Consider the following 54,905-nt stretch of genomic DNA (forward strand, 5'->3'; position numbering starts at 1 on the left):
GAGTGAGGGAGGCGGCGAACGGGGCGGCGAACGGGGCGGTGAAGGGGCCTGAAGGCTGCGCCCGACCCCTTAAAGGCCTGGGGCCCGTGCAGTGGGTGCCGGGCAGAGGCAGGTCAGGTCGCTTGCCGTCTGCGCAACGACGGCACGCTGTACGACCCCATGCAGCGCCGGGCGGCAGCCTGTGCGGCCTACCGCGCCGCACGCCTGAGAGACAAGCGGAAACGGCCGGAAGTTCCGGCCGTTGTCATTGGATTTTTACTGGATTCTTACGGGATCGTGGCAAAGTGCCCGAAGCGGCGTCAGCGTCCGCCGTCGCGCCCCCGCGCCTGCCAGCCGGGGCCGACATTGGTCGGGCGCATATCGGTGCCGCGCATCGATCCGTCGCCGGGGTTATTGCGGTCCGCGCCGCCAGGCTGGCGCGAGGTACGATCGTCGTCACGGCCACCGGGGCCCTGTGGGCGGCCGCTCAGGCGGTCGTCATTGCGTGCACGTTGCTCCATGCGGTCGATCTGGGCCTGCACATGGTCGCGATTCTCGGCACGTACGCTGGCAATATCCCAGCTGCCGCCAACGCGGCCCATGCGCACCGGATGGTCCGCGAAAGCGCGATGCCAGAAAGCGACTTGTGCGTGGCTGGTGGCGATTGAGCCAACCAGGCCGATGACGGCCACGGTACCAGCCACCAGATGGCGCAGGTGGGGGCGGGTAAGCATGCGAAATCCCAATGTCCTGTAGCAGGTGATGAGTCAGGCGTTGGAATCATGGTACGCAGCGGGCGTGTGATGGCCTATGCGAAACCCGTTACCGGTGTAACGGATTGTTTCGTCATTTTTGCCAACTTTGGCGCGTCTGCCGCTATCCCGCGTGGCGCATGCGCTGGCGGCGGTTGGAGCAACCCTTCGAACGCGCGTGGCACCGGCCTGGCTTTGGGTTTTTTGCCACAATGTCATGCCCTGCGTGTTGCGCCGGCGACGCTCGTGCATGGGAAGTACTGCTCGAAAGCCCTAAGTGTTTGTTTGGACTCGGAATGTGGGCTATACTCTTGCGTTTCGTGTTCGCACACCCCGTTTTTTCGAGGAATTAACAATGGTCGTAATCCGTCTGGCTCGCGGCGGCAGCAAGAAGCGCCCCTTCTTCAATATCGTTGCTACCGATTCGCGCAACCGTCGCGATGGCCGTTTCATCGAGCGCGTTGGCTTCTACAACCCGCTGGCTTCCGAAAAGGAAGAAGGCCTGCGTCTGGTGCAGGATCGCCTGGCCTACTGGCAAGGCGTTGGCGCCCAACTGTCGCCGACCGTTGCCCGCCTGGTCAAGCAAGCTGGCAAGGCTGCCGGCACTGCTGCTGCCTGATAGCTGTACAGGCGTACCTGTCTCAGGTGCGCACTGACGCGTAAAGACGCTCCGCCAACGTGACTGGCAACGCCACCGGCCGCAAGCCGCTGAACCTGTCGACTGCCGCCACGCAAGGTGGTGCCGCTGGCCGGCAGGCGCGGCTACCCGCTGCGCTGCATGTTACCGACAACCTGCCCGATGATCTCATCGAGGTGGGGTATGTCGGTGCGGCGTATGGCATCAGGGGCTGGATCAAGGTCCATCCGCATGCGGACGACGCCTCCGCACTGCTCCACGCCCGCCGCTGGTGGCTGCTTCGTGCGCCGCCGTCCGGCGTGGTGTCGGCACCGGCCGATGCGGCGGAGGCGGTCAGCGTCAGGATTGCCCAGTCGCGTGAACATAGCGGTACCGTGGTGGCGCAAGCCACCGGCGTTTCGGATCGCAATGTGGCCGAAATGCTCAAGGGCCGCCGCGTCTGGATCCGTCGCGAGGATTTTCCCGCGCCGGAAGAAGGTGAGTTTTACTGGGTCGACCTGATCGGTTGTGCCGTGGTCAACGAGCAGGGCGAAACGCTCGGCGAGGTGACTGGCCTGATCGATAACGGCGCCCATCAGATCCTTCAGGTGGCCTATGTGCTGCCGGACGGCACGGCCGCCGAGCGGCTGGTACCGTTTGTCGACGCGTTCCTGCGCACGGTGGATACATCGGCCAGGCGTATCGTGGTCGACTGGGGGCTCGATTACTGAAGTACCGACGTGACGTCCTGGGAGGCGCGATGCAGTTCGATGTGATCACGCTGTTTCCCGAGATGTTCCGCGCGCTGACCGACTGGGGCATTACCAGCCGGGCAGCCAAGCAGCAGCGTTATGCGTTGCGCACCTGGAATCCCCGCGACTTTACCGTCGACAATTACCGGACAATCGACGATCGCCCCTACGGTGGTGGCCCTGGCATGGTAATGCTGGCCAAGCCGCTGGAAGACGCGCTCGATGCCGCCGGTACGGCGCAGCAGGAAGCCGGTGTCGACAAGCCGCACGTAGTGCTGATGTCGCCGCAAGGCGCGACGTTGACCCATGAAAAGGTCATGTCGCTGTCCCGGCGGCCAGGTCTGGTGCTGCTGTGCGGACGCTACGAGGCGATCGACCAGCGTCTGATCGATCGGCGTGTGGACGAGGAAATCAGCCTCGGAGATTTTGTGCTGTCCGGGGGCGAACTGCCCGCGATGGCGCTGATCGACGCGGTGGTGCGGCATCTGCCCGGCGTGCTGGGCGATGCGCAATCGGCGGTGGAAGACAGTTTTGTCAACGGCCTGCTCGACTGCCCGCATTACACGCGGCCGGAAGAATATGAAGGCGTGAGGGTGCCCGACGTACTGCTCGGGGGTCATCATGCCGAGATCGAAAAATGGCGGCGCCAGCAGGCGTTGGCCAATACCGTTCGCAAGCGTCCCGATCTGATCGTGGCCGCGCGTGAACAAGGATTGTTGTCCAAGGCCGATGAGAAGTTTCTGTCGGCATTGGCGGCGAAAGCAGGGCAGGAGTTCGCTCCTGCCAAGTGAAACCCCATCCTCTGCCGGGGCCCAGCAAAGTCTGGGGCATCCAACGCTGGCACGATGGTTAAGGAGAAAACGATGAACATCATCGAGCAAATCGAGAAGGAAGAGATCGCGCGTCTGACCGCGAACAAGTCCATCCCCGCATTCGCACCTGGCGATACCGTTATCGTCAACGTGAACGTGGTGGAAGGTACCCGCAAGCGCGTGCAGGCTTACGAAGGCGTGGTAATCGCCAAGCGTAACCGTGGTCTGAACAGCTCCTTCATCGTGCGCAAGATCTCGTCGGGTGAAGGCGTGGAACGTACGTTCCAGCTGTACTCGCCGCTGATCGCTGGCATCGAAGTGAAGCGTCGCGGTGACGTCCGTCGCGCGAAGCTGTACTACCTGCGCGAGCGCTCGGGCAAGTCGGCACGTATCAAGGAAAAGCTGGTGACGAAGGCCGCCAAGGTCGCCGCCGCCCAGTAAGCTTTCCGAGCCACGCACCGGGCAACCGGTGCCACGCCGGCATTGCGAAGGACACCCTCGGGTGTCCTTTTTGCATTGCGGGCGGATTGCGGGCGTATTGTGCTGCAATGCAACAACAAACGGTTCTGTCATACTTGACACCGTTATGCGCCCTAAACTCGATCCCGAAGCGTTACCGGTCGTCGAGACCGATAGCCACCGCGCGCCGCTCTCCGCGCCGCGCATGAAACCCGACTTTATCCGGCACCGGCTGCTTGCGCCGCCCGCGTGGGAGCCCGAACTCACCGATGAGTCGCGCATCTACGACCAATCCAGGGGATTGCGGCAGGCCGCCGTGCTGGTGCCGCTGGTGGAGCATGGCGATGGACTGACAGTGCTGCTGACCCAGCGCAATGCCAACCTGAGTGCGCATGCCGGCCAGATCAGTTTTCCCGGCGGCAGCCAGGAAACCTACGATGCCGACCGCATTGCCACGGCGCTGCGCGAGACCGAAGAGGAAATCGGCCTGCGGCGCGACTTTATCGAAGTGCTGGGTTCGTTGCCCGACTACATCACGGGCACCGGGTTTCACGTCAGCCCGGTCGTAGGCCTGGTGCGCAGCGGCTTCACGCTGCAGCCCGACGCCTCCGAGGTGGCCGAAATCTTCGAGGTGCCGCTGGCTTTCCTGATGGATCCGGCGCGGCACGAGCGGCGGCTGCTGCGCTGGGAGGGCGGCGAGCGCCAGTTCTATGCGATGCCGTATCCGCGCGAGGGCGGTGGCCAGCGCTTTATCTGGGGCGCGACGGCAGGGATGCTACGCAATCTCTACCATCTGCTGGCGGCCTGAGGATCAGGCGGCGGCCGCGTCCCCGTCCGCGCAGTGTGGGCAGCTCTTGCCGACCACATACTTCGGCTGCTGCTGCTCCTCGGACGTCACGACCGCGCGACAGGCAAAGCACTGCACCGGGCCGGCCGGTTCGAGGTTGGGGTTCAGTGCGGTGCGGTAGTCGAATACGAAGCAGTCGCCGTGATAGTGGCTGCCGCCCACTTCCTCGAAGTACTTGAGAATGCCGCCTTCGAGCTGATACACGCGTTCGATGCCCGCTTCCTGCATGTGGATGGCAGCCTTCTCGCAGCGGATGCCGCCGGTGCAGAACGACACCACGGTCTTGCCTTCCAGCGCCGCTTTGTGCTCGGCCACGGCCGGCGGGAAGTCGCTGAACTTGGCGATGTTGTATTCGACCGCGTTGTCGAACGTGCCAACTGCCACCTCGAAGTCATTGCGCGTATCGAGCATCACAACCGGACGCCCCTCGTCATCATGACCCTGGTCAAGCCAGCGCTTGAGGTCCACCGGGCGCACCGCGGGCGCGCGGCCGCTCTCGGGGCGGATCAGCGGCATCTTCATGGTGATGATTTCCTTCTTGGCACGCACCAGCATGCGTTTGAAGGGCTGGTTTTCCGACACGCTTTCCTTCGGCGCGATATCCGCGAAGCGCGCATCGGCATGCAGCCAGGCCATGAACTCGTCGATCTGCGCGCGCGTGCCGGCCAGGAACATGTTGATGCCTTCCGGGGCCAGCAGGATCGTGCCTTTCAGGCCCGCAGCTTCGCAACGCTCGCGCATGGCGGGGCGCAGGGTCTCGATATCGTCGAGCGTGACGAATTTGTAAGCCGAAATGTTTACGATCTGCATGGTGCGACGCTGCTGGGCGGGCGCCGAGGGCGCTCGATAACTGCCTGATTGGAAAGGCGAAATTATAGCCGCTTGGCGGCATTGCCGATACCCGTCGCAGCGCGGCCACGCGCCAGGCGTCGCGCATGCCGCACCACATCACTTTACGAAAGTCTCGCGGTACCGGGCGAGGGGAGCCGGTACAATGGCGCCCTATGTCTGCACCCCGCTTCGTACACCTTCGCCTGCATTCCGAATACTCGGTCGTGGACGGTATCGTCCGCCTCGATGACGCCGTCAAGGCCGCCGCCAACGACGGCATGGGCGCGCTTGCGCTGACCGACCTCGCCAATGCATTTGGCCTGATCCGCTTCTACAAGGAAGCGCGTGGCGGCGGCGTCAAGCCCGTCGTTGGCGCCGACGTCTGGCTGACCAATGCCGACGACCGCGACAAGCCCGCGCGGATGCTGCTGCTCGTGCAGGATCGCATCGGCTACCTGAACCTGTGCGCGTTGCTGTCGCGCGCATGGCTGGGCAACCAGCATCGCGGCCGCGCCGAGTTCGAGCCAGGCTGGTTCGAGGAGCCCGGCGAGGAAGGCCTGCCGCTGGCTACCGGCCTGATCGCGCTGTCCGGCGCGATGGGTGGCGACGTTGGCCAGGCGCTGGCCAATGGCAACGCCGATGCCGCGCGCCGTGCCGCGCAGCATTGGGCCACGATTTTCCCGCAGCGGTTCTATATCGAGCTGCAGCGTGCCGGGCATCCCGGTACCGATGCCTATGTGCAGCAGGCCGTGCAACTGGCCGCGTCGCTGCAATTGCCCGTAGTGGCCACGCATCCGGTGCAGTTCATGACGCCGGACGAATTCACCGCCCACGAGGCGCGCGTCTGTATTGCCGAGGGCGAGCTGCTGGCCAATCCGCGCCGCGCGCGCAAGTTCACGACCGACCAGTATTTCAAGACGCAGGACGAGATGTGCGCGCTGTTCGCCGACATCCCGTCGGCGCTGCAGAACGCCGTGGAAATCGCCCGGCGCTGCAACCTGACGCTGGAACTTGGCAAGCCACGCCTGCCGCTGTTCCCGACGCCCGATGGCATGTCGCTGGACGACTACCTCGTGTTCATGGCCAAGGACGGCCTGGAGAAGCGCCTTGCCGTGCTGTTCCCGGACGAGGCCGAACGCGAGCGCAAACGCCCCGAATACTACGCGCGGCTGGAATTCGAGACCGGCACCATCATCAAGATGGGGTTTCCGGGCTACTTCCTGATCGTGGCGGACTTTATCAACTGGGCCAAGAACAATGGCGTGCCGGTGGGGCCGGGCCGTGGCTCGGGTGCCGGCTCGCTGGTGGCTTATGCGCTCGGCATTACCGATCTCGATCCGCTCAAGTACGCGCTGCTGTTCGAGCGTTTCCTGAATCCCGAGCGCGTCTCGATGCCCGACTTCGACATCGACTTTTGCCAGCACGGCCGCGATCGCGTGATCACGTACGTGAAGGAGAAGTACGGCAAGGACGCCGTGTCGCAGATCGCCACGTTCGGCACCATGGCCGCGAAGGCCGCAGTGCGCGATGTGGGCCGCGTGCTCGATCTTGGCTACGGGTTCGTCGACAGCGTCGCCAAGCTGATTCCGTTCAAGCCGGGCAAGCTCGTCACGCTCGAGGAAGCCAAGAAGGAAGAACCTGCTCTGGCCGAGCGCGAGCGCAACGAGGAGGAAGTGCGCCAGCTGCTGGAACTGGCGCAGCGCGTGGAAGGCATGACGCGTAACGTCGGCATGCACGCCGGCGGCGTGCTGATCGCGCCGGGCCGCCTGACCGATTTCTGCCCGCTTTATACGCAGGGCACCGACGGCATGAGCGGCGTGGTGAGCCAGTACGACAAGGACGACGTGGAAGCGGCCGGCCTGGTCAAGTTCGACTTTCTGGGCCTGACCACGCTGACCATCCTCGACTGGGCGGAACGCTATATCCGGCGCCTCGACCCGTCGAAGGCCGACTGGAACTGCAGCCAGATCCCGCTCGACGACGGCCCCGCGTTCGACATCCTCAAGACTGCCAACACGGTGGCGGTGTTCCAGCTGGAAAGCCGCGGCATGCAGGGCATGCTCAAGGACGCCAAGCCTGACCGCTTCGAGGACATCATCGCGCTCGTGGCGCTCTATCGTCCGGGCCCGATGGACCTGATCCCGAGCTTCTGTGCGCGCAAGCACGGCCGCGAGAAGGTCGAGTACCCCGACGCGCGTGTCGAGCCCGTGCTCAAGGAGACCTACGGCATCATGGTCTACCAGGAGCAGGTGATGCAGATGGCGCAGATCGTCGGCGGCTACTCGCTCGGTGGCGCCGACCTGCTGCGTCGCGCGATGGGCAAGAAGAAGGCCGAGGAAATGGCCAAGCATCGCGAGCTGTTCCGCGAGGGTGCCGACAAGAACGGGCTGTCGGCGCAGCAGGCCGACGATATCTTCGACCTGATGGAGAAGTTCGCGGGCTACGGCTTCAACAAGTCGCACGCGGCGGCCTATGCGCTGCTGGCCTACTACACGGCCTGGCTCAAGGCGCACCATCCGGCCGAATTCATGGCAGCCAACATGTCGCTGGCCATGGACGATACGGACAAGGTCAAGATCCTCTACGAGGACTGCCGCCTGAACAAGCTGGCGGTGCTGCCGCCTGACGTCAATGCCAGCGAATACCGCTTTGCGCCGACCGATGCGAAGACGATCCGCTATGGCCTCGGCGGCATCAAGGGCTCGGGCCAGGGTGCCATCGAGGACATCCTGCGCGCCCGCGAGGAAAGGCCGTTCGACGACCTGTTCGATTTCTGCGAGCGCGTGGACCGCCGCCAGGTCAACCGTCGCACCATCGAGGCGCTGATCCGCGCCGGTGCATTCGACAGCCTCAACGACAACCGCGCGCAGTTGCTGGCGTCGGTGTCGATCGCCATGGAAGCGGCCGAGCAGAAGGCCGAGTCGGCCAACCAGGTGTCGTTGTTCGACCTGATGGACGACGCGGGCGACGCGCACCGTCCCGAACTGGTCGACGAGCCGCGCTGGTCGGCCAAGCGCACGTTGCAGGAAGAGAAGCAGGCGCTCGGCTATTACTTCTCGGGCCACCTGTTCGACGCATCGCGCGACGAGGTGCGCAAGTTCGTCAAGGGCACCCTGGCCGCGCTGGAAAAGGAAGTGCAGGGCAACGGTGGCGGTTATGGCCGCGACGTGCGCGGCAAGGTGATTGCCGGTGTGATCATGGGCGTTCGCACGCAGATGACGCAGCGCGGCAAGCTGATCATCGTGATGGTCGACGATGGCACGGCACAGATCGAAATGACCGTGTTCAACGAACTGTACGATGCCAATCGCCATATGTTCCGCGAAGACGAACTGCTGATTGCCCAGGGCAATGCGCGGCATGACACATTCACCGGCGGCGTGCGTTTCACGGCCGAATCGGTGATGGACCTCGTGACGGCGCGCGCGCGCTATGCCGATGCGGTGAGCCTCGGTTTCAACGGCAATGCGTCGACGGAGCGCCTGCGCGAACTGCTGACGCCGTACCTGGCCAATGTGGCCCAGTCGCCCGGCGTACCGGTGCGCATCAGCTATATCAACAAGACTGCCCAGTGCGAAGCCATGCTCGGCACGCAGTGGCAGATCACGCCATCCGAGGAAGCGCTGGCAAGCTTGCGCAGTGCACTCGGCGATAGCGTGCGGATGATCTATGGCTGACCCGCGCGGCCAGGTGACGGAATCCGGCGCGCGCAAGCAGCGCATCCTGTTCCACGTCACGCATTTCCTGCATGGCGGTATCGAGACCTCGCTGGTCTCGCTGCTGGCGTCGGTGGATCGCGAACGTTTCGAGCTCGGCCTGACCGTGACCTATCCGTCGCCGGAACTGGAGTCGCATTTCCGTGCACGGTTGCCACAGGATGTGAAGCTGCACGTGCTGGCTCCGGAGCGCTGGCTGTCGCACTGCCGCCAGCTCAAGAAGCAGCGCAAGCTCGGGCCCCTTGGCAAGATCTATGAGGAAGCGCTGCTGCCGCCGGTACGCAAGCCGCTGATGAACCGGCGCTTTCGCCAGATCCTGCTGCAGGGCGGCTATGACGTCGTGGTGGACTACGACATGTCGCTGTCGCGCATCACGGGACCGCTGCCGGTGCCGATGATTGGCTACCAGCATTTCAGTGTGGCACATCTGGCCAGCGGCCACGGACGGAAGCTGCGCAAGTTGCGCCACCAGTGCAAGGTGGATTACGACGCCGTGGTCATGTTGACGGACAGCATGCTGGCCGATGCGCGCCAGTTGATGCCCGAGGCTGCCGACAAGCTGGTGCGGCTCTACAACGCGATCGATCTCGACAGCATTCGCACCAGGGCCGATCAATCGCTCGATCCGGCTGTGGCGCCGCGCGAGCCGTTTATCGTCTCGGTGGGACGGCAGGAAGAAAGCCAGAAGGACTTCACATCGCTGTTGCGCGCCTACGCCAGGCTGGTAGGGCAGGGCATCGAGGAGCGCCTGGTACTGGTTGGAGACGGCGCATCGCGGCCGCAACTGGAGGCGCTGACAAGGTCGCTGGGCCTGGCGGAGCGTGTCACCTTCGCCGGTTTTCAGTCGAACCCCTATGCGTGGATCCGGCATGCACGCCTGATGGCGTTCAGTTCGAAGATGGAAGGCTTGCCCAACGTCCTGCTGGAAGGGCTGGCGGTGGGGCAGGTGGTAGTCAGTACCGATTGTCCGACCGGGCCGCGCGAGATTCTCGACGATGGCCGTGCCGGCCTGCTGGTGCCGGTGGGCGATGTGGACGGGCTGGCCGAGGCGATGCGCCGTGGCCTGCAGGATGTGCCGCTAAGGCAGGCGCTGCTGGCGCACGCATCGCGCCACGTCGAACAGATGGGCTTTGGCCCGACCGGGCAGGCGTTCAGCGCGCTGGTCGATCGTCTGACGCGGCGGGCTGCCGGCCCTGCTCCTGCCGTTGCAGCAGCCAGAGCTTGATGTACTTGTAGTAGCTGGCCTGCCCGTTCATCAGGGCCACCGCCAGGCCTTGCGAGCCGTCGAGGAATCCGCGGCGGAACAGCCAGGTGCGCAGGAATGCCCAGCTGCCGTGGGTCCAGGCGCTGAATGCGGTGGCCCGCTTGCCGCGCTGGAAGGCTTGCCGGGCGCCCAGCGTCGAGTACTGGTCGATCTTGCGCAGCACCTGCGAGAAGTCGTCGTAGGTGTAGTGCAGCAACGGGGTTTGCAGATGGCCGACCGGGCCGTCGGTGACCACGTTTTCGTGAACGATATCGTCGGTGAAACGGGCGCGGCCGACGCGGAATACCCGCGTCAGGCGGTCTGGATACCAGCCGCTATGGCGCATGAAGCGGCCGCAGAAGCGTGACAGGCGTGGCATGTCGTAGGCATCGGCCTGCCCCGAGTCGATCGCGGCCAGGATTTCGTCGCGCAGTTCAGGCGTGACGCGTTCGTCGGCATCGATCGACAACACCCACTCGCTCCGGGCCTTCGACAGGGCGAGGTTTTTCTGGGGGCCGAAGCCGGGCCAGGTGGTGGTTTCATGGACCTCGGCGCCCATGGCGCGTGCAATGTCCAGCGTGCCGTCGGTGCTGCCGGAGTCCACTATAATCGCGCGGTCGCACCAGGAGACGCTCTCCAGGCACTCACGGATATTGTGTGCCTCGTTTTTGGTAATCAGTACGACAGAGATTTTCATAGAAATGCTTGCGATGGAATCCCGCAGACCGGATTTGCCCGCCATTCTAGCGGCAGTCGGCGTGGTGCCCGTTTGGCAAGTGGAGCCAACGTGAACGACAGCAAACAACAAAAGCCCCAGGAATCCGACACCCTCAAGCGCGTCTGGTCCTATCTGAAGCCCGAAATGCGCACGTTTGCGCTGGCCATCCTGGCCATGGGCCTGGTGGCCGCCAGCGAGGGGATTATCCCGAAGGTCGTCAACGACCTGCTCGACAAGGGCTTTGGCGGTGCCTATGCCGGCAAGCTCTGGCATGTGCCAGCGCTGCTGGTCGGCGTGGCGCTGGTGCGCGGCGTGGCGCAGTTCGCCTCGGGTTTCCTGTTGTCGAAGATTTCGAACGGCGTGCTGCTGAAGATGCGCATGCAGATGTTCGAGCGCATGCTGCATGCGCCGGCGCTGTTCTATCACCGCAATACCGCGGCATCGCTGATCAACGCCGTGATCTTCGAAGTGAACCAGGTGATGCAGATCCTGACCGGCGTGCTGATCACGCTGGTACGCGACTCGCTGACCGTGCTGGCGTTGCTGATCTACCTGTTCTACACGAACTGGCGTCTGACGCTGGTGGTGGCGGTGCTGCTGCCCGCGATCGGTTTCGTGATGTCGAAGGTCAACCGGCGCCTGCGTCGCCTGAACCGCGAACACCAGGCGCTGACCAATACCGCCGCGTACGTGGTGGAAGAGGCGGCCGGTGGCTACAAGGTGGTCAAGCTGCACGGCGGCGAAGCCTATGAGACCGCGCGCTTTGCCGCGATGGCCGAGCGGCTGCGCGGCTATTCGATGCGCATGGCCGTGGCGGGTGGACTGAACCAGCCGGTAACCGCGTTCCTGGCATCGCTGGCGCTGTCGGTGATCCTGACCATTGCCATGGTGCAGGCGCAGGGCAACCAGACCACGATCGGTGGCTTTACCGGCTTCGTGATGGCGATGCTGCTGCTGATCTCGCCGCTCAAGCACCTGACCGACCTGAACCAGCCCCTGCAACGCGGCCTGACCGCCGCTGAAATGATCTTCGGACTGATCGACGAGCCGATCGAACCGCAGGATGGCGGCGTGCCGCTGGAGCGCGCGCGTGGCGACCTCGTATTCGACAATGTGGGCTTCCGCTATGGCGAGGCCGGCCGTCCCGCGCTGAACCGCGTGAGCTTCCATGCCGCGCCGGGCGAGGTGGTGGCGCTGGTTGGCCCTTCGGGCAGCGGCAAGACCACGCTGGTCAACCTGGTGCCGCGCTTCTTTGATCCGACCGAAGGCCGGATCGTGCTCGATGGCAAGTCGATCGACCAGTTCGGCCTGAACGACCTGCGTCACCAGATCGCGTTCGTGAGCCAGGACGTGGTGCTGTTCAACGACACCGTGGCTGCCAACGTGGCCTATGGCGTGCACCCGCGCGAGAAGATCGACATGGCACGCGTGGAACGTGCCCTGGCCGCGGCTTACCTGACCGATGTGGTCAAGGGCTTGCCCGAGGGGCTGGAAACCAATATCGGCGACAACGGCATGAAGCTGTCGGGTGGCCAGCGCCAGCGCCTGGCGATCGCGCGTGCGATCTACAAGGACGCGCCGATCCTGATCCTTGACGAGGCCACCTCGGCGCTGGACTCCGAATCGGAACGCCAGGTACAGGCCGCGCTGGAATCGCTGATGCAAGGGCGCACCACGCTGGTGATCGCCCACCGCCTGTCGACGATCGAGAACGCCGACCGCATCGTGGTGCTCGAACAGGGCCGCGTGGCCGAGCAGGGCAGCCACACTGACCTGCTCGGGGCCAATGGACTCTACGCGGGTCTGCACCGCATCCAGTTCGCCACCGCCGCGCAGTAAGCTGTCAGGGATTCGACGGCCGTGACGTCCTGTCACGGCCGGGCATGTACCAGCAGGGAAGATACCCCGAGGAGACAGACATGACCGCCCATCCGCCAATCAGCCGCTATCCGGTTCCTGCCATCGCGGACCTGCCTGAAGACATTCGGCAGCGCGTACTGGAAGTCCAGGAGAAAGCCGGCTTCGTTCCCAATGTATTCCTGGCCCTGGCACACCGGCCCGACGAATGCCGCGCGTTCTTTGCCTATCATGACGCGCTGATGCTCAAGGAGACCGGCAACCTGACCAAGGGCGACCGCGAGATGATCGTGGTGGCCACCTCGGGCGTGAACCAGTGTCTCTACTGCGTGGTGGCGCATGGCGCCATCCTGCGCATCTACGAAAAGAAGCCGCTCGTGGCAGACCAGGTCGCGGTCAACTACCGCAAGGCCGACATTGCACCGCGTCAGCGCGCCATGCTCGATTTTGCGATGAAAGTCTGCGAGTCATCGCATACGGTAGGCGAGGCAGATTTCGAAGCCTTGCGCGCGCATGGTTTCGATGACGAGGATGCGTGGGATATCGCCGCCATCACGGCGTTCTTCGGCTTGTCGAACCGCATGGCGAATACCATCAGCATGCGGCCCAACGATGAGTTCTTCCTGATGGGGCGCGTGCCGAAGCAGAAGTAGCAAGTTTGCGGTGTTTTAAACGCCCGTTACCGGATCTGTGCGCAGCTGCCGCTCTTCGGATCAAACAGCACCGGCCATGCCTGTTCGTAGATGCCTGGCGTGCAGTGTTTCTCGCAACGCGCATGGGCCAGCGTGACGCGGCGAGGATCTTGCCAGACCATCAGCTTGCAACCACTACCGTCGATCGCATGCAACTCGATGTGTGGTGTCTGCTGTACCTGCTTGAATTCGGCCAGGTCAAACTGGCATGACCCTTTGCGCGATACCCAGAGTTTCCAGGAGAGCGTTTGCACGGCGTTGTGCGATACGCGAACCACGGCATCCTCGCGGAAGCCGTCTTCCTCGGTGCGCTTGCATGCGCCGTTGATGTCGATCTCGCGCGCCACGATCGGCGTGGCACGGGTTTCCGGCGCGGGCGGATACGATTTGGGCGGATTGGCGCTCGGGCCGGCCAGCGGCGGGGAACGGTCAGTCAGTTGCTGCAGTGGTGCGCATGCCGCGCACAAAAAAAATGCCAGCAGTGCTGGCATCGCGAATCTTGTTGACGTCATGTCGGCCCCCTCGTACTCCCGCCACATTCAATGTAGGGGATGGCGATGCAAAGGCCAGCCTTATGTGATGAGGACTAGCCCTAGCATGCTAAGTCAGTGGCACCGTCTATATTCAGAGAATGTGACTGCGCGTTTATGCCGCCTGTAGGCTGGTCTGGCGCGGTGCCGCATGTTGCACGGCGGAATAGCCGGTAGCGAACACCAGACGGCCCGCCGACCAGGTGTGCGTGACCAGCGGCTGGCCGGCCACGCTGGCCACGGCGATCACGTCGGCGCGCTTGCCCGGCGTCAGGCGGCCCCGATCGTCGAGCAGGCAGGCATCGGCCGGATTGGCACTGACCAGCGCCAACGCTTCATTGAGCGGCAGCTCCGCCAGCCGCGCGGCGGCGAATGCCGCGGCGATCAGCGTGGAAGGCTGGTAATCCGAGCAGAGGATATTGCCAACCCGCGCGTGGATTGCATCGATCGCGCGCATCGAACCGCTCTGGCTTTTGCCGCGCAGCACGTTGGGTGCGCCAAGGATCGTCGGCAGCGCATGGGCCGATGCCGCCTGGGCGGTTTCCACGTTGATCGGGAACTCGCTCATGCGTACCCCGAGCGCATGCATGGCGGCAATCCGCTGGGGCGAGTCGTCGTCGTGGCTGGCAGTGGGAATGCCCAGTTCATGTGCCTTCGACACCAGCCGGTTCACGCGCTCGGTCGCGCCGTCGAGTTCGGCACTCTTCTTCGCGGCGGCATCGGCCGCTTCCTCGCGGCTCATGCCATGGTTGCCCATCATGTACGACAGATAGGCATCCATCGTCTTGAACTGGCCCTGGCCTGGCGAGTGGTCCATGACCGACAGCAGGTCAACCACACCTTCGGCCATCAGCATTTCCAGCACCGGCACGGCGGCGGCGTCGGTCACCTCGTAGCGGCAGTGGATGCGGTTGTCGACGAGGCTGTGCTGGCGATACGCCGCCACCGTACGCACCAGCGTGGCCGCCGTGTCATTGTTGCGCACGCCAAACTGGTCGCTGGCAAAAGACAGCGCGTGATAAGGCGTGGTGATGCCGGCCGCGGCGTTGCGGCGGTCGACTTGCGCCACGGCGAAGTCCAGCGGGAACAGCACATTGGCGCGCGGCTCGGCTTCCTTCTCGATGGCGTCGCAATGCACATCGATCAGGCCCGGCATCACGGTATGGCCGCGCAAGTCGAGTATGTCGGCATCGGCCGGGATCGAGGCGGGTTCAATGGCGACGATCTGGCCATCGGCCATCAGCAGCGCGCTGTCATGCAGCACGCGGTCGGGCAATACCAGCGTCGCGTGGGTCAGGTAGGTGGTGGTCATGTCCGTTTCCGTTCCGTATTTGCAGGTTCAGGTTCAGGGCAGAATGGGCTCAGGCGTTTGCCGCGGCAACGGGCTGCAGCGGCAGCGCACGCGTGGCCACGGCATCGCGTACCGCTTCGTCGTGGAAGATGCCGATCAGCGCGCGGCCTTCGGCCAGTGCCTCGCGGATCAGTTCGATCACCACGGCGCGGTTGTCGGCATCGAGCGATGCGGTCGGTTCATCGAGCAACAGGATCGGGTGTCCGCCGATCAGGCCGCGGGCGATATTCACACGCTGCTGCTCGCCGCCCGAGAACGTGGCCGGCGGCAGATCCCACAAGCGGCGCGGCAGGTTCAGGCGTTCGAGCAGCGTGGCGGCCCTGGCGCGTGCTTCCTCATGGCTGGCGCCGCGATGCTGCAGCGGGTCGGCAACCACATCGAGCGCCGAGACACGCGGAATCGCACGCAGGAACTGCGATACATAGCCGATCACGTCACGGCGCAATTTCAGTACGCGTTGTTCGGGCGCGTTGGTCAGTTCTACCCAGGGTTCGCCGGCGGCGCTGGTATCGCGCAGCCGGATCGTGCCTTCGGTCGCCAGGTAGTTGCCATAGAGGCAGCGCAGCAGCGTGCTCTTGCCGGTGCCGGAACGGCCCGACAGCACCAGGCATTCACCGCGCGAGGCATCGAAGTCGATCGCCTGCAATACCGGCAGGCGGATACCGCCCTGGTTGTGCAATGTGAACATCTTGCCGAGGCCACGGACCTCGATCAGCTTCCGGTTGTCTGCTTGCATCATGGTCAGCCCTGCAGGATGGAGGAAACCAGCAGCTGCGTGTACGGGTGCTGCGGGTCGTCGAGGATCTGGTCGGTCAGGCCTTGCTCGACCACGCGGCCGCCCTGCATCACGAGCGTGCGATGTGCGAGTAGTCGGGCCACTGCCAGGTCGTGCGTGACGAGAATGGCGGCCAGGCCAAGGTCGGTGACCAGGCGGCGCATCAGGTCGAGCAGGCGCGCCTGCACCGAGACGTCGAGCGAGGCGGTGGGCTCGTCCATGAACACCAGGCGCGGATGCGTGACAAGATTGCGCGCGATCTGCAGGCGTTGCTGCATGCCGCCGGAGAACGTGCTCGGCACGTCGTCGAGGCGCGCGAGGTCGATCTCCATTTTCTCGAGCCAGGCCCCGGCGATTTCGCGCAGGTCGCCATAGTGGCGATTGCCCACGGCCATCAGGCGCTCGGCGATATTGGCGCCGGCGCTGACCTGCATGCGCAGGCCATCGCGCGCATGCTGGCGCACAAAGCCCCAGTCGGTACGAGCCAGCAGCCGCATGCGCGCGCTGGACAGCGATGCCAGGTCGGTCAGGCCTGCCTCGCGCATGTCGTAGCTGACGCTGCCGCGCTGGGCCCTGACCTGCATCGACAGCGCCTGCAGCAGCGTGCTCTTGCCCGAGCCCGATTCACCGACCACGCACAGCACTTCGCCGGGATAGAGGTCGAAGTCGACATCATGGCAACCGTGCACACCGTCCCAGGTGTGCGTGAGGTTGCGAACGGAAAGCAGTGGCGTGGCATTCATTGGGTAGCTCCGGCGGCGTGCTTCACGGCTTGCGCGGCCTGGCGATCGGCGCAGTACTCGGTGTCCGAGCACACGAACATGCGCGTGCCGGCATCGTCAGTGATGATTTCGTCGAGATAGCTGTCGGTGGCGCCGCATTGCGCGCAGCAGCTCGACCACTTCTCCACGGTGAACGGATGATCGACAAAATCGAGACTCTTGACCGAGGTGTACGGCGGCACCGCATAGACGCGCTTCTCGCGGCCCGCGCCGAACAGCATCAGTGCAGGGCTGCGGTCGAGCTTCGGGTTGTCGAACTTCGGAATCGGCGACGGACGCATCATGTAGCGCTGGTTGACGATCACCGGGTAGTCATAGGTCGTGGCGATATGGCCGTGATGCGCAATGTCTTCATAGAGCTTCACATGCATCGAGCCGTACTCGGCCAGTGCATGCATGGTGCGTGTTTCGGTCTCGCTGGGCTCCAGCCAGCGCAGCGGCTCTGGAATGGGCACCTGGTACACCATGGTCTGGCCCGCGCTCAGCTTCGTTTCCGGAATGCGGTGGCGCGTCTGGATGATGGTGGCTTCGGCGGTGCGTTCGGTGGTCTGCACGCCGGTCACGCGGCCGAAGAAGCGGCGGATGTTGATCGCGTTCGTGGTGTCGTCCGAGCCCTGGTCGATGACCTTGAGCACGTCCTGCTTGCCGATGATCGCGGCGGTCACCTGGATGCCGCCGGTGCCCCAGCCATAGGGCAGCGGCATCTCGCGGCTGCCGAACGGAACCTGGTAACCGGGAATGGCCACGGCCTTCAGCAGCGCGCGGCGCAGCATGCGCTTGGTCGATTCGTCGAGGTAGCCGAAGTTGTAGTGGTCGTCGCGGGCGACGGCAGTGGTTTGTGGAATGGCGGTGCTCATGCCAGCGACTCCTCTTGCGACTGGTGCGACGGATGCGAATCTTGCTGCGCCGGTTGCGGCGCGTTGGTGGGCGGCTGCTCCTGTTCCGCACGCAGGCGGCGCAGCAGTTCCAGATTGGCCTGGAAGTCCACGTAATGCGGCAGCTTCAGATGCTGCACGAAGCCCGATGCCTCGACGTTATCGCTGTGGTACAGCATGAACTCGATGTCGTTGGCCGGATTGTCGGCGGCCTCGCCCAGTTCTTCGGCGCGCATCGCGCGATCGGCCAGTGCCATCGACATGGCCTTGCGCTCGTTGTAGCCGAACACCAGTCCATAGCCACGCGTCAGGCGCGGCGCTTCGTCGGCATTGCCGGCGAACTGGCTCACCATTTGGCACTCGGTCAGCTCAACCGAGCCGATCGTGATGGCGAAGCCGAGTTCTTCAATGAACATCTCGACCTCGGTGCTGCCATAGCGGATCTCGGCGGCGAACGGGTGGGAATTGCCATAGCCACGCTGCGTCGAGTAACCCATTGCCAGCAGGAAACCTTCATCGGCGCGCGCCAGGTTCTGCAGGCGCGCGGGACGTTCGGCCGGAAAGCTCAGCGGCTCACGTGTGAGATCGGGCGGCGCAGGGTCGCCCACGGGGATCGTGTCGGCCTCGACCAGCGCTTCGGCTTCGAGCAGGCCGGTGACACGCGGCATGTCCGATGCCAGCGGTTGCGGCGACGGTGGCAGCGGCACGGGGTCGCGGCCGGCTTCCAGCGAGAAGTCGAGCAGGCGCTGCGTGTAGTCGTAGGTCGGTCCCAGTACCTGGCCACCGGGCACATCCTTGAACGTCGACGAGATGCGGCGCTGGAGGTTCATCTTGCCCGTGTCGAGCGCCTGGGTGTAGCCAAAACGCGCAAGCGTGGTGCGGTAGGCGCGCAGCAGGAAGATGGCTTCGATCTGGTCCCCGGCGGCCTGCTTGAGGGCCAGGGCGGCCAGGTGCGGATCGTAGAGCGAGCCTTCGGCCATCACGCGCGCTACGGCCAGTGGCATCTGCTCGCGAATCTGGTCCAGCGTGATTTCGGGCACCGATGCGTCGCCACGACGGTAGGTGTCCAGCATCTGGTAGGAATTGAGGATGGCGCGCTCGCCTCCCTTGACGGCAACGTACATGTCAGTTCTCCACTTGCGTGGTGCGCGTCAACGCGCAGAATTGGTCACCGCTGGCCAGCAACAGGTCCACGCCAAGCGGGAAGCGGGCGTTGTTGGCGCGCCAGCCTTCACGGAAGTCCGCCGGCAGGCCGCGCACGCGCAGCGCTTGGGTGGACTCGATGCCGGGGCCGCGCAGCGTCAGCGTGTCGCCATCTTGCAGTGATGCGACTTCCACGATCAGCGTGGCCGAGCGGTCGGGGTATTCGGGCAGGCCTTGCGCGCAATCTGCCAGCGCGGGCATTGCGTGGCCGGCGGGCACGCAGACAAAGGTGGCTTCGCCGACCGCCTCGACCAGCGGGCAGCTGCAATGGAAGCGCAGGAAAGCGCGTGCTGCGGCCGGAATATCTGCGGGCAGCCAGACCGGGGTGTCGGGGTCGGCCAAAGTCAGCAGCAGGGCGGTCAGCGTGGGCGACAGCCCGTCGGGCTGGCCACTGGTGGCGGGCAACGTTTCAAGCCGGCCCGGATGCGCGAACGCTTCGAGCGCGGCGCGGAACACGGCCTGCGCATCGTCGACGGGGTTGTCGAAGCCGGGCAGCAAGGACGTGGCGGAGTGCGTGGCGAGGGCTTGCATGGGTGTTTCGGTAGCGGGCATTTCAGTCTTCTCCGCGGGCCATGGTGAAGAACTCCACGCGGGTTTGCGCGGCAATGGCGGCCTGTCGCGCGGCCCGATCGGCCAGCGCCTGCGCCAGCGGTGCCAGTACGATGTCCTGCACGCGCTGGTGCCACGCCTGGCGCTGCAGCAGCGCATCGAGCACGGCCGCCTGCTCGGCATGGCGCGTGCCGCGACCCTGTACATAAGCCACGCCGGCCGTGGCAGCTTCGTCCGGCGATTCGTCAAGGACCACGGCGCAGCGCGTCACCGACATTTCGCCGAGATTGAATTGCGCACCGGTGCCCCCGGCGCGGGCGCGCACCATGGTCATGCCCGATTCCGGCTTGCGCAGCAGGCGGTAGGCGGGCAGGGCGGCCGATTCGGCCAGGCGGGTGTAGGCCGCATCGAGTGCGTCCGACTGGGCCAGCGCCAGGGTCCTGAGCCATGCGGCGCGCGGCGCATTCGCATTGGCCTGGACGGCGGTTTCATCTTGCATGATCACCCCTATACGTCTATACGTTTAGATGTAAACTAACACAACACGGCGATACTAGACCACAGCCAGATGAATGTTTCGTGACGGGAGCGAGGTTTGCTCGGACACGCGACGCGCGCGCCGGGTCTGAGGCACAATCGCACGACAACCATTAAGGCTTGATGACACAGGGCAGGGCAAAAGATGTCTGATCGGGAAGTTGAACGCGGCTCGGGCGTGGCGGTATGGCGTCAGATCGGCGAAGCATTGGCGGATGACATCCGCAACAAACTTTATGGCCCCGGCGAGCAGTTGCCACCGGAGCCGGAACTGGCGACGCGGTTTGCCGTGAATCGTCATACGATCCGGCGCGCGATGGGCGAGCTCGAGCTGAGCGGCCTTGTGCGTATCGAGCAAGGCCGTGGCACGTTTGTGCAGGAGCATGCGATCGACTATGCGATCGGGCGCCGCACGCGTTTCTCGCAGAACCTGGCCGCGCAAGGCATGCGCGGGCATCTCGAGATCGTCGACAGCCAGAAGATTCGTGCCCCCGAGATCGCCAGGCATCTTGGACTGCCGCGCACCGCCGATATCCTGCACATCCAGATGGTGGGCAAGACCGACGCGCGTACCATCGACGTGGCCGAGCATTATTTCGATCCGAAGCGTTTTCCGGACCTGGAGGAAAAGGTCCATGAGACCCGCTCCATTTCTCGCGCACTGGCGCAGTTCGGCATTGCCGACTACACGCGCAAGTGGTCGCGCATTACCGCCGCCATGCCGAGTGCGCCGGTGGCACGCCTGCTGAACCAGCCGAAGACGCGCCCGGTGCTGCAAGTGGAAGCACTGAACGTCGATATCGATGGCGCGCCAGTGCAATACAGCATGACCCGCTTTGCCGGCGACTGGGTGCAGCTTACGGTGTCCGACAACGACTGACAGACCTGCCTGCCCATGTGGCGGCACAGTCGTATTGGTCTAGACATCCGTCTGTCATCTGCCGGCGCTAACGTAATGCCCATGCAAACGAACAACCAACCCTATTCGCCCCCGCTCCGTGGGATCACTGGCCGCCGTGTGCTGTGCAACGGTGCCATCGCGCCAGCCACGCTGGCGTTCGAGCACGGCGCCATTGCGCAGCAGGCTGCCGGTAGCGGCGCATGCATCGATGCCGGCGACCTGCTGGTGCTGCCCGGCATTGTCGATATCCATGGCGACGCGTTCGAGCGCTCGGTCATGCCGCGCCCCGGCGTCAGCCTGCCGTATGGAACCGCGCTGCTCGACGTGGACCGTCAGTTGCTGGCGCATGGCATCACCACGGAATTCCATGGTGTCACGCTGTCGTGGGAAGGCGGCCTGCGCGGCGAGGCCTATGCGCTGCGCATGTTCGAAGCGCTGGCGCACTTGCAGCCGGTGCTGGGTGCCTCGCACAAGGTGCACCTGCGCTTCGAGGCTTATCATCTGGCCGGCGTGGAAACCGCGTTGCAATGGATCGCGGATGGCCGCGTGGGACTGCTGGCGATCAATGACCATCTGCCTACCATGGCACGTCGCATGAACGACGAACGCAAGCTCGTGCAGTATGCCGAGCGGGCCGAGTGCGATACCGAGACCTTCCGCACGCGATTGCGTACCGCCAGTCGTCATGCACAGGACGTACCCGCAGCGATGTCGCGTTTGATCGCGGCCGCGCGCGCCGCCAACCTGCCGGTGGCTTCGCATGACGATCCCGATGTGGCCACGCGCCAGCATTATCATCGGCAAGGTTGCGCGATTGCCGAGTTCCCGCTGACCATCGAAGCCGCAACCCTGGCGCGCCAGATCGGCGACGAAACGGTGTTCGGCGCTCCCAATGTGCTGCGCGGCAAAAGCCATACCGGCGCGCCAAATGCCACGGAGATGGTGGCCGCCGGGCTGTGCTCGGTGCTGGCATCGGACTATTACTACCCGGCGCCGTTGCAGGCCGCGTTCAAGCTCGCCCAACTGGGCGTGTGCGATCTGCCCAGCGCGTGGCATCTGGTGTCGCGCAATCCGGCACGTGCCGCGGGCCTGCGTGACCGTGGCGTACTGGCGCCCGGCATGCGTGCCGATGCGATCCTGGTCGACGACAGCCACGCGGGCCTGCCGCGTGTGTGCGGGGCCATCGTCAATGGTGAACTGCGCCATGCCACCACGGCCTTGTCGGTGATCGACCTGGCCGATGAAGGTAGCCTGGCCGCATGAGCAAGGCCGCCCATCGCTACGCGATCTACCTCGCACCGGCCGAGCCGTTCCGCAGCTTCGGCGCGCAATGGCTCGGGCGTGACGCCGACACCGGCGTGCCCCTGCCGCTGCCGCCCGGCATTGCGCATCGTCCCGCCGAATGGGTCAAGGCACCTGCGCACTACGCGCTGCATGCCACGCTGAAGCCGCCGTTCCGGCTGGCCGAAGGCATCGACGCCGCGATGCTGGACCATGCAGTACACGCGTTCGCCGCGGCACGCACGCCATTCGATGCACCGTTGGCGTTGCACGCATTGCGCGGCTTCCTGGCGTGGTGCCTGGCCGATGCCGACAGTCATGGCGGCCGCCAGATGCATGCGCTTGCCGATGCCTGTGTGCGGGAATTCGACCGTTTTCGCGCAGCGCCCACGGCCGCCGAGATCGCCAAGCGTCATCCCGCGAAACTGAGTGCGGCGCAACGCGAGAAGCTTGATGCGTGGGGCTACCCGTATGTGTTTGATACGTTCACGTTCCATATCACGCTGACTGGCATGCTGGCGGCCGCCGATGAAGCTGCGGCGCTCGCTATGCTGGCGTCTGCAGGCGGCAAGCTGCAAGAGCAACCGCTCCATGTCGATGGCATCAGTGTGTACGTGCAGGCAGAGCCCGGCGCCGATTTCGTGGCCGCCCGGCATTACGGCTTTGACGGTACCCGACGCGATGGTGCGGGCGCAAAGTGGCTCGCGGCATGAATATCACCGCACCCCCGGACGGCCACGGCCTGTTCTACGTGATGGGACCATCCGGCAGCGGCAAGGATTCGCTGTTACGTGCGCTGCGTGAACGGCTGAAGCCGGCCGACCCGGTAGTCATTGCGCATCGCTATATCACGCGTGCGGCCGATGCCAACGAGGCATCGGTGGCGCTGTCCTCCGAAGAGTTCCATCGCCGCATCGAGCTGGGTTGCCTGGCATTGCATTGGCATAGCCATGGCCTGCACTACGGTATCGGCGTGGAAATCGAGCAATGGCTGGCACGCGGCTTGAAGGTCATCGTCAATGGTTCGCGTGAGTATTTGCCGTTGGCGTTGGCGCGCTATCCGAAGCTATGCGCGGTGCATGTACGCGTAAAACCCGAGGTGCTGGCCGCGCGTCTGCGCCAGCGCGGCAGGGAATCGGAAGCGGAGATTGCAAAGCGGATGGCGCGCGCGGTGCAGCCGTTCGAGGTGCCCGCCAACTGCGCGTTGGTCGAGATCGATAACAGCGGCGTGCTCGAAGACTCCGCGATGAAGTTCGCGCAACTGGTTTCGAACGCTTGAAAGACTAGTGACTTGCTCCCCTCTCCCGCCATGCGGGAGAGGGGTTGGGGGTGAGGGCAAAGCAGCTCAAGTTGCCGATATCGCGTCTTGATGCGCCCGCCCTCTCCCCCGCCCCTCTCCCGCGTGCGGGAGAGGGGAGAACACCACCAGGCTTCACTCAGACTGCACGCGCACAGCGCGCCGCCATGTCGAGATAGTGGGTCAGCGGTGGCGTGGCCAGGTCGACCACTTTCGCCAGATCGTCATAGCGGCGCAAACGTACCGCTTCCAGCGCGTGAGGTTTTGCCGCATACGCGGCAGCCTGCTCGCCATCGTACACGCCGCCCTGCAACTGCAGGCTGTGCACCGAGACCGGTGAAAGCGTATCGAAATAAGCCGGGTCGATCGCGCACAGATAGCGCTTGGCCGCAACATGCAGCCGGACCGGTTCCGTGACATCGGCGCCGAACAGCGTACCCAGCGCATCGGCGCCAGCCTCCTGGTGGCGCATGTCCGTGGTGCTGCTTTCCGCGAGCATCAGGTGGCCCACATCGTGCAGCAACGCGGCAACGATCAGGGCCTCGCTTTCGCCGGCCTGTTCGGCCAGTTGCGCGCACTGCAGCGCATGCGCGGTCTGGCTGATGGCCTCGCCGCCGTAGTAGGCGGTACCGTGGTTCTCGAACAGCGAGGCGATGCGGTCCAGCGTCAGCGTCGTCATACCAGCACCTTGCGAATCTGGGCCGAGACCACGTCGATGGCGGTCACGAACAGGATGATGATGATCATCACGGCACAGGTCTGGGCGTACTGGAAGCTGCGGATGATTTCCCACAGCACGGTGCCGATGCCGCCGGCGCCGACGATGCCGACTACCGATGCCGAGCGCACGTTCGACTCGAAGCGATACAGCGCGAACGACAGCCACAGCGGCAGCACCTGCGGAATCACACCGTAGACGATCTCCTCGATCGGGCCGGCACCGGTGGCGCGCACACCTTCGACCGGACGCGGGTCGATGGCTTCCACGGCTTCGGCAAACAGCTTTGCCAGCACACCCATGGTGTGGATCCAGATGGCCAGCACGCCGGCGAACGGGCCCAGGCCCACGGCCACGATGAACAGCATCGCGAACACCATTTCATTGATGGCGCGGCAGGCATCCATGATGCGTCGCGCAGGCTGGTAGATCCATGCCGGCACGATATTGGCCGAACAGAGCAGTCCGAGCGGCACGGCCAGGACAACGGCCAGTGCGGTACCCCACAATGCGATCTGCACGGTCACCAGCATCTCGTCGAGATAGGTGTGCCAGTCGCGGAAGTTGGGCGGGAAAAAGTCGGCGGCAAACTTTGCCATATTGCCGGAATCGCGCAGCAGGTCCAGTGGACGCATGTCGGCGCCTTGCCACGACAGGGCGAGCATGGCCAGCACGACAGCCCACACCAGCATCACGGCGAGTGACGTGCGCGGTGGCCGTACGGAACTTTGAGGCGAGGGGGGCAGGCCAGGCTTGGCGGTGGCGGTCATGAAGTGATCCGGATAGATGAAAGCAGGACAAGCCGACGGCGCCGCATGGCAGCGTCATCGGCTTGAGGTGAGGCTTACTGGGTGCTGACGGCGCGGTCGAGATCAGCCAGGCGACGCGTCACGTCGGCCAGCTTCTTTTCCTTGTCGGCGGCGGCGAGCGTGCTGTCCGATTCGATCTTGGCCTTTTCCTTGGCCAGTTCGATCTGGCGAATCGGTACCAGCTGGGCATCGCTCGAAATGCGGAAGCCCTGGTACGTCAGCGCGGCCAACGTCTGCTTTTCACGCGCGGCATCGGTGCCCTTGCCGTAGTTGACGAAGAAGGTCTGGATCTTCTTCTTCATTTCGGGCGACAGGTCCTTGCGGTAGACCAGCGGGTCAGCCGGGATCAGCGGCGACTTCCACAGCACGCGCACTTCGTCATAGGCATTCTTGCCCGTGTTGATGCGATAGCGCTCGAAGTTCTCGGTGTTGTTCACTGCCACGTCCACCTGCTTGTTCAGTACCGACAGCAGGTTGGTTTCATGGTTGCTGATGCGCACGGCCTTGAACAGCGTCTTCGGCTCGACCTTGTTGGCGGCCCACAGGTAGTAGCCCGGCACTGCCGTGCCCGATGTGGAATTCGGATCGCCAGCGCCGTAGGACAGGTCCTTGCCGCGCTTGATCACGTCCTCGACCGACTTCAGGTCGCTATCCTTGCGCACGATCAGCATCGACCAGTAGCCGGGGTTGCCGTCCTTGTCGATCACCGATGCGAACACCTCGCCGTTGGCGCGGTCCACGGCTTCCATGGCCGACTTGTTGCCGAACCAGGCGATCTGCACCTTGTTGAAGCGCATGCCTTCGATGATGCCGGCATAGTCCGATGCGAAGAACGGCTTGACCTGCACGCCCAGCGCCTTGCTCAGGTCGTCGATCACCGGTTGCCAGGCATTCTTCAGGTTCGACGATGATTCCGTCGAGATAAAGCCGATGTTCAGGGTCTTGGCGTCCTGGGCAAAAGCGGGCAGCGCTACGGCACCCGAGGCTACCGAGACTGCCACTGCGAGGAAAGTTCTGCGAAGCATGGAAGACTCCGTTGGAAAACTGATGGGAAGCTGATGGGAAACGCGGTTGGGTAATTCGTCAGGCACAGAGAGGCGCCTGGACTCAGGCGGCCGCGAGGTCCATCCTGACCATCGCCGGTGCGGCAACACCTTCGATTGGCGCCGGTTCCTCGGGCACGCTGTCGTGCAACAGTTCGTCGGCCTCGGTGCCATACAGGTCGCGCAGCATGCTGGGCGTCAGCGCGGCCGAAGGGCCGTCGTAGACCACCTTGCCATGCCGCAGCGCCACCACGCGCGGGCAGTAGCGCATGGCCACGTCCACCTGGTGCAGCGATACCACCACGGCCACCTTGCGCGTACGGTTGATCTGCGTGAGCAGCGACATCACGCGGCGCGATGACTCGGGGTCGAGCGATGCGATCGGCTCGTCGGCCAGGATCACGCGTGCGTTCTGCACCAGCGTGCGTGCGATCGCGGCACGTTGCTGCTGTCCGCCCGACAGTGTCGAGGCGCGCTGAAACGCATAGTCGTCTATACCAACCTGGGCGAGAGCGTCGAGCCCGGCCTGTACTTCATCGGCCTTGAACAAACGGATCAGGCTGCGCCACTTCGGAATGCGCGTCAGCATGCCGACCAGTACATTGGTGATCACCGGCAGGCGACCGACGAGGTTGAACTGCTGGAATACGAAACCTACTTCGGCGCGTACCTTGCGGACGTCGCGTGCCAGACGCCCATTGCGCTGTACCGTGCGGCCGTTGACGAGGATCTCTCCCGCGCCGGCATCGCCCGTGACAAAGCCGGCCACGTGGCGCAGCAGCGTCGATTTTCCCGAGCCCGATGCGCCCAGCAGCGCAACCATTTCGCCCGGAGCGATGTGCAGCGTGACATCGTCAAGCGCCTTGCGGTCCGCGCGGAACGATTTGCTCAGTCCGCGGACTTCAATTGCATGCGTCATGTCGACTCCCTTGCTTGAATGACTTGCGCATTCTGGCGAGGGTCGATGACAGAACGATGACTTGGGAGAGAGGAATTCCGATAGTTGTATCGGATGTGAGGCATGGTGCGCGATGAGGGCGCACGGAAGCGGCGGCATGAAAACGATTTCATGCCGCCGGGCTGGCGAAGGCCGCGGCCTTCGCCAGTCGCATCAACTTACTACATCAGGATGATGTCGTACTGTTCCTGATGGAACGTCGATTCCACCTGCATCGAGATCGGCTTGCCGATGAAATCGCCGAGCATCGCCAGATGCTGGCTTTCTTCTTCGAGGAACAGGTCGATGACATCCTGCGAGGCCAGGATGCGGAATTCGCGCGGATTGAACTGGCGCGATTCGCGCATGATCTCGCGGAAGATGTCGTAGCAAACCGTGCGCGGCGTCTTGACCTGGCCCTTGCCGGTGCAGACCGGGCACTGTTCGCACAGCACATGTGCCAGCGATTCGCGCGTGCGCTTGCGCGTCATTTCCACCAGGCCCAGTTGCGAGAAGCCATTCACCGTGATGCGCGTGCGGTCGCGCGACAGCGCGCGCTTCAGTTCGGAGAGCACGGCATCGCGATGCTCGACATTCTCCATGTCGATGAAGTCGATGATGATGATGCCGCCCAGGTTGCGCAGGCGCAGTTGCCGGGCGATGGTGTGCGCGGCTTCGAGGTTGGTCTTGAAGATCGTGTCGTCGAAGTTGCGCGCGCCGACGTAGCCGCCGGTGTTGACGTCGATCGTCGTCATCGCCTCGGTCTGGTCGATCATCAGGTAGCCACCCGATTTCAGGTCTACGCGCCGCGACAGTGCCTTCTCGATTTCGGCATCGATATTGAACAGGTCGAAGATCGGGCGCTCGCCAGTGTAGTGCGACAGTCGCGACAACACGGCCGGTGTGTATTCCTGCGCGAATTCCACCAGCTTCTGGTAGTTCTCGCGCGAGTCCACCTGGATCACGCCGGTTGCATCGTTGATGAAATCGCGCAGTACGCGCTGCGCGAGATTCAGGTCCTGGTAGAGCAGGCTCGGGGCCGGTTGCGTGGTGGCGTTCTGGCGAATCGACGCCCAGATCTTGCGCAGGTAGGAGATATCGTTGCCGAGTTCCTCGTCGCTGGCTTCCTCGGCGATCGTGCGCACGATAAAGCCACCACGTTCGTCGGTAGGCACCAGGCCCTGCACGCGGGCGCGCAGCGCTTCGCGGTCCACTTCGCCTTCGATGCGTTGCGAGATGCCGATATGCGGATCCTGGGGCAGGTAGACCAGCGTGCGGCCGGCAATGCTGACCTGCGTGGAAAGCCGTGCGCCCTTGGTGCCGATCGGGTCCTTGATGACCTGGACCATCAGCGCCTGGCCTTCGAACAGCGTTTTCTCGATGGCCAGGTGGCCGTTCTTGTCGCCGTCGCGCGGATGCCAGATATCGGCCACGTGCAGGAACGCGGCGCGTTCCAGGCCCACGTCGATAAAGGCCGATTGCATGCCCGGCAGTACGCGTACGACCTTGCCCAGATAGATGTTGCCGACCAGCCCGCGTGTCAGCGTGCGTTCGACATGCAGTTCCTGCACGGCCGCCTGCTGCACGATGGCCACGCGGGTTTCCTGCGGCGTGATATTGACGAGGATGTCTTCGGTCATGGCGATTGCATTCGCGTATTGGCGCGTCACCGGTTGGCCGGCGCTTGTTGTTGTCGCCCGGAAGCTGACCGGGCATCTGACCCCTGTATCCCTTGCCGGGCGCGGCAATCGGGGGCAGGTCAGAAGCGTAGTCCCGCCTCGCGCAGCAATGCCGCCGTCTCGTACAAGGGCAGGCCCATGATACCCGAATAGCTTCCGTCGATCCGTTCGACGAATTCGGCGGCGCGGCCCTGGATGCCATAGGCACCGGCCTTGCCGAGTGGCTCGCCGCTGCCAACATAGGCATCGATCTCGGCCGCGGACATTGCGCGGAAAGTGACGTGCGAGATCGACAGCGCATGGCGCATGCCCAGCGTCGATGCCACGGTCACGGCGGTCAGCACGCGGTGCGTGATGCCCGACAGCGCTGACAGCATGGCCACGGCATCGGCGGCGTCGGCGGGCTTGCCAAGGATGTCCCCGCCACGGCAGACCGTGGTATCGGAGGTCAGGACCGGGGCCTCGGACAAACCGCGCCGGATGCGGCGCTGCAGCGCGGCATCGGCCTTGAGCGCACAGACGCGCTGCACATAGGCATCAGGGGATTCTCCCGGCAGCACCGCTTCAAGCGCCTCGGCATCTTCACTGGCATCGGCCAGCAGCAGTTCGTAGGTGACGCCAAGCTGCGTCAGCAACTCGCGGCGACGCGGGCTCTGGGAGGCGAGATAGAGGAGGGAGGCAGTCACGGCAGTCAATTGCGCAAGGTAGGTGGCGCCGATTGTATCTCGACCACCGCAACCAGCTCCCCTCGCCCGCAGCGCGGGAGAGGGGAGCCAACACAGGGTATTTCTCAGGCGCGGTGGTACGGGTGGTTCTGCGTGACCGACCACGCGCGGTAGAGCTGTTCCGCCAGCAGCACGCGGACCATGCCGTGCGGCAGGGTCAGGCTGGAAAGGCGCACCAGCGTTTGTGCGCGCGCCTTGAGTGCCGGGTCCAGGCCGTCGGCGCCGCCGATCAGGAAGGCGACGTCGCCGCCTTCGCGTTGCCAGCCGGTCAGTTGCTCGGCCAGTTGCACCGTGGTCCAGTCCTTGCCGCGCTCATCGAGCGCAACGATGCGACATTGCTTCGAGAGCGAGCCCAGCACCGTCTCGATGCGTGCGGCTTCGCGCTGCATGACGGTGGCGGCGTTGTTGCTGGAAGAACGGGTTTCGGGCTTGACTTCGCGCAGTTCGATGCGCAACTCGGGTGGCATCCGCTTGGTGTATTCCACAAAGCCGGATTCGATCCACGCGGGCATCTTGTGGCCGACGGCCACGATCACGAGTTGCATGTGCGATGCCCGGTGGTCAGTGCTTCAACGTCCTCGGCCAGGATCAGGCCGAGCGGGTGGCACGCTTGCGCGGTGCGGCGGTCTTGGCAGCGGTGGTTTTCGTGGCTGCGGTCTTGCGAGCCGGTGCCTTGGTGGCGGTGCCGGTGGCAGTCTTGCGTGCCGGTGCCTTGGCCGCTGTGGTTCCGGTGGCCGACTTGCGAGCTGGTGCCTTGGCCACGGTGCCTGCTGCCGTCTTGCGCGCGGTGGTGGTCTTGCGTGCAGGGGCCTTTACGGGCGTGCCGGTGCTGGTCTTGCGAGCCGGCGTGGTCTTGCGAGCGCGAGCGCCCATGGTGGCCAGTGCGTCGGCGTCGGTATCCTCGTGGCCCATCGGCGGCGACGGCTCCTTCATGCCTTCGGGTAGACGGGCCAGGGCCGGGCGCAGGTTCGACGCGCGGCGTACGCGCGGTGCCGGTTCGGCGTCCTCGTCGTCGTCCATCGGTTCGCTGGCCTTGGCGAGCCCGCGAGCACCGGCCAGCTTCACGCGCACCGGCTTGTCACCCCAGATTTCCTCGAGGTTGTAGTACTGGCGCAGCTGCGGTTGCAGGATGTGCACCACGGCGTCGCCGCAGTCCACCAGCACCCATTCGCCGGTTTCCAGGCCCTCGACGGCCACGATATGGCCGCCGATATCCTTGACCGTGTCGCGTACCGACGCCGCCAGTGCCTTGGTCTGGCGGTTCGAATTGCCGCTGGCGATCACCACCCGGTCGAACAGTTCGGTCAGGTGAGTGGTGTCGAACACCTTGATGTCCTGCGCCTTCACATCCTCGAGCCCGTCGACGATCGCGCGCTGCAGTTTACGAATATCCATGGTGTCTTTCTTGTTCAGCTTCATTCGGGGTGGTGCGCGTCGGGCGACGGGTGTTGGTATAACCCGTGACGCGCGATGTAGTGTGCCACGCCGGCCGGCAGTTGGTCATCAGCGTGGTCAGACAACTGGCCGTCGGCCAGGCGCTCGCGCAGGCCGGTGGACGACAGGTCGACGGCGAGCGTCTGGTCGATCCACATATGTCCGGAGGGCGAGCATTGTATCAGGTGCGTGCTCGCCTGGCGTTGGTGCATGGCGTCAAGAACCGGGCCATCCAGCGCATCGAGGTCAAAACCCGGACGGGTGGCGATGCACAGGTGTACCTGTTCGAACAGCGCTTCCCAGCCATGCCACGTGTGCAGGCGCAGCAACTGGTCGGCGCCCATCAACCAGGCCATCGACGCTTGCGGACCATATTCGTCACGCAATTGGCGCACCGTGTCGATGGTGTAGCTGGGCCCTTCGCGGTCCACTTCCATGCGGCTCACACGCACCTTGGCACGGCCCGGCACCAGCGTCGCCGCGGCCAGTTCGGTCATCGCCAGGCGGTCGGAAGCCCGGGTCACCTGGTCGCCTTTCTGCCACGAATGGCCGGTCGGTATCCAGACCAGTTCGTCCAGGTCGAGGTGGTCGATGCACAGTTGGGCCAATGCAACATGGCCGCGGTGGGGCGGATCGAACGTGCCGCCGAGGATACCCAGGCGGTAAGGGCGCGGTTGGCTGTCGGGTTGGGCGAAAGGGTTTGTCACTTCGGTCATCAGTGTCAGGCCCACGCGCGCGCCGGCAGGAAATCTGTATAGAGGGCGGCTTCCGGCGTGCCCGGTTCGGGTTGCCAGTCATAGCGCCAGGTTACCTGCGGCGGCATCGACATCAGGATCGACTCGGCACGGCCGCCCGATTGCAGGCCGAACAGCGTGCCGCGATCGAACACCAGGTTGAATTCAACATAGCGCCCGCGGCGATAGGCCTGGAAGTCGCGCTCGCGTTCACCATAGGGCGTGTCCTTGCGCGCGTTCAGGATCGGCAGATAGGCGTCCAGGAACGCATCGCCGACCGATTGCAGCATTGCAAAGCTCTGGTCGAAGCCCGGCGCGGAAAAGTCATCAAAGAAAATGCCGCCGATACCGCGTGCTTCGCCGCGATGCTTGAGGAAGAAATACTCGTCGCACCATTGCTTGAAGCGCGGATAAAGGTCGTCGCCGAACGGCGCCAGCGATGCCTTGCAGGTGCGATGGAAGTGCGCACAGTCCTCTGTATTGCCGTAGTACGGCGTCAGGTCCATACCGCCGCCAAACCACCAGACCGGCTCCGCGTCCGGCTTTACCGCAATGAAGCAGCGCACGTTCATATGGACCGTGGGTGCATGCGGGTTGCGCGGATGGAACACCAGCGACACGCCCATGGCCTCGAAGCTGCGTCCGGCCAGTTCGGGCCGGTTGGCACTGGCCGATGGCGGCAGGGTCTCGCCGCGCACGTGCGAGAAGCCCACACCGGCCCGTTCCATGACCGCGCCGCCCTCCAGGATGCGCGTGCGGCCGCTGCCGCGCAGGCGCTCGGTGGGGGGCTTCTCCCAGCTGTCGGTCAGGAACGCCTTGCCGTCGACGGCGGCAATGGCGTCGGTGATGCGGTCTTGCAGGCCGAGCAGATAGTCACGGACTGCCTGGGAATCGATCATGATGGGCGGGTCGGGATGGGCCGGTGGCAAGACGGCCGGGCTGTAGCGCCGGCCGTCATCGCGGTGTCACGATTGTACCGGCTTGATTCGCCCCACGGGACGTGGGGCGAATGTCAGGCGACAATCGGCGACGGGCCGGATCAGCGCTTGATGGCGCGGTAGCCAATGTCGGTACGGAACTGCATGCCGTCGAAGCGGATCTGTTCGACGGCGGCGTAGGCGTTCTTCTGCGCCGCCTTGACCGTGTCTGCCAGCCCCACCACGCACAATACGCGGCCGCCCGAGGTCAGCAGCGTGCCGTCCTTGAGCGTGGTACCCGCATGGAACGTCACGGCATCGTCGGTCTCGGCCGGGATGCCGGTGATGGCGTCACCCTTGCGCGGGTTTTCCGGGTAGTCGTAAGCGGCCATGACCACGCCCAGCGCGGTGCGGCGGTCCCAGTCGAGTTCGACCTGGTCCAGCTTGCCATCCACGGCGGCTTCCATCACGTCGACCAGGTCGGTCTTCAGGCGGGCCATGATCGGCTGCGTTTCCGGGTCGCCCATGCGGCAGTTGAATTCCAGCGTCTTCGGATTGCCGTCGCGGTCGATCATCAGGCCTGCGTAGAGGAAGCCCGTGAACGGAATGCCGTCCTTTTCCATGCCGCGCACGGTCGGCATGATGATCTCGCGCAGGGCGCGGGCATGCAGTGCCGGGGTGACCACCGGAGCCGGCGAGTAGGCGCCCATGCCGCCCGTATTCGGGCCGGCGTCGGCATCCAGCAGGCGCTTGTGGTCCTGGCTCGTGGCCAGGGCCAGCACGTTCTTGCCGTCCACCATGACGATAAAGCTGGCTTCCTCGCCTTCCAGGAATTCCTCGATCACCACGCGTGCGCCGGCATCGCCAAGCTTGTTGTCGGCCAGCATCATGTCGACGGCCGCATGCGCCTCTTCCAGCGTCATGGCCACCACCACGCCCTTGCCCGCGGCCAGGCCATCGGCCTTGATCACGATCGGCGCGCCCTTCGCATCGATATAGGCATGGGCACCGGCGGCGTCGGAGAAGGTCTGGTACCAGGCGGTAGGGATGCCGTGGCGGTGCATGAACGCCTTGGCGAAGTCCTTCGACGATTCCAGCTGTGCGGCAGCCTTGGTGGGGCCGAAGATGCGCAGCCCGCGCGCGCGGAACACGTCGACGATGCCGCCGGCCAGCGGGGCTTCGGGACCGACCACGGTGAAGGCCACGCCTTCACGCTCCACAAACGCGGCCAGCACTTCCGGATCGGTCAGCGGCACGTTTTGCAGGCGCTTGTCGAGGGCCGTGCCCCCGTTGCCCGGTGCCACGTAGACGACCTGCACCTTGGGCGACTGGGCCATTTTCCAGGCCAGTGCGTGCTCACGCCCACCCGAACCGACAACCAAAACTTTCATGATCCACTGCCAGAAAAGAAACGCATGCGAAAAGCGGCAGCTGGACCAGGCCGGGCTGCCGCCGTTGGGGCGCGGCGCGAGGGCTTATTCCTCGACCACCGCGTTGGTGAAGACTTCCTGTACGTCGTCCAGGTTTTCCAGCGCGTCCAGCAGCTTCTGCATCTTGACGGCGTCGTCGCCGGTAAAGCTCACTTCGTTCTGCGGCTTCATCACCACGTCCGCCACTTCAGCCTTGAAGCCGGCCGCTTCCAGTGCCGACTTGACGGCCCCGAAATCGTTGGGCGGACAGGTCACCTCGATCGACTCGTCCTCGTTGGTCACCACGTCGTCGGCGCCGGCTTCCAGCGCGGCATCCATCAGCTTGTCCTCGGGCGTGCCCGGAGCAAACAGGAACTGGCCGCAGTGCGTGAACATGAATGCCACCGAACCTTCGGTGCCCATGTTGCCGCCGTGCTTCGAGAACGCGTGGCGCACTTCGGCCACGGTCCGGGTACGGTTGTCGGTCAGGCAGTCGACGATGATCGCCGCGCCGGCCAGGCCGTAGCCCTCGTAACGGATTTCTTCATAGTTGGCGCCTTCCAGGCCACCCACGCCACGCTGGATCGCGCGCTGGATGTTGTCCTTGGGCATGTTGGCGTCCATGGCCTTTTCCATGGCCAGGCGCAGGCGCGGATTCGAATCGACGTCACCGCCGCCCAGCTTGGCAGCCACGGTGATTTCCTTGATCAGGCGCGTCCAGACCTTGCCGCGCTTGGCGTCGGCGGCAGCTTTCTTGTGTTTGATGTTGGCCCATTTGGAATGACCGGCCATGTTTCTCTCCGAAGCGGAATATGTGTCGTGTGGTGTGGACGCCCGCGGCATTGCGCTGGCGGGGAAGCCGGTCCGGGTCGGGTCTTGCCCGGTTTCGGTGACAAATCCTGACAATCCGGCGGCCACGCCATGTGATTGATGTGCCGATCTGCTGGCTATAATCAGCGCAGGATTTTATCACGCGCCCCCGCTGCCACGTAGCGCCATGTATGGTGTTGTTACCTGTGCCTGCGCCATTTCCTGCCATCCGATACCCGACCGCCGAGACCCTCCATGGCCGATCCCATCCTCATTGCCAAGAACGCCGACCACGAACTGGTGCTGCTGCCCGAGATGGGCAACCGGCACGGCCTGATCACCGGCGCCACCGGTACCGGCAAGACCGTGACGCTGCAAACGCTGGCGCAGGGCTTCTCGCGGCTGGGCGTGCCGGTGTTCATGGCTGACGTCAAAGGTGACTTGACCGGCATTTCCCAGGTCGGCCAGGCCTCGGACAAGCTCAAGGCGCGCCTGGCGGAACACGGCTTGTCCGAGCCGGTCTGGGGTGCGTGTCCGACCACGCTCTGGGATGTCTTTGGCGAAAAGGGCCATCCGGTGCGCGCGACCGTGTCGCACATGGGTCCGCTGCTGCTGTCGCGCATGCTCGAGCTCAACGACACGCAGCAGGGCGTGCTGAACCTGGTGTTCCGCATTGCCGACGCGGGTGGCCTGCTGCTGCTCGACGCCAAGGACCTGCGCGCGATGCTGCAGTATGTGGGTGACAACGCAAGCCAGTTCACCACCGAGTACGGCAATATCTCGTCGGCATCGATTGGCGCAATCCAGCGTGGCCTGATCGGGCTCGAGTCGCAGGGCGCCGACAAGTTCTTTGGTGAGCCGATGCTGAACCTCGAGGACTTCATCCAGACCGAGAAGGGGCAGGGCGTCATCAACATCCTGGCCGCCGACAAGCTGATGAACGCGCCGCGCCTGTATGCCACGTTCCTGCTGTGGATGCTCTCCGAACTGTTCGAGAAGCTGCCGGAGGCAGGCGATCTCGACAAGCCCAAGCTCGTGTTCTTCTTCGACGAAGCACACCTGCTGTTCAACGACGCGCCGAAGGCCTTGCTCGACAAGATCGAACAGGTGGTGCGACTGGTACGTTCGAAGGGCGTGGGCGTGTACTTTGTCACGCAGAACCCGGTCGATATTCCCGATACGGTGCTGGGGCAGCTTGGCAATCGCGTGCAGCACGCGTTGCGGGCCTTTACCCCGCGCGACCAGAAGGCCGTGAAGGTGGCGGCCACGACCATGCGCGCGAATCCGAAACTCAACCTCGAACAGGTGATCGGCGAACTCGGGGTGGGCGAGGCACTGGTGTCCTGCCTCGATGCCAAGGGCACGCCCGGGGTGACCGAACGCGCCTGGGTGCTGGCGCCGGGCAGCCGCATTGGTCCGGTCACCGACGACGAACGCAAGGCGCTGATCGCCGGTTCGCTGGTGGCTGGCACCTATGAAAAGACGATCGACCGCGAGTCGGCCTATGAAAAGCTGCGCGGTGGCGTGGCGGCGGCCACCAATGGCGCGCCGGCCGATGCCAAGACCGGTGGCAAGCCCGCCGAGGCGGAGCAGCAAGGCGGGGGCTGGGCTGGCGAAATCTTTGGCACGCTGACGCGCGGTACCGGCAAGAGCGGCCGAGGCGATTCGATCCTTGAATCGGTGGCCAAGTCCGCCGCGCGCACCGTGGGTTCACAGGTCGGGCGCGAGTTGATCCGTGGCGTGCTGGGGAGCCTGCTCGGCGGAGGGAAACGCAAGTAAGCCCGCTGCCCATCGGCCATCAAGCATCGCCCGCTGAGCGCGGGCGATTTTCTTGATCAGCGGGACAAGAGGTGAGGGAAGAAAACGATGGTGGCAGTCGAGGCCAGCGACAACGCGGCAATCGTGACGCAAGTCATGCCGATCCGTGTCAGCAACCGGTCCGGATCCTCGAACTGTTTCTCTATCCATGAACGCATGTATCTTCTCCTCGGTATCGGTGGGCCCTAGCAGCCCGTAGTGAACAATTGCGTAAGTGGCGCTGGCGAGCACGACCATGACCATCGAGAACGCCAGCAACTTATAGTGGCGATACCAACGCAGCCCCGAAGGGCATCCGATGTCGGTGGGGAAAACCGGTCCCGACGCGGCCAGCACTCCAGAGACGACCATGGTCGCGATCAGGTTGAAAGACAGGAAGCCCACCCACGTCCGGTCGTAGTCGACGCCGTCGAAGATCTGCTCCATCAGTTCGTACATGCCTGAAGCGCAGAAGGCGATTGCTGCCCAGCACAACTGCCCATCCTTGACCAGCGTGATGGGATTCATGCGCTCGGGCGGTACGGGAATCGGCGTTGCCTTCATGCACAGCAGCAACGCCACCGGCACCACCAGCGGCAGCGCGATTGTGATCAGGAACCAGCCCATGCGGCATCTCTGGCGGCACGGCGGAATTACTTCCCGCTACGCTTCGCGGCCGACGCGTCTTCTCGAGCCTTGCGCGAGAACATGCAGGCATAGAACGCGCCCATGCCGATGATGAACGCGATGACGGCCAGGCTGGCAAGGCCAGTGGCCGTGGATGTCAGTACCTTGAGGGCTTCCATGTCGGGACTCTTCCTGTGAACGCGCCAGGTGGCGGCGTCCCAGTGTAGGAAGAGATTTCCCGCAGGACCATTGAGGCGCATCAAGCGCCTCTCATTCTGTTCAGTTCTTGGTGCCGAACAGGCGGTCGCCGGCGTCGCCGAGGCCGGGGATGATGTAGGCGTGATCGTCCAGGTGGCTGTCCAGCGAGGCCACGAACAGCTTTACGCCCGGATGCGCCTTCTGGAAAACTTCAACACCTTCCGGTGCGGCCACCAGCGCCACGAACGTGATCGCTTCGTCGGGTACGCCACGGCGCTTGAGCACGTCAACGGCATGCGCGGCCGAATAGCCGGTGGCCACCATCGGATCGCACAGGATGAATGAGCGGTCCTCCAGGTCTGGCAGGCGCACCAGATACTCCACAGGGCGGTGCTGCTCGTCGCGGTACACGCCGATATGGCCGATCCGGGCCGACGGGATCAGCTCGACCAGGCCGTCGCTCATGCCCACGCCGGCACGCAGCACGGGCACGATCGTCAGCTTCTTGCCGGCGATCACCGGGGCATCGATTGCCACCAGCGGGGTATCAATGCGGCGCGTGGTCAGCGGCAGGTTGCGCGTAATTTCGTAACCCATCAGCAGCGTGATTTCGCGCAGCAGTTCGCGGAATGTGCGCGTCGACGTTTCCTTGTCGCGCATATGCGAAAGCTTGTGCTGGATCAGCGGGTGATCGAGGATGAAGAGGTTGGGGAAGCGGGGATCCTGTTTCATGGCGGGCTCGGGGAATACGGGGAGGCCCTCCCTGGGACGAGAGGGCCGATGCAGCGCGATTGTAATGGATGCGCGGACCCGGCCGCGAGGCCGGATCGCCCTTCAGTCGGCCGCCCAGTCCAACATTAGTCCACGGTGATGGCGGCCGACTTTGCGACTTTCCCGAAGCGCTCGTACTCGCCCAGGGTCAGTGTCTGCAACTCGGCGGCGCTCGATCCTTTCGGATTGAAGCCGGCCTGGGCCAGCTTGTCACGCACATCGGGTCGGGCCAGCGCTTCCACGAATGCCGCATTGAGCGCCTGCACCACGGGTGCCGGCAAATTGGCCGGTCCGTAGACACCGAACCACGGTTCCACCGCGTAGCCGGGCAGGCCGGCTTCCGCCAGCGTGGGCACATTGGGCAGCGATGGCGCGCGGCTCTTGCCCGCCACGGCCAGCGCGCGCAGCTTGCCGGCCTGGATATGCGGCAGCGACGCAGGCAGGTTGTCGAACATCACCTGGATATGGCCGCCCAGCATGTCGTTGATGGCGGGGCTGCTGCCCTTGTATGGCACATGGGTCAGGCCGGTCTGCGTCATCTGCGAGAACATCGCGCCCGCCAGGTGCATCGACGTGCCCGTACCGGCCGTGGCATAGGTCAGGCCCGGGTGGGCCTTGGCATAGGCGATCAGCTCCGGCACGGTTTTTACGGGCAGGCTCTCGCTGACCTCCAGCACGATCGTCGACGTGCCCAGCAGGCTGATGGCCGTGAAATCGCGGCGCGGGTCGAACGGCACGTGCTTGTAGATGTGCGGGTTGAGCGCGTTGGTCGAAATGGCGCCGAAGCCAATCGTATAGCCGTCGGCGGGGGCCTTTGCCACGGCTTCCATGCCGATATTGCCGCCCGCGCCAGGGCGGTTCTCGACCACTACGGGCTGGCCCAGTTTCTCGGCCACGCGCTGGCCGACGGTGCGTGCCACGAGGTCGGTCGTGCCACCGGCTGCGTACGGCACGATAAAGCGGATCGGTTTGGCCGGAAACGGCTCGGCGGCGAATGCCGCGGAGGCGCCGCCAGCCAGCAGCAGGGCGGCAAGCGACAGGAACGCGCGCCGTGGCACGGCAAGTGAATGTGACGACATGAAGCGGGTATCTCCGGAATATTGTTATCGCGGCCCGTACACGATGAATGTGCTGGAACCGGCGCGAGTCATTGTATGGGAAAGCAGGCAAGTACGTGACCGGCAGGGCTGGCGCCTTTTGACATACAATCGGCGGGTTCCGTCGTGCTGGCAATGCCGGCTGGCGAGTCCCGTATCCGTGCCCCACCTGCCGCGCCCGACCTGCGTCCCCGTGCCTGCTTCCCAGAAGTCTTTGTCTCCGTCCCCGTCCGTCGACGTGCCTGCCGCGCAGCGCTTCGGACTCGCTACCGCGGCCATCGGCGCCGTGCTGTTTTCCGCCAAGGCCATCGTGGCCAAGTTGATGTACCGCTACAACGTGGATGCCGTGATGGTCATCACGTTGCGCATGCTGTTTGCGGTGCCGCTGTTCATGGCGATTGGCTGGTGGCAGGCGCGCAAGCTGCCGCCCCTGTCATGGGCCGACCGCGGCCACGTGGTGTTCCTTGGCTTCATCGGCTATTACCTGTCGAGCTTTCTCGATTTCCTCGGCCTGCAATACATCACCGCGGGGCTCGAGCGACTGATCCTGTTCCTGACGCCGTCCTTCGTGCTGCTGACCACCGCGCTGGTGTTCCGCCGGCCGGTCCATGCGCGGCAGTGGATCTCGCTGCTGCTGGCCTATGCCGGCATCGTGCTGGTGTTCGCGCACGATCTCGATGTCAGTGGTTCGCAGGTCTGGCTCGGCGGTGCACTGGTGCTGGCCAGTGCGATGTCGTATGGTGTGTACCTGATCCTGAGCGGCGAGCTGGTCAAGCGCGTGGGTTCGCTGCGGCTGGTGGCCTACGCGATGTGCGTGTCGACGCTGTGCTGCGTGATCCAGTACCTTGTGCTGGGGCGCCCGGTGGCCGAACTGGCTCAGCCAGCGCCGGTGCTGTGGCTGTCCGTGGTCAACGCGGTACTTTGCACGGTGTTGCCGGTGTCGCTCACAATGATCGCCGTGGCACGCATTGGCGCACCCATGGCGTCGCAGGCAGGCATGATCGGTCCGGTGTCCACATTGGCACTGGCGTTCTGGCTGCTGGGCGAGCCCATTTCCGGCGTGCAGCTCATCGGTAGCGCGCTGGTCCTGAGCGGGATGTACCTGCTGTCGGCCAGGAAAACCTGAATGCCGACAGGATTCAGAACGTAGTCAAACAACGTCAACCAAGCCAAGCAAGGAGAGAGAAGCCATGGATCTGGGACTGCGCGGTAAGCATGCGCTGGTGTGTGGCGCCAGCAAGGGGCTGGGATTTGCGTGTGCCGATGCGCTCGCGGCGGAAGGTGTCGACGTGGTGATCGTGGCCCGTGGCGCCGAAGCGCTGGAGAAAGCCGCGGCCGGCCTGCGCGCCCGTCACGGCCGCCGTGTGGTCGCCGTGGCCACCGACATCACCACGCCGGAAGGCCGCAAGCTGGCGCTGGACGCCGTGGCCAAGCTCGGCGACCTGGACATCCTGGTCAACAACGCCGGCGGTCCGCCGCCGGGCAATTTCCGCGACTGGGGCCGCGACGATTGGATCTCGGCGCTGGACGCCAACATGCTGACGCCGATCGAGCTGATCAAGGCTACCGTCGACGGCATGATCGCGCGCCGCTGGGGCCGCATCGTCAATATCACCAGCGGAGCGGTCAAGGCGCCGATCGATGTGCTGGGCCTGTCCAACGGCGCCCGCTCGGGCCTGACCGGTTTCGTGGCCGGGCTGGCGCGCGAAGTGGCGCAACATGGCGTGACCGTGAACAACCTGCTGCCCGGACCGTTCGACACCGACCGTCTCAAGAAGACCATGGAAGGCGGTGCCAAGCAGGCCGGCATCAGCATCGAGGAAATGGCCGCGCGCCGCGCCAAGGCCAACCCGTCACGCCGTTTTGGTGATCCGGCCGAGTTCGGTGCGACCTGCGCGTTCCTGTGCAGCCGCCAGGCAGCCTTCATGACTGGCCAGAATGTGCTGCTGGACGGCGGTTCGTATCCGGGGACGTTCTGATGACGCAGGTTCAAGACCAGGCCGTGGGCAAGCCATGCGAAGACAAGCCGCGTATTGCCCTGATCGCCCACGATCACAAGAAGGATGACATCGTGGCTTTCGCGGGTCGGCATCGTGACTTTCTTGCGCGATGCGACTTGTTGGCCACGGGCACCACGGGTGGCCGCATCTCGGCGGAAACGGGGCTTGCAGTCACTCGCATGCTATCCGGCCCGTGGGGCGGCGATCTGCAGATTGGCGCGCAACTGGCCGAAGGCAAGGTCACCGCGGTGATCTTCCTGCGCGATCCGATGACGCCGCAGCCGCATGAACCCGATATCAACGCGCTGGTCCGCGCGTGCGACGTCCATAACGTGCCGTGTGCGACGAATCTGGCAACCGCCGAGTTGCTGGTCGTCGAGCTTGCGCGGCACTGTTTCGACGCGAAGGCATGAAAAAAACCGCTGCTTCGGCAGCGGTTTTTTGTTTGTAGTTCACACTAGCGCGGTCTGACCGTGGTGGCCGCCGCCCGCATCTGCGCCTGGCGCAGGATATGAGGCGGCAATCGCTTCAGTATCAGGTGGATGGCCAGCGGAATGATCACTACGTCGTCCACGATACCGAGTCCGGCTACCACGTCGGGTATCAGGTCGATCGGTGAGATGGCATAGAACAGCAGCCCGAACGCGGCAGGCCTGAGCCATGGCGGCGCATCGGGGTGGCGCAGCGCAAACCAGAACAGCCGGCCGTCACGCCGCACCAACGTCCACAGCGCCGAGAGTCGCTTCCACATGATGGGCCTCCTTGGTCACACGTGCAGCAGGGTATGAACAAGTAGCTTGGGCCAGTGGAGCGGTATTCAAGTTCCCGAAGGTTTGCGCGCCATTTGCGCCGCTTCCCCGTGCACGGGAAAGCGGCGCTTTCACGACGCTCAGCCCGGTACGTTGCCTTCCACGCCTTCGACGTAGAACTTCACGTTGTGCAGGAAGCCGTCGTCAGCCACCTGGTCCTTCGCCAGCTGTTCCTTGCCGGCGTTGTCCTTCAGCGGTCCCTTCCAGATCGGCGCGGTGCCGTCGACGATGCCCTTCTTGCGCTCTTCCACCAGTGCCTTGACGTCATCCGGCACCACGGCGTTGAAGCCCTTCAGGTCGATCATGCCTTCCTTGAGACCCCACCAGATGGTGCTGTTCTTCCACTGGTTGTTGAGTACGTCTTCCACCACCTTGTTGTAGTAGACGCCCCACGAGATCACCGATGCGGCCAGGTGGGCCTTCTCGCCGAACTTGCTCATGTCGCTGTCCCAGCCGAATGCGTACACACCCTTTTCCTGCGCGGTCTGCACCACGGCGGCGGAGTCGGTGTTCTGCATCAGCATGTCCACGCCCTGGCCAATCAGCGTCGTGGCCGCTTCGCGTTCCTTGCCCGGATCGAACCACTTGTTGACCCACACCACCTTGACCGTGGCCTTCGGGTTCACCGAACGGGCGCCCAGCGTGAACGAGTCGATATTGCGGATCACTTCGGGAATCGGCACCGAGGCCACCACACCCATCTTGCCGGTCTTGCTCATCTTGCCGGCCACCACGCCAGCCAGGTATGCGCCCTCATAGGTGCGCACGTCGTACTGGGCCAGGTTGTCGGCGGTCTTGAAGCCGGTAGCGTGCTCGAACTTGACGTCCGGGAAGTCCTTGGCCACCTTCAGCATCGACTCCATATAGCCGAACGTCGTGCCGAAGATCAGCTTGTTGCCCTGACTGGCCAGGTCGCGGAACACGCGCTCGGCGTCGGCGGCGGACTCCGGTACGTTCTCGACATAGGTGGTCTTCACCTTGTCGCCGAACTTGGCTTCCACGGCCTTGCGGCCCGTGTCATGTGCGAACGTCCAGCCGGCATCGCCCACCGGTCCGATGTAGACGAATGCCACCTTCAGCGGTTCGGCGGCAGCGGCAGCCGGGGCGGATGCCGGCGCGGCCGTTTCGGCCGGCTTCTCGGCTTCCTTCTTGCCGCAGCCGGCCAGGGCCAGCACAGCGGTGGCGGCCAGGGCAGCCAGCGTGGTCCTGCGTGTCACGATCATCGATCTCTCCTAGTAAGACGTCTTTGTGATGTGATTAGACTTCGGATACTGCTTTTTTTAAGTACTTCGGTGATTCGGCAATGCGGGCGCCCGGGATGCGGTCAGGCGCTGCCCGGCCGGAATGGCTTGCCCAGCGACGCCGGCATGTTCAGGCGAATCCACGCCGGATTCCGCGAGATCAAGGCCAGCACGACGATGGTGGCCGCGTACGGCAGCATCGACAGGAATTGCGACGGCACGGATACGCCAATGCCCTGCAGGTAGAACTGCAGGATCGTCACGCCGCCGAACAGCCATGCACCGACCAGCACGCGGCCCGGACGCCAGGTGGCGAACGTGGTCAGCGCTAGCGCGATCCAGCCGCGCCCGGCCACGAGGTTCTCGACCCACATCGGCGTATAGACCAGCGACAGGTAGGCCCCCGCAAGTCCGCAGCAGGCGCCGCCGAACAGCAGCGCGCCAAACCGGATCCAGCGCACCGGATAGCCCAGCGCATGCGCCGATTCGGGCGACTCGCCGATGGCGCGCAGCGTCAGGCCGGCACGGGTGCGGAACAGGAACCACATGATGGCGAAGCACAGCAGCAGGCTGAAGTAGACCATCCAGTGATGCTGGAAGAACGCCGGTCCGATGAAGGGAAGGTCGGCCAGGTACGGGACCGACTTGGCCTGTGCCGGCATGGCATAGCCCACGAAGCGTTGCGCCATGAAGGCCGACATGCCGGTGCCGAAGATCGACAGCGCCAGGCCGGTGGCGACCTGGTTGGTGGCCAGCACCAGCGCGAGCCACGAGAACAGCGTCGCCATCAGCATGCCGGCGCCGGCGCCGGCGATAAAGCCCAGCAGCGGCGACTGCGTCTGGTAGCCGACCATGAAGCCCAGTGCGGCGGCCACCAGCATCATGCCTTCGGCGCCGAGATTCAGGACGCCCGAACGCTCGTTGACGAGCAGGCCCAGCGCGGCCAGCAGCAGCGGGGTGCCGGCGTTGATCGCGGTGGCGATCAGGGGAGCAAGTTGTTCCATATTGTTTGTCCGCTCCGGGTCAGGCAGCACGTGCGCGCCAGCGCAGTCGGTTGTCGATCAGCGTGTCGCACGCCAGCAGGAAGAACAGCAGCATGCCCTGGAACACCCAGCCGATCGCTGACGGCAGGCCCAGGCGCGATTGCGCCATTTCGCCGCCGATATAGAACAGCGACATCACGATGCCGCCGAATACGGCACCCACCGGATTCAGGCGGCCGACGAAGGCGACGATGATCGCGGTGAAGCCGTAGCCGGGCGAGATCGATGGCAACAGTTGTCCGATCGGGCCGGTCACCTCGAACGCGCCGGCCAGGCCCGCGGTGGCGCCCGAGATCATCAGCGCGCTCCACAGTGCACTACGCGACGAGAAGCCCGCATAGCGTGCTGCCAGCGGCGCGGTGCCACCGACCTGCAGCCGGTATCCCGCGAAGCTGCGGAATACGAAGACGGTCATGATGGCCACCAGCACCAGCATCACCGCGAAACCCACATGCAGGCGCGAGCCGGGCAGCAGGTTTGGCAGCAGGAACATCGAGGCGAACACCTTCGATTGCGGGAAGTTCATGCCATTGGGGTCTTTCAGCGGTCCGTTGACCACCCATAGCAGCAGCTGCTGCGCGATATAGGTCAGCATCAGCGACACCAGGATCTCGTTGGCATTGAAGCGGTCCTTGAGCAGCGCGGTGACCGAGGCCCATACCATGCCGCCGATGCAGCCGGCCAGCGATGCCAGTACCAGTACCGCAGGGCCACTGGCGGTGTTGCCGGGCGTGTCGAACCACAGCACGGTAGCGCCAGCAAAAATGCCGCCCAGGATCAGTTGGCCGTCGGCGCCGATATTCCACACATTGGCGCGATAGCAGACCGACAGGCCCAGTGCGCACAGCACCAGCGGCACGGTCTTGAGCAGTACCTCGCCAATCGCGCGCTTGTCCTTGAGCGGATCGACCAGGAACACCTTGAGCGCGGCCACGGGGTCCTTGCCGAGGATCAGGAACAGCAGTGCGCCGAACAGCAGCGTCAGCACGATGGCAAACACCGGCGAGGCATAGGCCATGCCGCGTGACGGCGCGCCGCGTGGCGCAAGCGTAATGGGGGAGAGCAGCTTAGCCATGGCGAGCTACCTCCGCGGTGGAATCGGCCTGCTGGCTCGCTGGCCCGCCTTCCCAGAGTCCGCTCATCCACAGTCCCACCTGCTCGCGCGTGGCGGTTTCGACCGGGATCGACGGCGAGAGATGGCCCTTGGCGATCACGTGCAGGCGATCGCAGATCGCGAACAGTTCGTCGAGTTCTTCGGATACCACGAGGATCGCGCAGCCGGTGGCCTTGAGCGCGAGGATCTCGTTGTGAATCTGTGCGGCGGCACCCACGTCGACGCCCCAGGTTGGTTGCGCCACGATCAGCACCTTCGGGCCAGCCTCGATTTCGCGGCCCACGATGAATTTCTGGAGATTGCCGCCGGACAGGCTGCGCGCCAGCGCACCCGGCCCGCTGGCCTTGACACGGAAGCGGTTGATGATGCTGGCCGCCAGCCCCTCCGCCGCAGCCGACGAGACCATGCCGCCGCGCACATACGGCGGGGTCTGGTGCGACAGCAGTACGTTCGACGTCAGGCTCATGCCCGGTACGGCACCGCGTCCCAGTCGCTCCTCCGGCACGAAGGCCAGCCCTGCGCGGCGGCGGCCGCGCGCGTCCAGTTTGCCCACCGGCTTGCCGTCGAGATGGACCGCCGCGCCGTTGGTACGGGCATCCTCGCCGGACAACGCCGCCAGCAGTTCCTGCTGGCCATTGCCCGAGACCCCGGCAATGCCGACGATCTCGCCAGCGTGCACATCGAGCGCAATGCGCTGCAGCGCGGTCGCGAACTGGTGTGCGGGAGGCATCGACAGATCGCGCACGGCCAGCTTCACGGCACCGCGTTCGGCCGTCACGCGCGCCTCGCGCGGCGGTTCGCCGCCGATCATCATGCGCGACAGTGACGCCGCGCTTTGTTCGCGCGGATCGCAGATGCCCGTGACGCGGCCCATGCGCATGACCGTGGCGTGATGGCACAGCGCCCGGATTTCGTCGAGCTTGTGGCTGATATAGAGGATGCTGGTGCCTTCGGCCGCCAGTTGGCGCAGCGTGACGAACAGCGTTTCAACCGCCTGCGGCGTCAGCACCGAGGTGGGTTCGTCAAGTATCAGCAACTGCGGGTTGGCCAGCAGCGCGCGCACGATTTCCACGCGCTGGCGCTCGCCCACGGACAGCGTGTGGACATGGCGATGCGGTTCCAGCGGCAGGCCGTAGCGCTCGGCCGTGGCGCGGATCCGTTCGGCCAGTTGCTTCATGTTGCCGGCATCTTTCGGGGGCAGGCCCAGCGCGATGTTCTCGGCCACGGTCAGCGTGTCGAACAGCGAGAAATGCTGGAAGACCATCGCAATGCCCAGATTGCGGGCATCGTGCGGACTGGCAATGGACACCGGCGCGCCATTGAAGTGCATCTCGCCGGCGTCGGGACGAACCGCGCCGAAGATGATCTTCATGAGGGTGGACTTGCCGGCGCCGTTCTCGCCGAGGACGGCATGGATCTCGCCCGGTGCGACGGCAAGGCTGACGTCGTCGTTGGCGGTCACGCCGGGATAGCGCTTGGTGATATGCGCAAGCGCCAGCCTGGGGGGTGTTTGTGATGTCACTGAAGCGGCTCGAATTGTTATGGCGGCAACGTCTTGTTCAGGCACGTGACAGCGGCTGTGCGTGGCGCAGCATCGCCGCGCGGCAGGTCGTCATCATCATGCTTGCGTGATGTCCGGAATTTGCGATGAATTATATAAGTGCGTGGGGGTCGGGCGGACCACTTTGACCCTCTAGCCGTGCCCCACAACGGATACAGGGAGGTTGCAAGTCGCGTGCCGACCACACTGGCAAAGAAAAACCGCCGCGCTGCCGGTCAGGGCAGGGCGGCGGTCAGGGTTGACCCGGATCGGGTCGCGTGTCAGGCAGCGCTGGCGGGGATCGTCGCAAAACGGCCTTCGCGGAAGTCGGCCAGCGTCTGGTAGATCTGCTCCTGCGTGTTCATCACGAACGGACCGTACTGCGCGATCGGTTCGTTCAGCGGCTGACCTGCGATCACCAGGAAGCGCGCGTCTTCGTCCGCCGCGATCACCACGCCGTCGGCCTGGCCGGCATTGTCGAGCACGCCCATGCGCTGCGATTCCACCACCGCGGCGTCGCCATCGCCAATCTTCACCGCGCCGCGATAGACGTACACGAATGCGTTATGGCCGGCCGGCAGGGCCTGCGCAAAGCGTTGGCCCGCCGGCAGATGCACGTCCAGGTACAGCGGCTCGGTGACCGGGCGTGTGACCGCGCCCGCCACGCCATGCGAGGCGCCAGCCAGCACGCGCACCGTACCGCCGCCTGGCAGTGCCACGGTGGGGATCGCCGCCGCGGGCATGTCGCGGTACCAGGGCGTGGCCATCTTGTCGGCCGCCGGCAGGTTGAGCCAGAGCTGGAAGCCTTCCATGCGACCGTCCTCCTGCTCAGGCAATTCCGAGTGCACCACGCCGGAGCCCGCCACCATCCACTGCGCGCCGCCGTTCTCCAGCAGCCCTTCGTGGCCGGCGCTGTCGCGATGGCGCATGCGGCCGGCCAGCATGTACGTGATGGTCTCGAAGCCGCGGTGCGGGTGGTCGGGGAAGCCGCCGATGTAGTCGTCCTTGTTGTCGGTGCCAAATGCATCGAGCATCAGGAACGGGTCCAGCCGGCGTTGCAGGTTCTGCGTCAGCACACGCGTCAGCTTGACGCCGGCACCATCGGACGTGGCAATGCCGCGCACCACACGGTCCACGCTGCGCGAGCGCTGCACGGTTTCCGTGGCGGTGGCCGGAACGGTGGAAATCTGGGTGTGGGTGGTCATGTCGGTTTCTCCTGTGGGATGGCGCCGCGCTATTCGGAGGGCCATCGGATCTACCTCTGCAATGTAAGGGTTTGGTGCGAAAGCGGTAGACCGCAACCAGGCAACACATTGTTCTATTTTCAGGACGCGTGACCCGCGAATGGTGCTATCCCTGCAACGCGGGGCGGCGGGCGCCGGTGTGGATGTTTCATGGGCAGTATCCGAAAAACAGAACAATGGCGGCCAGGAAAAAGTTGACCGCGGTTGGGCGAAAATCCGGCGTGGAAAACGTAAAGATGACGGAATCGATGAAGATGTGTAGAATAGCGGTCTCTTTGTCATCCGTTGCTGTGAATTGCATTGGGTCGGCCTGCACCCCGAATCCGCGCAATCCGTTGTCCAGCAACGGCCGATTGACCGGCGGCGCATACCGAAAGCGCGTTTTCATACGACTTGATCCGACATCAGTCGCCGCCACTGGCCAACCCGAACGGGTTGCGCCGCACCTGCGGGTTTGGGCCTTGCGCCTGGACCCCATCAATCGGGTGATTCGCTGACCTCCAGGTCGGTGACGCACCCAAAAGTCCGTCCGCCGGCAATCGTCCCGGTCATGGCGGCAAGGCAATCTGAACCAGGGCCCCGGCGGGCACCCCCATCGACAGAACTCCGCCGGCCCATTTGTTTCCGCATCCCGGGATGTGGCGGCTCATGCATTTCGTTTTTTGCATGTGGTCGTTTGCGCCGGAGTTGGAGAGGGGAATATGTCAAAGCAAACCATCCGGGCCATGGCCTGGGGTGGCGTCGTTGCCATTGCGCTGGCCGGACTGGTCGCGTGGATTGGCGTCGATGTCATCCATCAATACCAGGACCGCCTGTTCTACGACGTGGCCGACCATCTGCGCCTCGTGGCGATCTCGATGACGCTAGCGCTGCTGACGGGCGTGCCGGCCGGCATCGCGCTGAGCCGCCCGTGCATGCGCCGCTGGGCCGACAAGCTCATGCAGGTCTTCAATATCGGCAATACGGTGCCCTCGCTGGCCGTGCTGGCGCTGGCACTGGCCGTGCTCGGCATTGGCGAGCGGCCGGCCATCCTGGCGCTGTGGCTCGCATCGCTGCTGCCGATCGTACGCAATACCTACGAAGGGTTGCGCACGGTGTCGCCGGCGCTCAAGGAAGCGGCACGCGGCATCGGCATGACACCGTGCCAGCGCCTGCTGCGCGTGGAGTTGCCCAATGCACTGCCGGTGATCCTGGCCGGCGTACGGATCAGCCTGGTGATCAATGTCGGCACAGTGCCGCTGTCGTTCCTGATCGGCGCAAACAGCCTGGGCGAACTGATCTTCCCGGGCATCTACCTGAACAACCAGCCGCTGCTGTTGCTGGGCGCCGCCGCTACCGCGCTGCTGGCCCTGGCACTTGACGCGCTGTTCGCTACCGCTGGCCACGTGTATCTGCGCCGCCGCGGCCTGGCTCGCTAAGGAGGCCGCATGGCATCGAAAACTCGTAACCGCCTTGCCGAAGGGCGGACATTCTGGCTCTTTGCCGCGGCCGGTATTGCGCTGGCCGCGCTGCTGCTGAGCACCGCTCCGGCCCGCGCGCAGGAAGGCGCCGCACCGGTCAAGGTAGGCGGCAAGAATTTCACCGAACAACTGATCCTGTCGTCGATGACGACGCAGTACCTGAAGGCCAAGGGCATCGACGCGACCTTGACGTCGGGCCTTGGCAGCACGCTGATGCGCCAGGCCATGGAATCGGGGCAGCTCGATGTGGTGTGGGACTACACGGGCACCGCGCTGATCGTGTTCAACAAGGTCGCGGAAAAGCTCGACGGTCCCGAGAGCTACAAGCGCGTGAAGCAGCTCGACGCGGCCAAGGGGCTGGTCTGGCTCGATCCTTCCCAAGTCAACAACACCTATGCGTTCGCGATGCCGAAGGAGCGCGCCGGTAGCATCACCACGCTGTCGGCCTATGCCGAGAAGATGCGTGCCGAAGGCGAGAGCAAGCCGCATCCGCTGGCGGTCGACATGGAATTCGCCGCGCGTCCCGATGGACTGGAACCGCTGAAGGCCGCCTACAAGCTGCCGTTCACGCGCAAGGACGTGATCCAGCTCGACCCGGGCCTGGTCTACACGGCGCTCAAGAACAACCAGGTCGACCTGGGTCTGGTCTATACGACCGATGGACGCGTGAAGGGCTTCGACCTCGTGCTGCTGGCAGACGACCTGCATTACTTCCCGCCGTACAACGCCGTGCCCGTGGTGCGCAAGGCCGTGCTCGATGCGCGCCCCGAACTGGCAGGCCTGCTCAATGCGCTGGCTGCCAAGCTCGACAATGCGGCAATGACCGACATGAACTACAAGGTCGATATCGACCAGCAACCCGTGGACAAGGTGGCCGGCGATTTCCTGCGTAGCCACGGACTGATCTGAGGAGCCGCGCATGGATCTGCTGACTTATCTTCACCATAGCTGGCCCACGCTGTTGCGGCTGACGGGCGAGCATCTTGCGCTGGTCGGTTCCGCAGTGGGCATGGCCATCCTCATCGGCGTGCCGCTGGGCATCCTGATCACCCGCCATCGCTTCCTGGCCACGCCGCTGCTGGCGCTGGCCACGGTGGTGCTGACGCTGCCATCGATCGCACTGTTCGGCCTGATGATTCCGATCTTCGCGCGTTTCGGCCACGCACTGGGCTACGTGCCGGCCGTGACGGCCGTGTTCCTGTACTCGCTGCTGCCGATCATGCGCAACACGTACACGGCGCTGGCCAACGTGGATGCGGGCATCCAGGAGGCGGGGCGCGGCATCGGCATGACCACCTGGCAGCGCATGCGGCTGGTGGACCTGCCGATGGCAGTGCCGGTGATTCTCGGCGGTGTTCGCACGGCCGTGGTGATGAACATCGGGGTAGCCACCATTGCCGCCATCATTGGCGCGGGTGGCCTGGGGGTGCTGATCCTGCAAGCGATCAGCCAGAGCAACATGAGCAAGCTGGCCGTGGGCGCGGTCCTGGTCAGCCTGCTCGCCATCGTGGCCGACGCCTGCCTGCAAGCCCTGCAGCGCGCGCTGACGCCGAAAGGAATCCGTCAATGATCGAACTCGACAAACTCACAAAGTCCTTCCCGCAAAAGGACGGTACCGAAGTGCGCGCGGTGAATTCCGTCAGCCTGACGGTGCCACGCGGTGAGATCTGTGTGTTCCTCGGCCCGTCGGGCTGCGGCAAGACCACCACGCTGAAGATGATCAACCGGCTGATCGAGCCGACGTCCGGCACCGTGCGTATCGACGGCGAAGACACGACTGGTATCGACGGCGTGACGCTGCGTCGCAAGATCGGCTACGTGATCCAGCAGATCGGCCTGTTCCCGAACATGACGATCGAAGAGAACATCATGGTTGTGCCGCGCCTGCTGGGCTGGAACAAGAAGCAATGTCGCGAGCGCGCCCGGGAACTGATCCGCATGGTGCAGCTCGATCCGGACAAGATGCTCAAGCGCTATCCGCGCGAGCTGTCCGGCGGCCAGCAGCAGCGTATCGGTGTGATCCGCGCACTGGCGGCCGATGCGCCGGTGTTGCTGATGGATGAACCGTTCGGCGCGGTGGATCCGATCAATCGCGAGAGCATCCAGAACGAGTTCTTCCAGATGCAGCGCCAGCTGGGCAAGACCGTGATCATGGTGTCCCACGATATCGACGAGGCGATCAAGCTGGGCGACAAGGTGGCTGTGTTCCGTGGTGGCAAGCTCGTACAGTTCGATCATCCCGACGCGTTGCTCGCGCATCCGGCCGATGACTTCGTGCAGGCATTCGTGGGACATGACAACACGCTCAAACGCCTGCTGCTGGTGCGTGCCGGTGACGCGGCCACGCTGCCGCCAAGCTGCCGCCCGGAGATGACGCTGGCCGAAGCGTTCGGCGTGATGGACGATGCCGATGTGCGGCACCTGCCGGTACTGGACGATGCGCAGCGTGCGCTGGGTTATGTCACACGTCGCGATGTGCGCAACGCATTGGCGAATGGTGGCAACTGCGCGGACGTGATGCGGCAATTCACCACCACCGCCGCGTTCGACGAGCATCTGCGTATCGTGTTGTCGCGCATGTACCAGCACAACACGAGCTGGTTGCCTGTCATTGATGGTGACGGCATCTATCTGGGCGAGGTTACGCAGGAGTCGATTGCCGATTACCTGAGTTCCGGACGTTCGCGCGGTACCGCGCCAGTGATCCAGCCCCCGGTGCCCGTGGCACCAGCGAAGGCGCCCGTGGCAGCTTGAAGCGTCCTGGGCAACAAGAAAACGGCCGCATCAGCGGCCGTTTGTCATTGCAGCAAGGCGCGGCAATCAGGCGTGACCGAGCTCGCCATCCTTCAGGCGCCACAGGTTCAGCGGGTTGCCGTTCTTGAGCGCTTCCGGCAGCAGTTCGGCCGGTACGTTCTGGTAGCAGACCGGGCGCAGGAAACGATCCAGCGCCGTGGTGCCCACCGACGTCGTGCGAGTGTCAGACGTGGCCGGGAACGGGCCGCCGTGGACCATCGCGAACGACACTTCCACGCCGGTCGGATAGCCATTGAACAGCACGCGGCCCACCTTGCGCTCCAGCGCCGGCAGCAGTTGCGCGGCCAGTGCGTGGTCGCCCTGGTCGGCCTGCACGGTAGCGGTCAGTTGGCCTTCGAGAACGCGGGTTACGGCAACCAGTGCATCGGCGTCCTTGCAGACCACGAGTACCGTCGACGGGCCGAAGACTTCGGCGTGCATGCGATGGTCGGCGATGAACTTGTCGGCCGAGGTTTCGAAGAACACCGGGCGTGCCTGGTTCGGACCCGTGGCATCGATGCCGCAGGCGGCACGGTTCAGGCCGGTGACTTCCGACAATTGCGCGACGCCCCGTTCGAATGCCTGGTGAATGCCCGGCGTCAGCATCGTGGCTGCGGGCTTGCCGGTCAGCGCAGCGTGTGCGGTGGCGCGGAATTTTTCCAGGGCCGGACCTTCGATGGCCAGCAGCAGGCCGGGGTTCGTGCAGAACTGGCCGACGCCCATCACCAGCGAATCGATCAGGTCACGGGCGATCTGTTCGCCGCGCGCGGCCAGTGCCTCGGGCAGCAGATAGACCGGGTTGATACTGCTCATTTCCGCATAGACGGGAATCGGCACCGGGCGGCTGTTGGCCACGTTCAGCAATGCCAGGCCGCCGGCACGCGATCCTGTGAAGCCCACTGCCTGGATAACCGGATGCGCGACCAGCGCGGTGCCAATGGCAGTGCCCACGCCTTGCACCATCGAGAACACACCTTCGGGCAGGCTAGCATCGGCCACGGCCTTCTGGATCACGCGGCCCACCAGTTCCGAGGTGCCCGGATGTGCCGGGTGGGCCTTGGCCACTACCGGGCAGCCTGCAGCGAGCGCGGATGCGGTGTCGCCGCCAGCTACCGAGAAGGCCAGCGGGAAGTTGCTGGCGCCGAACACGGCCACCGGACCCACGGCGATGCGCTGCATGCGCAGGTCGGGACGCGGCGGGGTGCGTTCGGGCAGGGCGCTGTCGAGCGTGGCGGTTTGCCAGCGGCCATCGCGCAACACACGGGCAAACAGACGCAGTTGGCCTGCGGTGCGGCCACGTTCGCCTTGCAGACGGGCGATCGGCAGTGCCGTTTCGGCATGCGCGCGCTGGATCAGTTCGTCACCAAGGGCTTCCAGGCCGGCGGCAATCGCTTCCAGGAAGCTGGCACGTTGCTCGGGCGAAGTGGCGCGATAGGTGTCGAATGCGGCTTCGGCCAGTGTGCAGGCGCGCTCCACATCGGCTGCGGTGCTGCCCTGGTAGGCAGGCTCGAGCTTGTCACCGGTGGCGGGGTTGATGCCGTAGAAAGTGTCTTCGGTACCGCGAGCGGCGGAGGCGCCGATCAGCATTTCGCCAGTAATCGTCATGATCTTGGGTCCTGCGGAAAAGGTAATGAAAGGGCGGCCAGAGCACCGTCAGCCAGAGAAGATGCAGCCAAGGGTGCCTGCAGAGATTTTGTCGTAAGACATCATATGACAACCAGCGATGACCCGCAACCGCACTGGCCGGAGGGCAATGCACCGGCCTTGTGCATGGCTCAGGTCGGCGTGCCGGCCATGGCCGAAGCCTTGCGCAGCCGTTCCCGGCTGTTGGTCAGGTGCATGCGCATGGCAGCCTTTGCGGCTTCCGGGTCACGCCGCTCGATGGCGTCGTAGATGCTTTCATGCTCGAAGTTCACGCGCTCCAGATACTGCTCGCGTTCGGGCTGGCTAACCTGGAGCCGGCTGCGCGGAATCACCATGGTGCCCAGGTGGCCCATGATGTCCGTGAAATAGCGGTTGCTCGTGGCACGCGCGATCGACAGATGAAACTCGAAGTCCGATCCCACTGCATCGTTGCCCTCGGCGGCATTGCGCTTCATGTCATCCAGCGCGCGGCGCATGGCGCGCAGTTGGTCGTCGGTGCGGCGCGTGGCGGCCAGGCTGGCGGCCTCGGCCTCCAGGCTGACCCGGAATTCGAGCATCGCCATCACATCCATGGCCGTGATCATGGCCGAGGGATCGATGCGGAACGGCGAATGCATGTCCGCAGGACGGTTGAGCACGAAGGTACCGATGCCGTGGCGTGTCTCGACCAGGCCGCTGGCCTGCAGCCGCGACAGCGCCTCGCGTACCACGGTACGGCTCACGCCGAGCGTGGCCATGATTTCGGATTCGGTCGGGAGTTTGTCGCCTGGCTTGATCTGGCCCTGCTGGATGCTGTCGGTCAGGTTGCCGACCACTTCTTCGGCAAGCGTGCGGCCACGGCGGCGCAGGGGCGCGGGCGAAGTCATCGAAACGTTGGACATGGGCGAGCAGATAGATGGACCAGTGTGGGAATGACCCTGTCAGCCTCGGTGTTGACCGATTGACCGGGCAGGGATG

57 protein-coding genes are annotated in these 54,905 nt (G+C 64.6%); 21 read left to right on the top strand and 36 right to left on the bottom strand.

Annotated elements, in window-relative coordinates; all coding sequences use genetic code 11:
• Window positions 1-299: 299 nt before the first annotated feature.
• Window positions 300-713 (bottom strand): hypothetical protein, encoded by a 414-nt coding sequence (locus tag ACO550_RS11080; RefSeq protein ID WP_315592291.1) that lies wholly within the window; start codon window positions 711-713, stop codon window positions 300-302.
• Between the two features lie 373 nt (window positions 714-1,086).
• Between ACO550_RS11080 and rpsP the strand changes: the two genes are divergently transcribed.
• The 5 genes from rpsP (at window position 1,087) to ACO550_RS11105 (ending at window position 4,178) form a co-directional block, all read left to right on the top strand.
• A complete protein-coding gene (gene rpsP, locus ACO550_RS11085; protein ID WP_315592290.1) occupies window positions 1,087-1,350 on the top strand; it encodes a 30S ribosomal protein S16 in 264 nt (87 codons plus the stop codon).
• Window positions 1,351-1,409: 59 nt separating this feature from the next.
• Complete coding sequence (gene rimM / locus ACO550_RS11090; RefSeq protein ID WP_315592289.1) at window positions 1,410-2,078, top strand: ribosome maturation factor RimM; 669 nt, start codon at window positions 1,410-1,412, stop codon at window positions 2,076-2,078.
• 29 nt (window positions 2,079-2,107) lie between these two features.
• Window positions 2,108-2,890 (top strand): tRNA (guanosine(37)-N1)-methyltransferase TrmD, encoded by a 783-nt coding sequence (gene trmD / locus ACO550_RS11095; RefSeq protein ID WP_315592288.1) that lies wholly within the window; start codon window positions 2,108-2,110, stop codon window positions 2,888-2,890.
• A 72-nt stretch (window positions 2,891-2,962) separates the two neighbouring features.
• On the top strand, window positions 2,963-3,352 hold the full coding sequence (gene rplS / locus ACO550_RS11100; protein ID WP_315592287.1) for a 50S ribosomal protein L19: 390 nt from the start codon (window positions 2,963-2,965) through the stop codon (window positions 3,350-3,352).
• A 145-nt stretch (window positions 3,353-3,497) separates the two neighbouring features.
• On the top strand, window positions 3,498-4,178 hold the full coding sequence (locus ACO550_RS11105; RefSeq protein ID WP_315592286.1) for a CoA pyrophosphatase: 681 nt from the start codon (window positions 3,498-3,500) through the stop codon (window positions 4,176-4,178).
• Window positions 4,179-4,181: 3 nt separating this feature from the next.
• Here the strand turns inward: ACO550_RS11105 and ACO550_RS11110 are convergent, their stop codons facing one another.
• Window positions 4,182-5,027 carry a sulfurtransferase gene (locus ACO550_RS11110; protein ID WP_315592285.1) on the bottom strand — a complete coding sequence of 282 codons (846 nt, stop codon included), beginning with the start codon at window positions 5,025-5,027 and terminating at the stop codon, window positions 4,182-4,184.
• 194 nt (window positions 5,028-5,221) lie between these two features.
• On the opposite strand from ACO550_RS11110, the gene dnaE reads away from it, so the two are divergent.
• Both dnaE and ACO550_RS11120 read left to right on the top strand, forming a co-directional pair.
• The gene (gene dnaE / locus ACO550_RS11115) at window positions 5,222-8,725 is read left to right on the top strand and encodes a DNA polymerase III subunit alpha (RefSeq protein WP_315592284.1); all 3,504 of its coding nucleotides are present in this window, start codon (window positions 5,222-5,224) and stop codon (window positions 8,723-8,725) included.
• Window positions 8,718-9,989 (top strand): glycosyltransferase, encoded by a 1,272-nt coding sequence (locus tag ACO550_RS11120; RefSeq protein ID WP_315592283.1) that lies wholly within the window; start codon window positions 8,718-8,720, stop codon window positions 9,987-9,989. The genes dnaE and ACO550_RS11120 overlap by 8 nt, the downstream gene beginning before the upstream one ends.
• Here the strand turns inward: ACO550_RS11120 and ACO550_RS11125 are convergent.
• On the bottom strand, window positions 9,916-10,704 hold the full coding sequence (locus ACO550_RS11125) for a glycosyltransferase (protein ID WP_315592282.1): 789 nt from the start codon (window positions 10,702-10,704) through the stop codon (window positions 9,916-9,918). The genes ACO550_RS11120 and ACO550_RS11125 overlap by 74 nt on opposite strands.
• Before the next feature lie 90 nt (window positions 10,705-10,794).
• Between ACO550_RS11125 and msbA the strand changes: the two genes are divergently transcribed.
• Both msbA and ACO550_RS11135 read left to right on the top strand, forming a co-directional pair.
• Complete coding sequence (gene msbA / locus ACO550_RS11130; RefSeq protein ID WP_315592281.1) at window positions 10,795-12,564, top strand: lipid A export permease/ATP-binding protein MsbA; 1,770 nt, start codon at window positions 10,795-10,797, stop codon at window positions 12,562-12,564.
• Between the two features lie 80 nt (window positions 12,565-12,644).
• On the top strand, window positions 12,645-13,235 hold the full coding sequence (locus ACO550_RS11135) for a peroxidase-related enzyme (RefSeq protein ID WP_315592280.1): 591 nt from the start codon (window positions 12,645-12,647) through the stop codon (window positions 13,233-13,235).
• Window positions 13,236-13,261: 26 nt separating this feature from the next.
• On the opposite strand, the gene ACO550_RS11140 is transcribed toward ACO550_RS11135, so the two are convergent.
• From ACO550_RS11140 to phnG, 8 genes are all read right to left on the bottom strand, one after another.
• Window positions 13,262-13,786, bottom strand: a complete 525-nt coding sequence (locus ACO550_RS11140) for a hypothetical protein (protein WP_315592279.1) — start codon at window positions 13,784-13,786, stop codon at window positions 13,262-13,264.
• A 133-nt stretch (window positions 13,787-13,919) separates the two neighbouring features.
• Window positions 13,920-15,116, bottom strand: a complete 1,197-nt coding sequence (locus ACO550_RS11145) for an alpha-D-ribose 1-methylphosphonate 5-triphosphate diphosphatase (protein WP_315592278.1) — start codon at window positions 15,114-15,116, stop codon at window positions 13,920-13,922.
• A 49-nt stretch (window positions 15,117-15,165) separates the two neighbouring features.
• The gene (gene phnL / locus ACO550_RS11150) at window positions 15,166-15,894 is read right to left on the bottom strand and encodes a phosphonate C-P lyase system protein PhnL (protein WP_485994817.1); all 729 of its coding nucleotides are present in this window, start codon (window positions 15,892-15,894) and stop codon (window positions 15,166-15,168) included.
• A 2-nt stretch (window positions 15,895-15,896) separates the two neighbouring features.
• Window positions 15,897-16,673, bottom strand: a complete 777-nt coding sequence (gene phnK, locus ACO550_RS11155; protein ID WP_315592277.1) for a phosphonate C-P lyase system protein PhnK — start codon at window positions 16,671-16,673, stop codon at window positions 15,897-15,899.
• Window positions 16,670-17,569 (bottom strand): alpha-D-ribose 1-methylphosphonate 5-phosphate C-P-lyase PhnJ, encoded by a 900-nt coding sequence (locus ACO550_RS11160; protein ID WP_315592276.1) that lies wholly within the window; start codon window positions 17,567-17,569, stop codon window positions 16,670-16,672. Before ACO550_RS11160 ends, phnK begins: the two co-directional genes overlap by 4 nt.
• The gene (locus ACO550_RS11165; protein ID WP_315592275.1) at window positions 17,566-18,711 is read right to left on the bottom strand and encodes a carbon-phosphorus lyase complex subunit PhnI; all 1,146 of its coding nucleotides are present in this window, start codon (window positions 18,709-18,711) and stop codon (window positions 17,566-17,568) included. The genes ACO550_RS11160 and ACO550_RS11165 overlap by 4 nt, the downstream gene beginning before the upstream one ends.
• A 1-nt stretch (window position 18,712) precedes the next feature.
• Entirely contained in the window at window positions 18,713-19,321 is a 609-nt protein-coding gene (phnH, locus tag ACO550_RS11170; RefSeq protein WP_485994820.1) for a phosphonate C-P lyase system protein PhnH, read from the bottom strand.
• 22 nt (window positions 19,322-19,343) lie between these two features.
• Complete coding sequence (phnG, locus tag ACO550_RS11175; protein WP_315592273.1) at window positions 19,344-19,838, bottom strand: phosphonate C-P lyase system protein PhnG; 495 nt, start codon at window positions 19,836-19,838, stop codon at window positions 19,344-19,346.
• Window positions 19,839-20,021: 183 nt separating this feature from the next.
• Between phnG and phnF the strand changes: the two genes are divergently transcribed.
• From phnF to phnN, 4 genes are all read left to right on the top strand, one after another.
• Window positions 20,022-20,756 carry a phosphonate metabolism transcriptional regulator PhnF gene (phnF, locus tag ACO550_RS11180; RefSeq protein WP_315592272.1) on the top strand — a complete coding sequence of 245 codons (735 nt, stop codon included), beginning with the start codon at window positions 20,022-20,024 and terminating at the stop codon, window positions 20,754-20,756.
• A gap of 81 nt (window positions 20,757-20,837) precedes the next feature.
• Entirely contained in the window at window positions 20,838-22,040 is a 1,203-nt protein-coding gene (locus ACO550_RS11185; RefSeq protein ID WP_315592271.1) for an alpha-D-ribose 1-methylphosphonate 5-triphosphate diphosphatase, read from the top strand.
• On the top strand, window positions 22,037-22,771 hold the full coding sequence (locus ACO550_RS11190) for a DUF1045 domain-containing protein (protein ID WP_315592270.1): 735 nt from the start codon (window positions 22,037-22,039) through the stop codon (window positions 22,769-22,771). The genes ACO550_RS11185 and ACO550_RS11190 overlap by 4 nt, the downstream gene beginning before the upstream one ends.
• Window positions 22,768-23,337 (top strand): phosphonate metabolism protein/1,5-bisphosphokinase (PRPP-forming) PhnN, encoded by a 570-nt coding sequence (gene phnN, locus ACO550_RS11195; RefSeq protein ID WP_315592269.1) that lies wholly within the window; start codon window positions 22,768-22,770, stop codon window positions 23,335-23,337. Before ACO550_RS11190 ends, phnN begins: the two co-directional genes overlap by 4 nt.
• Window positions 23,338-23,494: 157 nt before the next feature.
• Here the strand turns inward: phnN and ACO550_RS11200 are convergent, their stop codons facing one another.
• The 12 genes from ACO550_RS11200 to ACO550_RS11255 all read right to left on the bottom strand — a co-directional run bounded on the left by ACO550_RS11200 (window position 23,495) and on the right by ACO550_RS11255 (window position 34,552).
• Window positions 23,495-24,034: a phosphonate degradation HD-domain oxygenase gene (locus ACO550_RS11200; protein ID WP_315592268.1), complete on the bottom strand. Its 540-nt coding sequence runs from the start codon at window positions 24,032-24,034 to the stop codon at window positions 23,495-23,497.
• On the bottom strand, window positions 24,031-24,843 hold the full coding sequence (phnE, locus tag ACO550_RS11205; protein ID WP_315592267.1) for a phosphonate ABC transporter, permease protein PhnE: 813 nt from the start codon (window positions 24,841-24,843) through the stop codon (window positions 24,031-24,033). Before phnE ends, ACO550_RS11200 begins: the two co-directional genes overlap by 4 nt.
• A 74-nt stretch (window positions 24,844-24,917) precedes the next feature.
• A complete protein-coding gene (gene phnD / locus ACO550_RS11210; RefSeq protein ID WP_315592266.1) occupies window positions 24,918-25,907 on the bottom strand; it encodes a phosphonate ABC transporter substrate-binding protein in 990 nt (329 codons plus the stop codon).
• Window positions 25,908-25,989: 82 nt separating this feature from the next.
• Window positions 25,990-26,844, bottom strand: coding sequence for a phosphonate ABC transporter ATP-binding protein (gene phnC / locus ACO550_RS11215; protein WP_315592265.1), 855 nt, complete (start codon window positions 26,842-26,844; stop codon window positions 25,990-25,992).
• A gap of 200 nt (window positions 26,845-27,044) precedes the next feature.
• A complete protein-coding gene (gene rng / locus ACO550_RS11220) occupies window positions 27,045-28,502 on the bottom strand; it encodes a ribonuclease G (RefSeq protein ID WP_315592264.1) in 1,458 nt (485 codons plus the stop codon).
• 119 nt (window positions 28,503-28,621) lie between these two features.
• The gene (locus ACO550_RS11225; protein ID WP_315592263.1) at window positions 28,622-29,227 is read right to left on the bottom strand and encodes a Maf family nucleotide pyrophosphatase; all 606 of its coding nucleotides are present in this window, start codon (window positions 29,225-29,227) and stop codon (window positions 28,622-28,624) included.
• Between the two features lie 104 nt (window positions 29,228-29,331).
• The gene (gene rlmH, locus ACO550_RS11230) at window positions 29,332-29,811 is read right to left on the bottom strand and encodes a 23S rRNA (pseudouridine(1915)-N(3))-methyltransferase RlmH (RefSeq protein ID WP_315592262.1); all 480 of its coding nucleotides are present in this window, start codon (window positions 29,809-29,811) and stop codon (window positions 29,332-29,334) included.
• Window positions 29,812-29,854: 43 nt separating this feature from the next.
• Window positions 29,855-30,661: a ribosome silencing factor gene (rsfS, locus tag ACO550_RS11235; RefSeq protein ID WP_315592261.1), complete on the bottom strand. Its 807-nt coding sequence runs from the start codon at window positions 30,659-30,661 to the stop codon at window positions 29,855-29,857.
• Window positions 30,662-30,681: 20 nt separating this feature from the next.
• On the bottom strand, window positions 30,682-31,416 hold the full coding sequence (locus tag ACO550_RS11240; RefSeq protein WP_315592260.1) for a nicotinate-nucleotide adenylyltransferase: 735 nt from the start codon (window positions 31,414-31,416) through the stop codon (window positions 30,682-30,684).
• A 5-nt stretch (window positions 31,417-31,421) separates the two neighbouring features.
• On the bottom strand, window positions 31,422-32,333 hold the full coding sequence (hemF, locus tag ACO550_RS11245) for an oxygen-dependent coproporphyrinogen oxidase (RefSeq protein ID WP_315592259.1): 912 nt from the start codon (window positions 32,331-32,333) through the stop codon (window positions 31,422-31,424).
• A gap of 140 nt (window positions 32,334-32,473) precedes the next feature.
• Window positions 32,474-33,742 (bottom strand): phosphoribosylamine--glycine ligase, encoded by a 1,269-nt coding sequence (gene purD, locus ACO550_RS11250; RefSeq protein WP_315592258.1) that lies wholly within the window; start codon window positions 33,740-33,742, stop codon window positions 32,474-32,476.
• An 84-nt stretch (window positions 33,743-33,826) separates the two neighbouring features.
• Window positions 33,827-34,552: a YebC/PmpR family DNA-binding transcriptional regulator gene (locus ACO550_RS11255; protein WP_315592257.1), complete on the bottom strand. Its 726-nt coding sequence runs from the start codon at window positions 34,550-34,552 to the stop codon at window positions 33,827-33,829.
• Between the two features lie 273 nt (window positions 34,553-34,825).
• On the opposite strand from ACO550_RS11255, the gene ACO550_RS11260 reads away from it, so the two are divergent.
• Window positions 34,826-36,349, top strand: coding sequence for a helicase HerA-like domain-containing protein (locus ACO550_RS11260; RefSeq protein ID WP_315592256.1), 1,524 nt, complete (start codon window positions 34,826-34,828; stop codon window positions 36,347-36,349).
• On the opposite strand, the gene ACO550_RS11265 is transcribed toward ACO550_RS11260, so the two are convergent.
• The 4 genes from ACO550_RS11265 to ACO550_RS11280 all read right to left on the bottom strand — a co-directional run bounded on the left by ACO550_RS11265 (window position 36,281) and on the right by ACO550_RS11280 (window position 39,042).
• The gene (locus tag ACO550_RS11265) at window positions 36,281-36,994 is read right to left on the bottom strand and encodes a hypothetical protein (protein WP_315592255.1); all 714 of its coding nucleotides are present in this window, start codon (window positions 36,992-36,994) and stop codon (window positions 36,281-36,283) included. The genes ACO550_RS11260 and ACO550_RS11265 overlap by 69 nt on opposite strands.
• Before the next feature lie 26 nt (window positions 36,995-37,020).
• Complete coding sequence (locus tag ACO550_RS11270; RefSeq protein WP_315592254.1) at window positions 37,021-37,173, bottom strand: DUF3149 domain-containing protein; 153 nt, start codon at window positions 37,171-37,173, stop codon at window positions 37,021-37,023.
• A gap of 100 nt (window positions 37,174-37,273) precedes the next feature.
• Window positions 37,274-37,924, bottom strand: coding sequence for a uracil phosphoribosyltransferase (gene upp, locus ACO550_RS11275; RefSeq protein WP_315592253.1), 651 nt, complete (start codon window positions 37,922-37,924; stop codon window positions 37,274-37,276).
• Window positions 37,925-38,049: 125 nt separating this feature from the next.
• Window positions 38,050-39,042 (bottom strand): tripartite tricarboxylate transporter substrate-binding protein, encoded by a 993-nt coding sequence (locus ACO550_RS11280; protein ID WP_315592252.1) that lies wholly within the window; start codon window positions 39,040-39,042, stop codon window positions 38,050-38,052.
• Between the two features lie 256 nt (window positions 39,043-39,298).
• Between ACO550_RS11280 and ACO550_RS11285 the strand changes: the two genes are divergently transcribed.
• The 3 genes from ACO550_RS11285 to ACO550_RS11295 all read left to right on the top strand — a co-directional run bounded on the left by ACO550_RS11285 (window position 39,299) and on the right by ACO550_RS11295 (window position 41,473).
• The gene (locus ACO550_RS11285; RefSeq protein ID WP_315592300.1) at window positions 39,299-40,186 is read left to right on the top strand and encodes a DMT family transporter; all 888 of its coding nucleotides are present in this window, start codon (window positions 39,299-39,301) and stop codon (window positions 40,184-40,186) included.
• A gap of 64 nt (window positions 40,187-40,250) precedes the next feature.
• The gene (locus ACO550_RS11290) at window positions 40,251-41,039 is read left to right on the top strand and encodes an SDR family NAD(P)-dependent oxidoreductase (protein WP_315592251.1); all 789 of its coding nucleotides are present in this window, start codon (window positions 40,251-40,253) and stop codon (window positions 41,037-41,039) included.
• The gene (locus ACO550_RS11295) at window positions 41,039-41,473 is read left to right on the top strand and encodes a methylglyoxal synthase (protein WP_315592250.1); all 435 of its coding nucleotides are present in this window, start codon (window positions 41,039-41,041) and stop codon (window positions 41,471-41,473) included. Before ACO550_RS11290 ends, ACO550_RS11295 begins: the two co-directional genes overlap by 1 nt.
• A 44-nt stretch (window positions 41,474-41,517) precedes the next feature.
• Here the strand turns inward: ACO550_RS11295 and ACO550_RS11300 are convergent, their stop codons facing one another.
• From ACO550_RS11300 to ACO550_RS11330, 7 genes are all read right to left on the bottom strand, one after another.
• Entirely contained in the window at window positions 41,518-41,811 is a 294-nt protein-coding gene (locus tag ACO550_RS11300) for a DUF1232 domain-containing protein (protein ID WP_315592249.1), read from the bottom strand.
• A gap of 138 nt (window positions 41,812-41,949) precedes the next feature.
• The gene (locus ACO550_RS11305; RefSeq protein WP_315592248.1) at window positions 41,950-43,092 is read right to left on the bottom strand and encodes a BMP family ABC transporter substrate-binding protein; all 1,143 of its coding nucleotides are present in this window, start codon (window positions 43,090-43,092) and stop codon (window positions 41,950-41,952) included.
• A 101-nt stretch (window positions 43,093-43,193) separates the two neighbouring features.
• Window positions 43,194-44,114 (bottom strand): ABC transporter permease subunit, encoded by a 921-nt coding sequence (locus ACO550_RS11310; protein ID WP_315592247.1) that lies wholly within the window; start codon window positions 44,112-44,114, stop codon window positions 43,194-43,196.
• 19 nt (window positions 44,115-44,133) lie between these two features.
• Window positions 44,134-45,228 (bottom strand): ABC transporter permease subunit, encoded by a 1,095-nt coding sequence (locus tag ACO550_RS11315; protein ID WP_315592246.1) that lies wholly within the window; start codon window positions 45,226-45,228, stop codon window positions 44,134-44,136.
• Window positions 45,221-46,789, bottom strand: coding sequence for an ATP-binding cassette domain-containing protein (locus tag ACO550_RS11320; protein WP_315592245.1), 1,569 nt, complete (start codon window positions 46,787-46,789; stop codon window positions 45,221-45,223). The genes ACO550_RS11315 and ACO550_RS11320 overlap by 8 nt, the downstream gene beginning before the upstream one ends.
• Before the next feature lie 299 nt (window positions 46,790-47,088).
• The gene (locus tag ACO550_RS11325; protein WP_315592244.1) at window positions 47,089-48,012 is read right to left on the bottom strand and encodes a pirin family protein; all 924 of its coding nucleotides are present in this window, start codon (window positions 48,010-48,012) and stop codon (window positions 47,089-47,091) included.
• 187 nt (window positions 48,013-48,199) lie between these two features.
• Window positions 48,200-48,439 carry a hypothetical protein gene (locus ACO550_RS11330; RefSeq protein WP_315592243.1) on the bottom strand — a complete coding sequence of 80 codons (240 nt, stop codon included), beginning with the start codon at window positions 48,437-48,439 and terminating at the stop codon, window positions 48,200-48,202.
• A gap of 313 nt (window positions 48,440-48,752) precedes the next feature.
• Between ACO550_RS11330 and ACO550_RS11335 the strand changes: the two genes are divergently transcribed.
• From ACO550_RS11335 to ACO550_RS11350, 4 genes are read left to right on the top strand one after another with little or no spacing between them, the layout of a single operon-like run.
• Complete coding sequence (locus ACO550_RS11335; RefSeq protein ID WP_315592242.1) at window positions 48,753-49,469, top strand: ABC transporter permease; 717 nt, start codon at window positions 48,753-48,755, stop codon at window positions 49,467-49,469.
• A 9-nt stretch (window positions 49,470-49,478) separates the two neighbouring features.
• Window positions 49,479-50,420 carry a glycine betaine ABC transporter substrate-binding protein gene (locus tag ACO550_RS11340; protein ID WP_315592241.1) on the top strand — a complete coding sequence of 314 codons (942 nt, stop codon included), beginning with the start codon at window positions 49,479-49,481 and terminating at the stop codon, window positions 50,418-50,420.
• Between the two features lie 10 nt (window positions 50,421-50,430).
• Window positions 50,431-51,081, top strand: a complete 651-nt coding sequence (locus tag ACO550_RS11345; RefSeq protein ID WP_315592240.1) for an ABC transporter permease subunit — start codon at window positions 50,431-50,433, stop codon at window positions 51,079-51,081.
• Window positions 51,078-52,265 (top strand): ABC transporter ATP-binding protein, encoded by a 1,188-nt coding sequence (locus tag ACO550_RS11350; protein WP_315592239.1) that lies wholly within the window; start codon window positions 51,078-51,080, stop codon window positions 52,263-52,265. The genes ACO550_RS11345 and ACO550_RS11350 overlap by 4 nt, the downstream gene beginning before the upstream one ends.
• Window positions 52,266-52,331: 66 nt before the next feature.
• Here ACO550_RS11350 and ACO550_RS11355 read toward each other — a convergent pair whose 3' ends face one another.
• Complete coding sequence (locus ACO550_RS11355) at window positions 52,332-53,909, bottom strand: aldehyde dehydrogenase family protein (RefSeq protein WP_315592238.1); 1,578 nt, start codon at window positions 53,907-53,909, stop codon at window positions 52,332-52,334.
• Between the two features lie 170 nt (window positions 53,910-54,079).
• Window positions 54,080-54,829 (bottom strand): FCD domain-containing protein, encoded by a 750-nt coding sequence (locus ACO550_RS11360; RefSeq protein ID WP_315592237.1) that lies wholly within the window; start codon window positions 54,827-54,829, stop codon window positions 54,080-54,082.
• Window positions 54,830-54,905: the final 76 nt, after the last annotated feature.

The sequence above is a fragment of the Cupriavidus sp. genome (assembly GCF_057315035.1).

What these genes read in the sequence shown, in the direction of transcription:
- ACO550_RS11125 (WP_315592282.1), bottom strand. Translation starts at nt 10,704, where the DNA reads ATGAAAATCTCTGTCGTACTGATTACCAAAAACGAGGCACACAATATC.
- hemF (WP_315592259.1), bottom strand. Translation starts at nt 32,333, where the DNA reads ATGATCGATTCCCAGGCAGTCCGTGACTATCTGCTCGGCCTGCAAGAC.
- ACO550_RS11240 (WP_315592260.1), bottom strand. Translation starts at nt 31,416, where the DNA reads ATGACCGAAGTGACAAACCCTTTCGCCCAACCCGACAGCCAACCGCGC.
- ACO550_RS11355 (WP_315592238.1), bottom strand. Translation starts at nt 53,909, where the DNA reads ATGACGATTACTGGCGAAATGCTGATCGGCGCCTCCGCCGCTCGCGGT.
- rplS (WP_315592287.1), top strand. Translation starts at nt 2,963, where the DNA reads ATGAACATCATCGAGCAAATCGAGAAGGAAGAGATCGCGCGTCTGACC.
- ACO550_RS11080 (WP_315592291.1), bottom strand. Translation starts at nt 713, where the DNA reads ATGCTTACCCGCCCCCACCTGCGCCATCTGGTGGCTGGTACCGTGGCC.
- phnN (WP_315592269.1), top strand. Translation starts at nt 22,768, where the DNA reads ATGAATATCACCGCACCCCCGGACGGCCACGGCCTGTTCTACGTGATG.
- ACO550_RS11295 (WP_315592250.1), top strand. Translation starts at nt 41,039, where the DNA reads ATGACGCAGGTTCAAGACCAGGCCGTGGGCAAGCCATGCGAAGACAAG.
- phnK (WP_315592277.1), bottom strand. Translation starts at nt 16,673, where the DNA reads ATGAATGCCACGCCACTGCTTTCCGTTCGCAACCTCACGCACACCTGG.
- phnD (WP_315592266.1), bottom strand. Translation starts at nt 25,907, where the DNA reads ATGCTTCGCAGAACTTTCCTCGCAGTGGCAGTCTCGGTAGCCTCGGGT.
- ACO550_RS11140 (WP_315592279.1), bottom strand. Translation starts at nt 13,786, where the DNA reads ATGACGTCAACAAGATTCGCGATGCCAGCACTGCTGGCATTTTTTTTG.
- ACO550_RS11270 (WP_315592254.1), bottom strand. Translation starts at nt 37,173, where the DNA reads ATGGAAGCCCTCAAGGTACTGACATCCACGGCCACTGGCCTTGCCAGC.
- ACO550_RS11290 (WP_315592251.1), top strand. Translation starts at nt 40,251, where the DNA reads ATGGATCTGGGACTGCGCGGTAAGCATGCGCTGGTGTGTGGCGCCAGC.
- ACO550_RS11160 (WP_315592276.1), bottom strand. Translation starts at nt 17,569, where the DNA reads ATGAGCACCGCCATTCCACAAACCACTGCCGTCGCCCGCGACGACCAC.
- ACO550_RS11145 (WP_315592278.1), bottom strand. Translation starts at nt 15,116, where the DNA reads ATGACCACCACCTACCTGACCCACGCGACGCTGGTATTGCCCGACCGC.
- phnE (WP_315592267.1), bottom strand. Translation starts at nt 24,843, where the DNA reads ATGACCGCCACCGCCAAGCCTGGCCTGCCCCCCTCGCCTCAAAGTTCC.
- rng (WP_315592264.1), bottom strand. Translation starts at nt 28,502, where the DNA reads ATGACCGAAGACATCCTCGTCAATATCACGCCGCAGGAAACCCGCGTG.
- phnC (WP_315592265.1), bottom strand. Translation starts at nt 26,844, where the DNA reads ATGACGCATGCAATTGAAGTCCGCGGACTGAGCAAATCGTTCCGCGCG.
- ACO550_RS11265 (WP_315592255.1), bottom strand. Translation starts at nt 36,994, where the DNA reads ATGGGCTGGTTCCTGATCACAATCGCGCTGCCGCTGGTGGTGCCGGTG.
- ACO550_RS11255 (WP_315592257.1), bottom strand. Translation starts at nt 34,552, where the DNA reads ATGGCCGGTCATTCCAAATGGGCCAACATCAAACACAAGAAAGCTGCC.
- ACO550_RS11185 (WP_315592271.1), top strand. Translation starts at nt 20,838, where the DNA reads ATGCAAACGAACAACCAACCCTATTCGCCCCCGCTCCGTGGGATCACT.
- ACO550_RS11345 (WP_315592240.1), top strand. Translation starts at nt 50,431, where the DNA reads ATGGATCTGCTGACTTATCTTCACCATAGCTGGCCCACGCTGTTGCGG.
- rlmH (WP_315592262.1), bottom strand. Translation starts at nt 29,811, where the DNA reads ATGCAACTCGTGATCGTGGCCGTCGGCCACAAGATGCCCGCGTGGATC.
- ACO550_RS11335 (WP_315592242.1), top strand. Translation starts at nt 48,753, where the DNA reads ATGTCAAAGCAAACCATCCGGGCCATGGCCTGGGGTGGCGTCGTTGCC.
- trmD (WP_315592288.1), top strand. Translation starts at nt 2,108, where the DNA reads ATGCAGTTCGATGTGATCACGCTGTTTCCCGAGATGTTCCGCGCGCTG.
- ACO550_RS11315 (WP_315592246.1), bottom strand. Translation starts at nt 45,228, where the DNA reads ATGGCTAAGCTGCTCTCCCCCATTACGCTTGCGCCACGCGGCGCGCCG.
- ACO550_RS11135 (WP_315592280.1), top strand. Translation starts at nt 12,645, where the DNA reads ATGACCGCCCATCCGCCAATCAGCCGCTATCCGGTTCCTGCCATCGCG.
- purD (WP_315592258.1), bottom strand. Translation starts at nt 33,742, where the DNA reads ATGAAAGTTTTGGTTGTCGGTTCGGGTGGGCGTGAGCACGCACTGGCC.
- rsfS (WP_315592261.1), bottom strand. Translation starts at nt 30,661, where the DNA reads ATGGATATTCGTAAACTGCAGCGCGCGATCGTCGACGGGCTCGAGGAT.
- ACO550_RS11360 (WP_315592237.1), bottom strand. Translation starts at nt 54,829, where the DNA reads ATGTCCAACGTTTCGATGACTTCGCCCGCGCCCCTGCGCCGCCGTGGC.
- ACO550_RS11190 (WP_315592270.1), top strand. Translation starts at nt 22,037, where the DNA reads ATGAGCAAGGCCGCCCATCGCTACGCGATCTACCTCGCACCGGCCGAG.
- ACO550_RS11330 (WP_315592243.1), bottom strand. Translation starts at nt 48,439, where the DNA reads ATGAAAACGCGCTTTCGGTATGCGCCGCCGGTCAATCGGCCGTTGCTG.
- phnH (WP_485994820.1), bottom strand. Translation starts at nt 19,321, where the DNA reads ATGCAAGCCCTCGCCACGCACTCCGCCACGTCCTTGCTGCCCGGCTTC.
- phnL (WP_485994817.1), bottom strand. Translation starts at nt 15,894, where the DNA reads ATGATGCAAGCAGACAACCGGAAGCTGATCGAGGTCCGTGGCCTCGGC.
- ACO550_RS11200 (WP_315592268.1), bottom strand. Translation starts at nt 24,034, where the DNA reads ATGACGACGCTGACGCTGGACCGCATCGCCTCGCTGTTCGAGAACCAC.
- rpsP (WP_315592290.1), top strand. Translation starts at nt 1,087, where the DNA reads ATGGTCGTAATCCGTCTGGCTCGCGGCGGCAGCAAGAAGCGCCCCTTC.
- phnF (WP_315592272.1), top strand. Translation starts at nt 20,022, where the DNA reads ATGTCTGATCGGGAAGTTGAACGCGGCTCGGGCGTGGCGGTATGGCGT.
- ACO550_RS11280 (WP_315592252.1), bottom strand. Translation starts at nt 39,042, where the DNA reads ATGTCGTCACATTCACTTGCCGTGCCACGGCGCGCGTTCCTGTCGCTT.
- dnaE (WP_315592284.1), top strand. Translation starts at nt 5,222, where the DNA reads ATGTCTGCACCCCGCTTCGTACACCTTCGCCTGCATTCCGAATACTCG.
- ACO550_RS11120 (WP_315592283.1), top strand. Translation starts at nt 8,718, where the DNA reads ATGGCTGACCCGCGCGGCCAGGTGACGGAATCCGGCGCGCGCAAGCAG.
- ACO550_RS11305 (WP_315592248.1), bottom strand. Translation starts at nt 43,092, where the DNA reads ATGATCGTGACACGCAGGACCACGCTGGCTGCCCTGGCCGCCACCGCT.
- ACO550_RS11260 (WP_315592256.1), top strand. Translation starts at nt 34,826, where the DNA reads ATGGCCGATCCCATCCTCATTGCCAAGAACGCCGACCACGAACTGGTG.
- ACO550_RS11110 (WP_315592285.1), bottom strand. Translation starts at nt 5,027, where the DNA reads ATGCAGATCGTAAACATTTCGGCTTACAAATTCGTCACGCTCGACGAT.
- ACO550_RS11340 (WP_315592241.1), top strand. Translation starts at nt 49,479, where the DNA reads ATGGCATCGAAAACTCGTAACCGCCTTGCCGAAGGGCGGACATTCTGG.
- upp (WP_315592253.1), bottom strand. Translation starts at nt 37,924, where the DNA reads ATGAAACAGGATCCCCGCTTCCCCAACCTCTTCATCCTCGATCACCCG.
- ACO550_RS11165 (WP_315592275.1), bottom strand. Translation starts at nt 18,711, where the DNA reads ATGTACGTTGCCGTCAAGGGAGGCGAGCGCGCCATCCTCAATTCCTAC.
- ACO550_RS11325 (WP_315592244.1), bottom strand. Translation starts at nt 48,012, where the DNA reads ATGACCACCCACACCCAGATTTCCACCGTTCCGGCCACCGCCACGGAA.
- ACO550_RS11300 (WP_315592249.1), bottom strand. Translation starts at nt 41,811, where the DNA reads ATGTGGAAGCGACTCTCGGCGCTGTGGACGTTGGTGCGGCGTGACGGC.
- ACO550_RS11105 (WP_315592286.1), top strand. Translation starts at nt 3,498, where the DNA reads ATGCGCCCTAAACTCGATCCCGAAGCGTTACCGGTCGTCGAGACCGAT.
- ACO550_RS11310 (WP_315592247.1), bottom strand. Translation starts at nt 44,114, where the DNA reads ATGGAACAACTTGCTCCCCTGATCGCCACCGCGATCAACGCCGGCACC.
- phnG (WP_315592273.1), bottom strand. Translation starts at nt 19,838, where the DNA reads ATGCAAGATGAAACCGCCGTCCAGGCCAATGCGAATGCGCCGCGCGCC.
- ACO550_RS11350 (WP_315592239.1), top strand. Translation starts at nt 51,078, where the DNA reads ATGATCGAACTCGACAAACTCACAAAGTCCTTCCCGCAAAAGGACGGT.